Origin of the sequence: Catenulispora subtropica, from assembly GCF_039531675.1 — a bacterium.
Taxonomy (GTDB): Bacteria; Actinomycetota; Actinomycetes; order Streptomycetales; family Catenulisporaceae; genus Catenulispora; species Catenulispora subtropica.
The window spans coordinates 56,568-113,251 of record NZ_BAAAQM010000028.1 but is presented as its reverse complement, the minus strand read 5'-3'; the positions used below and the strand labels follow the sequence as shown (position 1 = coordinate 113,251).

At 71.4% G+C, this 56,684-nt stretch carries 54 protein-coding genes and 1 other RNA gene (2 of these 55 cut by a window edge); 32 read left to right on the top strand and 23 right to left on the bottom strand.

The window, feature by feature from the left end; all coding sequences use genetic code 11:
• Positions 1-909, top strand: the 3' portion of a protein-coding gene (locus ABD466_RS24035) for an alpha/beta hydrolase (protein WP_344659408.1). Its footprint begins 48 nt before the window's first position; only the last 909 of its 957 coding nucleotides appear in the window; the start codon falls outside the window, past its left edge; the stop codon is at positions 907-909.
• Here the strand turns inward: ABD466_RS24035 and ABD466_RS24030 are convergent.
• The 4 genes from ABD466_RS24030 to ABD466_RS24015 form a co-directional block, all read right to left on the bottom strand.
• Entirely contained in the window at positions 902-1,660 is a 759-nt protein-coding gene (locus ABD466_RS24030; protein WP_344659407.1) for a DUF4097 family beta strand repeat-containing protein, read from the bottom strand. The genes ABD466_RS24035 and ABD466_RS24030 overlap by 8 nt on opposite strands.
• Positions 1,657-2,409 (bottom strand): DUF4097 family beta strand repeat-containing protein, encoded by a 753-nt coding sequence (locus tag ABD466_RS24025; protein ID WP_344659406.1) that lies wholly within the window; start codon positions 2,407-2,409, stop codon positions 1,657-1,659. The genes ABD466_RS24030 and ABD466_RS24025 overlap by 4 nt, the downstream gene beginning before the upstream one ends.
• Before the next feature lie 81 nt (positions 2,410-2,490).
• Complete coding sequence (locus tag ABD466_RS24020; protein ID WP_344659405.1) at positions 2,491-3,363, bottom strand: acyl-CoA dehydrogenase family protein; 873 nt, start codon at positions 3,361-3,363, stop codon at positions 2,491-2,493.
• Positions 3,360-4,502, bottom strand: a complete 1,143-nt coding sequence (locus ABD466_RS24015; RefSeq protein ID WP_344659404.1) for an acyl-CoA dehydrogenase family protein — start codon at positions 4,500-4,502, stop codon at positions 3,360-3,362. Before ABD466_RS24015 ends, ABD466_RS24020 begins: the two co-directional genes overlap by 4 nt.
• A gap of 42 nt (positions 4,503-4,544) precedes the next feature.
• Between ABD466_RS24015 and ABD466_RS24010 the strand changes: the two genes are divergently transcribed.
• The 9 genes from ABD466_RS24010 to ABD466_RS23970 all read left to right on the top strand — a co-directional run bounded on the left by ABD466_RS24010 (position 4,545) and on the right by ABD466_RS23970 (position 11,843).
• On the top strand, positions 4,545-5,729 hold the full coding sequence (locus ABD466_RS24010) for an acyl-CoA dehydrogenase family protein (RefSeq protein WP_344659403.1): 1,185 nt from the start codon (positions 4,545-4,547) through the stop codon (positions 5,727-5,729).
• The gene (locus ABD466_RS24005) at positions 5,726-6,508 is read left to right on the top strand and encodes an SDR family oxidoreductase (protein ID WP_344659402.1); all 783 of its coding nucleotides are present in this window, start codon (positions 5,726-5,728) and stop codon (positions 6,506-6,508) included. The genes ABD466_RS24010 and ABD466_RS24005 overlap by 4 nt, the downstream gene beginning before the upstream one ends.
• Positions 6,501-7,109, top strand: coding sequence for a TetR/AcrR family transcriptional regulator (locus ABD466_RS24000; RefSeq protein ID WP_344659401.1), 609 nt, complete (start codon positions 6,501-6,503; stop codon positions 7,107-7,109). The genes ABD466_RS24005 and ABD466_RS24000 overlap by 8 nt, the downstream gene beginning before the upstream one ends.
• A gap of 7 nt (positions 7,110-7,116) precedes the next feature.
• Positions 7,117-8,268 (top strand): acetyl-CoA C-acetyltransferase, encoded by a 1,152-nt coding sequence (locus ABD466_RS23995; RefSeq protein ID WP_344659400.1) that lies wholly within the window; start codon positions 7,117-7,119, stop codon positions 8,266-8,268.
• A gap of 89 nt (positions 8,269-8,357) precedes the next feature.
• Positions 8,358-8,822 (top strand): hypothetical protein, encoded by a 465-nt coding sequence (locus ABD466_RS23990; RefSeq protein ID WP_344659399.1) that lies wholly within the window; start codon positions 8,358-8,360, stop codon positions 8,820-8,822.
• Between the two features lie 297 nt (positions 8,823-9,119).
• A complete protein-coding gene (locus ABD466_RS23985) occupies positions 9,120-9,983 on the top strand; it encodes a response regulator transcription factor (protein WP_344659398.1) in 864 nt (287 codons plus the stop codon).
• Between the two features lie 16 nt (positions 9,984-9,999).
• A complete protein-coding gene (locus ABD466_RS23980; protein WP_344659397.1) occupies positions 10,000-10,515 on the top strand; it encodes a MarR family winged helix-turn-helix transcriptional regulator in 516 nt (171 codons plus the stop codon).
• 69 nt (positions 10,516-10,584) lie between these two features.
• Positions 10,585-10,986: a hypothetical protein gene (locus ABD466_RS23975; RefSeq protein ID WP_344659396.1), complete on the top strand. Its 402-nt coding sequence runs from the start codon at positions 10,585-10,587 to the stop codon at positions 10,984-10,986.
• The gene (locus ABD466_RS23970) at positions 10,983-11,843 is read left to right on the top strand and encodes an NmrA family NAD(P)-binding protein (protein ID WP_344659395.1); all 861 of its coding nucleotides are present in this window, start codon (positions 10,983-10,985) and stop codon (positions 11,841-11,843) included. The genes ABD466_RS23975 and ABD466_RS23970 overlap by 4 nt, the downstream gene beginning before the upstream one ends.
• 66 nt (positions 11,844-11,909) lie before the next feature.
• Here the strand turns inward: ABD466_RS23970 and ABD466_RS23965 are convergent, their stop codons facing one another.
• Positions 11,910-12,215, bottom strand: coding sequence for a hypothetical protein (locus ABD466_RS23965; protein WP_344659394.1), 306 nt, complete (start codon positions 12,213-12,215; stop codon positions 11,910-11,912).
• Positions 12,216-12,422: 207 nt separating this feature from the next.
• Here ABD466_RS23965 and ABD466_RS23960 point away from each other — a divergent pair, with 207 nt between their 5' ends.
• On the top strand, positions 12,423-13,892 hold the full coding sequence (locus tag ABD466_RS23960) for a DUF7405 family protein (protein WP_344659393.1): 1,470 nt from the start codon (positions 12,423-12,425) through the stop codon (positions 13,890-13,892).
• On the opposite strand, the gene ABD466_RS23955 is transcribed toward ABD466_RS23960, so the two are convergent.
• Positions 13,885-14,136 (bottom strand): cell division protein CrgA, encoded by a 252-nt coding sequence (locus ABD466_RS23955; protein ID WP_344659392.1) that lies wholly within the window; start codon positions 14,134-14,136, stop codon positions 13,885-13,887. The two genes, ABD466_RS23960 and ABD466_RS23955, sit on opposite strands and share 8 nt — an antisense overlap.
• Positions 14,137-14,230: 94 nt before the next feature.
• Here ABD466_RS23955 and ABD466_RS23950 point away from each other — a divergent pair, with 94 nt between their 5' ends.
• The gene (locus ABD466_RS23950; protein WP_344659391.1) at positions 14,231-15,412 is read left to right on the top strand and encodes an alkane 1-monooxygenase; all 1,182 of its coding nucleotides are present in this window, start codon (positions 14,231-14,233) and stop codon (positions 15,410-15,412) included.
• Between the two features lie 115 nt (positions 15,413-15,527).
• Here the strand turns inward: ABD466_RS23950 and ABD466_RS23945 are convergent, their stop codons facing one another.
• The 7 genes from ABD466_RS23945 to ABD466_RS23915 form a co-directional block, all read right to left on the bottom strand.
• Positions 15,528-16,133 carry a CGNR zinc finger domain-containing protein gene (locus tag ABD466_RS23945; protein ID WP_344659390.1) on the bottom strand — a complete coding sequence of 202 codons (606 nt, stop codon included), beginning with the start codon at positions 16,131-16,133 and terminating at the stop codon, positions 15,528-15,530.
• 140 nt (positions 16,134-16,273) lie between these two features.
• The gene (locus tag ABD466_RS23940; protein WP_344659389.1) at positions 16,274-17,275 is read right to left on the bottom strand and encodes a helix-turn-helix transcriptional regulator; all 1,002 of its coding nucleotides are present in this window, start codon (positions 17,273-17,275) and stop codon (positions 16,274-16,276) included.
• Between the two features lie 40 nt (positions 17,276-17,315).
• Positions 17,316-17,909, bottom strand: coding sequence for a GNAT family N-acetyltransferase (locus ABD466_RS23935; protein WP_344659388.1), 594 nt, complete (start codon positions 17,907-17,909; stop codon positions 17,316-17,318).
• A 10-nt stretch (positions 17,910-17,919) separates the two neighbouring features.
• Positions 17,920-18,990 carry an NAD(P)H-dependent flavin oxidoreductase gene (locus tag ABD466_RS23930; protein WP_344659387.1) on the bottom strand — a complete coding sequence of 357 codons (1,071 nt, stop codon included), beginning with the start codon at positions 18,988-18,990 and terminating at the stop codon, positions 17,920-17,922.
• 7 nt (positions 18,991-18,997) lie between these two features.
• Entirely contained in the window at positions 18,998-19,762 is a 765-nt protein-coding gene (locus tag ABD466_RS23925; protein ID WP_344659386.1) for a CoA-transferase subunit beta, read from the bottom strand.
• Positions 19,759-20,544, bottom strand: a complete 786-nt coding sequence (locus ABD466_RS23920) for a CoA transferase subunit A (RefSeq protein ID WP_344659385.1) — start codon at positions 20,542-20,544, stop codon at positions 19,759-19,761. The genes ABD466_RS23925 and ABD466_RS23920 overlap by 4 nt, the downstream gene beginning before the upstream one ends.
• A gap of 15 nt (positions 20,545-20,559) precedes the next feature.
• The gene (locus tag ABD466_RS23915; protein WP_344659384.1) at positions 20,560-21,318 is read right to left on the bottom strand and encodes an enoyl-CoA hydratase family protein; all 759 of its coding nucleotides are present in this window, start codon (positions 21,316-21,318) and stop codon (positions 20,560-20,562) included.
• A 142-nt stretch (positions 21,319-21,460) separates the two neighbouring features.
• Between ABD466_RS23915 and ABD466_RS23910 the strand changes: the two genes are divergently transcribed.
• From ABD466_RS23910 to ABD466_RS23900, 3 genes are all read left to right on the top strand, one after another.
• The gene (locus ABD466_RS23910; protein ID WP_344659383.1) at positions 21,461-22,492 is read left to right on the top strand and encodes a hypothetical protein; all 1,032 of its coding nucleotides are present in this window, start codon (positions 21,461-21,463) and stop codon (positions 22,490-22,492) included.
• Between the two features lie 195 nt (positions 22,493-22,687).
• Positions 22,688-23,725 carry an ATP-binding cassette domain-containing protein gene (locus tag ABD466_RS23905; protein WP_344659382.1) on the top strand — a complete coding sequence of 346 codons (1,038 nt, stop codon included), beginning with the start codon at positions 22,688-22,690 and terminating at the stop codon, positions 23,723-23,725.
• A gap of 143 nt (positions 23,726-23,868) precedes the next feature.
• On the top strand, positions 23,869-24,684 hold the full coding sequence (locus tag ABD466_RS23900) for an ABC transporter permease (RefSeq protein ID WP_344659381.1): 816 nt from the start codon (positions 23,869-23,871) through the stop codon (positions 24,682-24,684).
• On the opposite strand, the gene ABD466_RS23895 is transcribed toward ABD466_RS23900, so the two are convergent.
• The gene (locus ABD466_RS23895; protein ID WP_344659380.1) at positions 24,666-28,049 is read right to left on the bottom strand and encodes an ATP-binding protein; all 3,384 of its coding nucleotides are present in this window, start codon (positions 28,047-28,049) and stop codon (positions 24,666-24,668) included. The genes ABD466_RS23900 and ABD466_RS23895 overlap by 19 nt on opposite strands.
• Before the next feature lie 88 nt (positions 28,050-28,137).
• Here ABD466_RS23895 and ABD466_RS23890 point away from each other — a divergent pair, with 88 nt between their 5' ends.
• From ABD466_RS23890 to ABD466_RS23870, 5 genes are all read left to right on the top strand, one after another.
• Positions 28,138-28,899 carry an SDR family oxidoreductase gene (locus ABD466_RS23890; protein ID WP_344659420.1) on the top strand — a complete coding sequence of 254 codons (762 nt, stop codon included), beginning with the start codon at positions 28,138-28,140 and terminating at the stop codon, positions 28,897-28,899.
• A gap of 23 nt (positions 28,900-28,922) precedes the next feature.
• Positions 28,923-29,828, top strand: a complete 906-nt coding sequence (locus ABD466_RS23885) for an SDR family oxidoreductase (protein ID WP_344659379.1) — start codon at positions 28,923-28,925, stop codon at positions 29,826-29,828.
• A 65-nt stretch (positions 29,829-29,893) separates the two neighbouring features.
• A complete protein-coding gene (locus ABD466_RS23880; protein WP_344659419.1) occupies positions 29,894-30,553 on the top strand; it encodes a peptidylprolyl isomerase in 660 nt (219 codons plus the stop codon).
• Between the two features lie 114 nt (positions 30,554-30,667).
• Complete coding sequence (locus ABD466_RS23875; protein WP_344659378.1) at positions 30,668-31,195, top strand: SigE family RNA polymerase sigma factor; 528 nt, start codon at positions 30,668-30,670, stop codon at positions 31,193-31,195.
• Positions 31,188-32,579: a penicillin-binding transpeptidase domain-containing protein gene (locus ABD466_RS23870; RefSeq protein ID WP_344659377.1), complete on the top strand. Its 1,392-nt coding sequence runs from the start codon at positions 31,188-31,190 to the stop codon at positions 32,577-32,579. Before ABD466_RS23875 ends, ABD466_RS23870 begins: the two co-directional genes overlap by 8 nt.
• A gap of 29 nt (positions 32,580-32,608) precedes the next feature.
• Here ABD466_RS23870 and ABD466_RS23865 read toward each other — a convergent pair whose 3' ends face one another.
• Together ABD466_RS23865 and ABD466_RS23860 are read right to left on the bottom strand one after the other, a co-directional pair.
• Positions 32,609-34,252 carry a DUF885 domain-containing protein gene (locus ABD466_RS23865; protein ID WP_344659376.1) on the bottom strand — a complete coding sequence of 548 codons (1,644 nt, stop codon included), beginning with the start codon at positions 34,250-34,252 and terminating at the stop codon, positions 32,609-32,611.
• Positions 34,253-34,386: 134 nt separating this feature from the next.
• Positions 34,387-35,193 carry a maleylpyruvate isomerase family mycothiol-dependent enzyme gene (locus ABD466_RS23860; protein WP_344659375.1) on the bottom strand — a complete coding sequence of 269 codons (807 nt, stop codon included), beginning with the start codon at positions 35,191-35,193 and terminating at the stop codon, positions 34,387-34,389.
• A 420-nt stretch (positions 35,194-35,613) separates the two neighbouring features.
• On the opposite strand from ABD466_RS23860, the gene ABD466_RS23855 reads away from it, so the two are divergent.
• On the top strand, positions 35,614-36,486 hold the full coding sequence (locus tag ABD466_RS23855) for a DMT family protein (protein ID WP_344659374.1): 873 nt from the start codon (positions 35,614-35,616) through the stop codon (positions 36,484-36,486).
• On the opposite strand, the gene ABD466_RS23850 is transcribed toward ABD466_RS23855, so the two are convergent.
• The 3 genes from ABD466_RS23850 to hisN form a co-directional block, all read right to left on the bottom strand.
• Positions 36,438-37,193: a DedA family protein gene (locus tag ABD466_RS23850; protein WP_344659373.1), complete on the bottom strand. Its 756-nt coding sequence runs from the start codon at positions 37,191-37,193 to the stop codon at positions 36,438-36,440. The two genes, ABD466_RS23855 and ABD466_RS23850, sit on opposite strands and share 49 nt — an antisense overlap.
• A gap of 93 nt (positions 37,194-37,286) precedes the next feature.
• Positions 37,287-37,691, bottom strand: a complete 405-nt coding sequence (locus ABD466_RS23845) for a CBS domain-containing protein (protein WP_344659372.1) — start codon at positions 37,689-37,691, stop codon at positions 37,287-37,289.
• Positions 37,692-38,047: 356 nt separating this feature from the next.
• Entirely contained in the window at positions 38,048-38,851 is an 804-nt protein-coding gene (hisN, locus tag ABD466_RS23840; RefSeq protein ID WP_344659371.1) for a histidinol-phosphatase, read from the bottom strand.
• 339 nt (positions 38,852-39,190) lie between these two features.
• On the opposite strand from hisN, the gene ABD466_RS23835 reads away from it, so the two are divergent.
• The 4 genes from ABD466_RS23835 to ABD466_RS23820 all read left to right on the top strand — a co-directional run bounded on the left by ABD466_RS23835 (position 39,191) and on the right by ABD466_RS23820 (position 41,747).
• Positions 39,191-39,388 (top strand): hypothetical protein, encoded by a 198-nt coding sequence (locus ABD466_RS23835; protein WP_344659370.1) that lies wholly within the window; start codon positions 39,191-39,193, stop codon positions 39,386-39,388.
• Positions 39,389-39,512: 124 nt separating this feature from the next.
• The gene (locus ABD466_RS23830; RefSeq protein ID WP_344659369.1) at positions 39,513-40,091 is read left to right on the top strand and encodes a TetR/AcrR family transcriptional regulator; all 579 of its coding nucleotides are present in this window, start codon (positions 39,513-39,515) and stop codon (positions 40,089-40,091) included.
• A gap of 15 nt (positions 40,092-40,106) precedes the next feature.
• Positions 40,107-41,213 (top strand): ferritin-like domain-containing protein, encoded by a 1,107-nt coding sequence (locus tag ABD466_RS23825; RefSeq protein ID WP_344659368.1) that lies wholly within the window; start codon positions 40,107-40,109, stop codon positions 41,211-41,213.
• A 75-nt stretch (positions 41,214-41,288) separates the two neighbouring features.
• On the top strand, positions 41,289-41,747 hold the full coding sequence (locus ABD466_RS23820) for a DUF2231 domain-containing protein (RefSeq protein WP_344659367.1): 459 nt from the start codon (positions 41,289-41,291) through the stop codon (positions 41,745-41,747).
• A 5-nt stretch (positions 41,748-41,752) separates the two neighbouring features.
• On the opposite strand, the gene ABD466_RS23815 is transcribed toward ABD466_RS23820, so the two are convergent.
• Positions 41,753-43,126, bottom strand: a complete 1,374-nt coding sequence (locus ABD466_RS23815; protein WP_344659366.1) for a DUF4241 domain-containing protein — start codon at positions 43,124-43,126, stop codon at positions 41,753-41,755.
• Positions 43,127-43,211: 85 nt separating this feature from the next.
• Positions 43,212-45,983, bottom strand: a complete 2,772-nt coding sequence (locus ABD466_RS23810) for an FHA domain-containing protein (RefSeq protein WP_344659365.1) — start codon at positions 45,981-45,983, stop codon at positions 43,212-43,214.
• Positions 45,984-46,215: 232 nt separating this feature from the next.
• On the opposite strand from ABD466_RS23810, the gene ABD466_RS23805 reads away from it, so the two are divergent.
• The 7 genes from ABD466_RS23805 (at position 46,216) to ssrA (ending at position 54,916) form a co-directional block, all read left to right on the top strand.
• Positions 46,216-48,225, top strand: a complete 2,010-nt coding sequence (locus ABD466_RS23805) for a serine/threonine-protein kinase (RefSeq protein ID WP_344659364.1) — start codon at positions 46,216-46,218, stop codon at positions 48,223-48,225.
• 142 nt (positions 48,226-48,367) lie between these two features.
• Entirely contained in the window at positions 48,368-50,536 is a 2,169-nt protein-coding gene (locus ABD466_RS23800; protein ID WP_344659363.1) for a protein kinase domain-containing protein, read from the top strand.
• 9 nt (positions 50,537-50,545) lie between these two features.
• Positions 50,546-51,652 (top strand): peptide chain release factor 2, encoded by a 1,107-nt coding sequence (gene prfB, locus ABD466_RS23795; RefSeq protein ID WP_344659362.1) that lies wholly within the window; start codon positions 50,546-50,548, stop codon positions 51,650-51,652.
• Positions 51,653-52,123: 471 nt separating this feature from the next.
• A complete protein-coding gene (gene ftsE / locus ABD466_RS23790; protein ID WP_344659361.1) occupies positions 52,124-52,813 on the top strand; it encodes a cell division ATP-binding protein FtsE in 690 nt (229 codons plus the stop codon).
• Between the two features lie 62 nt (positions 52,814-52,875).
• A complete protein-coding gene (ftsX, locus tag ABD466_RS23785; protein ID WP_344659360.1) occupies positions 52,876-53,814 on the top strand; it encodes a permease-like cell division protein FtsX in 939 nt (312 codons plus the stop codon).
• A 27-nt stretch (positions 53,815-53,841) separates the two neighbouring features.
• Positions 53,842-54,327 carry an SsrA-binding protein SmpB gene (smpB, locus tag ABD466_RS23780; protein WP_344659359.1) on the top strand — a complete coding sequence of 162 codons (486 nt, stop codon included), beginning with the start codon at positions 53,842-53,844 and terminating at the stop codon, positions 54,325-54,327.
• 202 nt (positions 54,328-54,529) lie between these two features.
• Positions 54,530-54,916: a transfer-messenger RNA gene (gene ssrA / locus ABD466_RS23775) on the top strand.
• 229 nt (positions 54,917-55,145) lie between these two features.
• Here ssrA and ABD466_RS23770 read toward each other — a convergent pair.
• On the bottom strand, positions 55,146-55,694 hold the full coding sequence (locus ABD466_RS23770; RefSeq protein WP_344659358.1) for a GNAT family N-acetyltransferase: 549 nt from the start codon (positions 55,692-55,694) through the stop codon (positions 55,146-55,148).
• A 21-nt stretch (positions 55,695-55,715) separates the two neighbouring features.
• Positions 55,716-56,684 carry the 3' portion of a nucleotidyl transferase AbiEii/AbiGii toxin family protein gene (locus ABD466_RS23765; protein ID WP_344659357.1) on the bottom strand. It continues 366 nt past the right edge of the window, so only the last 969 of its 1,335 coding nucleotides appear in the window; its start codon lies beyond the right edge, outside the window; it ends in the stop codon at positions 55,716-55,718.

Below are 56,684 nucleotides of genomic sequence, written 5' to 3'. Positions count from 1 at the left end.
ATGTTCCCGGACCTCGGCGGCACCGTCACCGAGGCGGCCGAGGCGCGCGCGATCCTGGCGCTGGCGCCGCGGCTGCCGATCCTGGTCGAGCTGCCGTCCGTGACGGACCGCGTGATCCCCGGTTCCGGCGCCGCGCACGACATCCCCGTGCGCGTCTACCGGCCCGTCGCGGATCAGGACGCTGTGACGCCGGTCGTGGTGTTCTTCCACGGCGGCGGCTTCGCCATCTGCAACGTCGAGCTCTATGACGGCTTCTGCCGCGAGCTGGCCCGCTCCACCGGTGCGACGGTGGTCTCGGTGGAGTACCGGCTGGCGCCGGAGACGCTGTATCCGGGCGGTCTGGAGGACGCCTACGCGGTCACCGCCTGGGTCGCCGAGCACGCCGCCGAACTGGCGGTGGATCCCGGGCGGCTCGCGGTCGCCGGGGACAGTGCGGGCGGCAACTTCGCCGCCGTGGTGTCGCTCATGGCCCGGGACCGTGCCGAGCGCGGCTATGCGAGCCCTGATATCCGCTACCAGGTGCTCGTGTATCCCCCGGTGGACTTCGCCGACACCGCCGACGACTTCCCGTCGAGGACCGAGAACGGCGAGGGGTACTTCCTGACCACGCGGCACCTGGTGTGGTACGACGCGCAGTACCTGCAAGGCGCCGACCGTGCGGATCCCTACCTCTCGCCGCTGCGCGCCGCGGACCACGCGCGCCTGCCCGCTGCCTGCGTCGTCACTGCTGAACACGACCCGCTGCGCGACGAGGGCGACGCCTACGCGGCCAGACTCGCCGCGGCCGGCGTCCCGGTCGAGCACCTGCGGGTCGAGGGCATGTTCCACGGCTTCCTGACCATGCCGCACCCCACCGCCGACCGGGTCCGCGCCGCCGTGTTCGAGGCGGTGCGGGTCGCGCTCACCTGATGGTCACGTCGGCGTTGCTCGTGGCGACGTGGATCTCGTTGGGGGCGAAGCGGTCCTGCTTGTTCTTCAGGTTCGGGGTTCCGTTGCTGGTGCTGACGAAGTCGTAGTAGGGGGTCTTGCCGTCGGTGGTGATGTCCACGCCGCCGTTGGAGGTGGAGACCGTGATCACCTTCGGAGCCCCGGTGAACGAGGCCTCGACGCCGGCGTTGGAGGTCACCAGGGACATGTCGGCGTCGCCGCCGAGCCGCCCGGCGGTGATGCCGCCGTTCGCGGTGCGCAGGTCGACGCCGCCGTCGACGTCGTACACCTCGATGCCGGCGTTGGACGTCGTCACCTGGACGGCGATCTCCGGCGGCACGCGGATGTCGATGTCCGCGCCGCCGCAGCCGCCTCGCAGGCAGACCTTCTTGAGCGTCAGCACGCCGTCCGAGACGTTCTGGTCCAGCCGCAGCGGCGCCTGGGAGGAGCCGTGCCACGTCAGGTCGGCCGTGCCGCGCACCCCGGACATCGTCGGGTCGCCGCTGACGTGCACGGAGCCGTCCGCGTCCTCGATGACGACCTTGGACACCTTCCGGGTCTCGGCGATCTGCACCGTCGTGTGCTTGCCGTCGATCGATCCGGACATCACCAGCGCCGCGGCGCCGGCCGGGACGGCGACCGCCGCGACGATGCCGATCAGGGCGACGGTGCTGATCCGGACCGCGGCGATCGGGCGGCGGGCCGGCGAGGGGCTCTTCAGAGTGTCGCTCACTGGATGGTCACCTTGCCGTTGGTGGTGGTCACGTCGATCTCGCGCGAGGCGTAGCGGTCACCGACGTTGCCCAGTTCCTGGCCGCCGTCGGTGGTGGTGACGTTGTCGTAGTACGGGGTGCGGCCGTCGGTGGTGATGGTGACGTCGCCGTCGCCGCTGCTGACGGCGATCCGGTCCGGCGCGCCGGTGAAGGCCGCGCGCACCGTGCCGTCCGTCGTCGTGAAAGACGCCGGGCCGGAGCCCAGCCCGAAGGCTTCGAGGTCGCCGTCGAGCGAGGTCAGGTCCACCCCGCCGGCGACGTTCCGGACCTGGATCCGCCCGCTGGACGTGGCGGCCCGCACCGAGATCCCCGGCGGCACGCGCAGCGTGATGTCGATCGAGCCGCAGGCGCCGGGCGAGCAGTCCTTGGACAGGGTGAGGACGCCGTCCGCGACGCTCTGGTGCAGCACGGGCCGCGGTCCGTGCACGCCTTTCCACTGAACCTCGGCCTGGCCGCGGGCGTCGGTGGCCGCCGCGTCGCCGGTGATGAAGACGTCGCTGTCGGAGTCCTCCACCACCACCCGGGTGATCGGCCCGGTCGGCGTGATCGCGACCGTGGTGTGCTCGCCCGTCACCCGCCCGGAGATCGCGACGGCCGTCGCCGCGGCCGCGGTCGGCACGAGCACCGCCGCGACCACCCCGACGAGGGCGGCGCTGCTGATCCGGACAGCGCCGATCGGCCGGCGGGTCGGAGAGACGTCTTGGGTCATGACTCGATGGTGGCTCGGCGGCGGGTGACCGGGCGATGGGGTTACCCCCACTCTTGGCCCGGCGACCACCCTACCGCCGGGCTACTCCGTCATGATCAACCGCTCGCGGTGGAAGGACGGAGTACCCCAGGCCGAGTACAGCGCGCGGATCTTCTTGAAGAAGACGGACAGGTCGTACTCGTCGGTGTAGCCGATGGCGCCGTGAAGCTGGAGGGCGGTGCGGGCGGCCCGGTAGGCGGCCTCGCTCGCGGCGGCCTTCGCGGCGGAGATCTCGTCCGGGGCGAAGGACAGCGCGGCGGCGAAGACCAGGGGGCGGGCGAACTCCAGCGCGGTGTGGGCGTCGGCGAGACGGTGCTTGACCGCCTGGTACTCGCCGATAGGACGGCCGAACTGGACGCGCTGCCGGGCGTACCCGACCGTCATGTCGAGTGCGGCCCGCCCGAGGCCGAGGAGCTGGGCGGCGGTGTAGAGGGCGGCGGCGTCGAAGACCGCGGCGGGGGCCCGGCCGGCGACGGCGGACAGGGGCCGGGTCGGATCGAGGGAGGCGATCGGCGGCCCGTCGGCGCCGGGAAGACAGAGATCTGCGATCTCGGCGTTGGGTGCGTACGGCGCCTGCGGAGGCACGGCGGCGGTGGCTATGGCTCCGGCGGCCAGCCCCGGCAGCCACTCGGAGTCGCCGTCGTCGGCGAGCGCCGTCGCGACGGCCAGCGACTCCGGATACGGACCCGGTGCCGCGTGATAGCCGACGCGCTCCAGCGCCGCGCACAGCTCGACCGGATACTCGCCCGCGAGCCCGTGCAGACCGATGGACGCCAGCCCGCGCCAGATCTCCAGCCCCCGCTTGGTGTCGCCGGCGGCCCAGGCGCGCGCGGCGGCGATCCCGTCCGCGTCGCGGAGCAGAGCGTCGACCGCGTCGCGGAACCCGCGCTGCTCGGTGGTCAGAGCGAATCTCACCGCGTCCCCCTCGGCATCCCGAGCACCCGCTCGGCGACCACGTTCCGCTGGATCTCGTTCGTGCCGGCGTAGATCGGCCCCGCGAGGGCGAACAGATAGCCGTCCATCCAGGCCGAGTCGAGGTGTTCGGCCTCCGGTCCCAGCAGGTCCAGCGCCGTCTCGTGCATGGCCAGGTCCAGCTCGGACCAGAACAGCTTGTTCACGCTGGTCTCCACGCCGAGGGTGCCGCCGTCCGCGATCCGGGCCGCGGTCTCGAACGTCGCCAGCTGGTAGGCCCGCGCGCCGATCCAGGCGTCCGCGACCCGGTCGCGGAACGCGGGCGGACGGCCCGCGGACTCCCACAGGGCCCGCAGTCTCCGCGCCGTCGCGAGGAAGCGGCCGGGGGAGCGCAGATACAGTCCGCGCTCCTTGCCGGCCGTGGCCATCGTGACCTTCCAGCCGTCGCCGACGGCGCCGAGGACGTCCGCGTCGGGGACGTGGACCCCGTCCAGGAACAGCTCGGCGAAGCCGGGTTCGCCGTCGAACTGCGGGATCGGGCGCACCGTCACGCCCGGCGCGGTCAGCGGGAACAGGAAGGAGGTCAGCCCTCGATGACGCTCGGCCGCCGGGTCGGTGCGGAACAGGCCGAAGCCCCAGTCCGCGAACGCCGCGCGGGACGACCACGTCTTCTGCCCCGACAGCAGCCATCCGTCGCCCGACGGCGCGCGAACCGCAGTGGAACGCAGCGCGGCCAGGTCCGACCCGGCCTCCGGCTCGGACCACGCCTGCGCCCAGATCTGCTCGCCGGAGGCCATCGCCGGCAGGAACCGCGCCTTCTGCTCCGCCGTCCCGTGGTCCAGGATCGACGGCGCCAGCAGGTTGATCCCGTTCTGCGACACCCGCCCCGGGGCGCCCGCGGCCCAGTACTCCTCCTCGAAGATCAGCCACTCGGTGATCGACGCGCCGCGTCCGCCGTACTCCGCGGGCCAGGACACCACCGAGTACCGCTCGTCGAACAGCTCTCGCTCCCACCGCCGGTGCGCCTCGAAGCCCTCGGCGGTGTCCATCGACGGCAGCGGCTCGGCCGGCTGGTGCGCGGCCAGCCAGCTCCGCACCTCGCGGCGGAAGGTCTGCTCGGGCTCACTGAAGCTCAGGTCCACGCGGCCTACCGTACCAAGCAAACGATTGGTAGGGTAGGGTGCGTGGAGCTCACCTACACCGCCGCGGACGAGGCCTTCCGGGCCGAGGTCCGTGCCTGGCTGCGGGACCACCTGACGGGGGAGTTCGCCGCCGCCAAGGGCCTGGGCGGGCCGGGCCGCGAGCACGAGGCCTTCGACGTCCGGGTGGCGTGGGACCGCCATCTCGCCGCGCACGGCTGGACGTGCCTGGACTGGCCGAGGGAGTACGGCGGCCGCGCGGCCACGGTCGCGCAGCAGGTCATCTTCCACGAGGAGTACGCCCGCGCCGAAGCGCCGATCCGGGTCAGCCACATCGGCGAGCAGCTGCTGGGCCCCACGCTCATCGCCTACGGCACCGAGGAGCAGAAGCGGCGCTTCCTGCCGGGGATCCGCGACGTGACCGAACTCTGGTGCCAGGGCTACTCCGAACCCGACGCCGGCTCGGACCTGGCCAACGTCAAGACCACCGCCGTGCTGTCCGGGGACGGCACCGAGTGGATCCTGAACGGCCAGAAGATCTGGACCTCGCTGGCCCACCTCGCCGACTGGTGCTTCGTCATCGCCCGCACCGGACCGGACAAGCCCAAGCACCGCGGCCTGTCCTACCTGCTGGTGCCGATGGACCAGCCCGGCGTCGAGGTCCGGCCGATCCTGCAGCTCACGCGGACCTCGGAGTTCAACGAGGTCTACTTCACCGACGCCCGCACCGCGGCCGGCCACGTCGTCGGCGGCGTCGACGCGGGCTGGCGGGTCGCCATGGCCACGCTCGGCTTCGAGCGCGGCGTGTCCACCCTCGGCCAGCAGATCGGCTTCCGCCGCGAACTCGACGGGATCATCGCGCTCGCCCGGGCGAACGGCGCCGCCGGCGACCCGCTCGTCCTCGACCGGCTCACCCGCGCGAGCATCGGGCTGGACGTGCTGCGTCTCAACGCCCTGCGGTCGATGACCGGCCTGGCCGACGGCGCGCCGGGCCCGGAGGCCTCGATCGGCAAGCTGGCCTGGGCCCGCTGGCACCGCGATCTCGGCGAGCTCGCCATGGAGGTGCTCGGCGGCGGCGGCACCGTCACCGGTCCCGGCTACGACCTCGACGAATGGCAGCGGCTGTGGCTGTTCAGCCGCGCCGACACCGTCTACGGCGGATCCGACGAGATCCAGCGGAACGTCATCGCCGAGCGCGTCCTCGGCCTGCCCAAGGAGCCCCGCGCGTGACCGTGCCCCGTTATGTGGAGGGCCACGACCTCCTCGCCGGCAAGAACGTCGCCGTCACCGCCGCGGCCGGCACCGGCATCGGCGCCGCCGTCGCCCGCCGCTGTCTGGAGGAGGGCGCGCGGGTCGTGGTCAGCGACCACCACGAGCGCCGCCTGGAGGAGACCCGCGCCGCGCTCGCCGGGGAGTTCGGCGCGGACGCCGTCCACGCCATCGTCTGCGACGTCACCCGGGAGGAGCACGTCCAGGCCCTGATCGACGGCGCGGTCGAGCGCCTCGGCCGCCTGGACGTCCTGGTCAACAACGCCGGCCTCGGCGGCACCGCCTCGGTCCTGGAGATGACCGACGAGCAGTGGCTGCGCGTCCTGGACGTCACCCTCAACGGCACCTTCCGCTGCACCCGCGCCGCGCTGCGCCGGATGCGCGACCAGGGCACCGGCGGCGTGATCGTCAACAACGCCTCGGTGATCGGCTGGCGCGCGCAGGAGGGGCAGGCGCACTACGCCGCGGCGAAAGCCGGGGTCATGGCCCTGACCCGGTGCTCCGCGCTGGACGCCGCCCCGTACGGTGTCCGGGTGAACGCCGTCGCGCCGTCCCTGGCCATGCACCCGTTCCTCGCCAAGGTCACCACCGACGACCTGCTCGCCGAGCTGACCGCGCGGGAGGCGTTCGGGCGCGCCGCCGAGCCGTGGGAGGTCGCGAATGCCATGGTGTTCCTGGCAAGCGACTATGCCTCCTACCTGACCGGTGAAGTCCTCTCCGTTTCGAGCCAACATGCCTAAGACCAATCCCCCCGCTCCCCCTCATCGGGACCGCCGCGCCGAGCTGCTGAGCCTGGCCGCGGGGCTGTTCGCCGAGCGCGGCTACAAGAACACGACGGTGCGCGACATCGCGGACGCCGCCGGGATCCTGTCCGGGAGCCTCTACCACCACTTCGACTCCAAGGAGACGATGGCGGACGAGATCCTGCGGACGTTCCTGGACGACCTGTTCCGCGACTACCGCGCCATCGTCGAGCGTGAGAGCGATCCCCGGCGCGCCTTCGAGCAGCTGGTGCACGCCTCGTTCCGGGCCATCGACCGGAACCATTCGGCGATCGCGCTGTACCAGAACGAGGCCAAGCAGCTGCGGCAGTCCCCGCGGTTCGCCTACCTGGACGAGACCGACCGGGAGTTCCGCGACATCTGGCTCGGCACGCTGGAGAAGGGGATCGCCTCCGGGGCGTTCCGGGCCGATCTCGACGCGATGATGGCCTACCGGTTCGTGCGCGACACCGTGTGGGTCGCCGTGCGCTGGTACGTGCCGGGCGGGAAGCTCACCGCCGAGGCCGTCTCGGCGCAGTACCTCTCCATGATCCTCGAAGGGTTCCAGAGCAGGGAGTGAGGCAGCGATGGGCGAGGCCTACATAGTCGGGGCCGTGCGGACGGCCGTCGGGCGCAAGAAGGGCGCGCTGGCGTCCGCGCACCCGGCGGATCTGGGCGCCCACGTCATCCGGGCGGTGGTGGACGCGGCCGGCGTCGATCCGGCGGCGGTGGACGACGTCGTGTTCGGGTGCGTCGACACCATCGGGCACCAGGCCGGAGACATCGCGCGCACCGCGTGGCTGGCCGCCGGGCTGCCCGAGGAGGTGCCGGGCGTCACCGTGGACCGGCAGTGCGGATCCTCGCAGCAGGCGGTGCACTTCGCGGCGCAGGCGGTGCTGTCCGGGACCGCGGACCTGGTGGTGGCCGGCGGCGTGCAGAACATGTCGCAGATCCCGATCGCGGCCGCCATGACGGTGGCCGCCCAGTTCGGCGTCACCGACCCGTTCTCCGGGTCGCGGGGCTGGCGCGCGCGGTACGGCGACCAGCCGGTGTCGCAGTTCCACGCCGCCGAGCTGATCGCCGAGAAGTGGAACGTGACGCGCGACGCCATGGAGGACTTCGCGCTGGAGTCGCACCGGCGCGCGCTGGCGGCGATCGACGAGGGCCGGTTCGAGCGGGAGATCGTGCCGTACGAGGGGTTCGCGGTGGACGAGGGGCCGCGGCGCGACACGTCGAAGGAGGCGATGGCGGGGCTGCGGACCCTGGTCGAGGGCGGACGGCTGACCGCGGCGGTGTCTTCGCAGATCTCTGACGCGGCCGCGGCGCTGCTCATCGCCTCCGAGGACGCGGTGCGCACGCACGGGCTGACGCCGCGGGCCCGGATCCATCACCTGTCGGTGCGCGGCGCCGATCCCATCCTCATGCTCACCGCGCCGCTCCCGGCCACCGCGCACGCGTTGCGGAAGACCGGGATGAGCCTGGACGACATCGACCTGGTCGAGATCAACGAGGCGTTCGCACCGGTGGTCCTGGCGTGGGCCCGGGAGAGCGGCGCGGATCTCGCGAAGGTGAACGTCAACGGCGGCGCGATCGCGCTCGGGCACCCGCTCGGCGCCACCGGCGCGCGGCTGATGACGAGCCTGCTGCACGAGCTCGAGCGCACCGGCGGCCGGTACGGGCTGCAGACGATGTGCGAGGGCGGCGGGCAGGCGAACGTCACCATCATCGAGCGCCTGTGACGGAACCTGGGAAACCTCTGAGGCGGGTGATTCGTATCAGCCGGCGAATCCCGTGACCGCGCAACGCGGCGGCAGTACCCTGAATGCTGATGAACGTGAATATGAAGGCCGGTGCCGCCGTCGCCGCCGTGGTACTCCTCCTGTTCCTCATCGTGCGGCCGACGAGTTCGGGACACCACTTCAAGGTGACCGCGACCGAGTACGACTGCAACGTGAAGATCGTGGACGACCCGCGGCCGCTGAACCGCCAGATCCTGGCCACGGTGGGCATCAAGTGCGCCACCACGCCCAAGGAGACCGACTTCATGTTGCAGCTGCAGTACCGCAAGGACAGCGGTGCGCAGTGGGCGAATATCGGCGACGCCCGCAAGTACACCGGCCCGCCCACCAAGGACTACACGGACATCAACATCACCCAGCCCTGCAAGGCGGGCGACTGGCGCATCGCCTACCAGCTGATGGGCGTCGCCGCCTCCATCGGCAGCAACTTCCAGGAGCCGCAGCAGTTCGGCGACGGCAAGAGCATCAGCCAGTCGCAGTGCGACAACAGCTGACGAGGGCCGGGCGCCCGGAGCGCGGCGGACCGGTCGGGACACGGCAACCCTGAGCCGCCGGAACTCGTGCTACCTGGCCTTCTGGCCGATTGCGCGCCATACTTCCGGCTAGCACGGAATCAGGATCGTGTCATATCCGCCGCGGCACCGGCGACGTGCAGGTCAGAGTCCTGATACGCGGCTCGCACCGGGGAGTGGGCTCCCGGCCGGGCGGGCGCGTTCCACGGTGATCGGTCGGGGGATGCGGCGCGGTCCGCCTCAGTCGCGCAACCGTCTGCCAGTCGGGAGTCGACGCCGGTGCCGCCACAGGACGGATCGTCCGCGCCGGCGCTGCCCGGACCCGCGGCCGCGATCCGGCCCCGAGTCGTGGTGCAGTGCCGTGACCGCATGCTCGGCGACGCCCTGGTCGAGTGGTGCGGGCGGCAGACGCCGTTCGTCGCCGTCGGCCCGGCCGCGGACGGGGCGGCGCTGCTGCGCCTGTGCCGGACGCACCGCCCGGTGCTCGTGGTGCTCGACGCCGAGGGCGGCGCCTGCGAGGCGCTGGCCCAGCTGCCGCCGCCCCGGCCCTACGTCATCGGCCTGCGGTCGAGCCGGTGTCCGCGCGGGTCGGTGTCCGCGTCCGCTTTCAACCAGCTCATCGACCGCTCCGGGGGCCTGCCGCCGCTCGCCGCCGCCCTGCACGCGTTCCTGGCCCACCCCGTCGTCACCGGCACCGCCTACTACCGCCTCACCGCCCGCGAGGCCGAGGTCCTGTCGCTGCTCGGCACCGGCCTGCGCACCGCCGAGATCGCGGTGCTGCTCGGGCTGAGCCCGCGCACCGTCGACAACCACCGCCGCCGCATCTACGCCAAACTCGGCGTGCAGTGCGTCTCGCACGCCGTCGCCGCGGCCGCGTCGGCCGGGCTGCTCCCGCCGCCGGCGATCCTGCCCCAGCCGGTGCCGCTGACGCCGCGCGAACGCCAGATCCTCGAGCTCGCCGACCGCGGACTGAGCACCAAGCAGACCGCGCGGGTTCTGCTGGTCTCGGCCAAGACCGTGGAGAACACCTGGCGGCACCTATACGGCAAACTCGGCGTCCACGGCCGGGCCCAGGCGCTGGCCATCGTGCACAGCTGGGGCGGCAGCCCGGACGCGGCGCCGGTTGACCCGCAATCTAGTTAGGCGCCATACTACTTTCATGAGCCCGGAACCCCGTCCCTCCGCGCCGAGCCTGGAACAGGCACGGCGGCAGATCCGCGGCTACGGCCTCGACGCCGATCCGCAGTCCGTCCTGGTCGCGGTGCGGCTGATGGCCGTCGGCGCCCGGCTCGGACAGGCCTCCGAGGTGCACTTCTCCCGCTTCGGGCTGTCCACCGGCCGGTACCGCCTGCTGGCCGATCTGGAGGACCACGGCGGCGGGAAGTCCCCGTCGCAGCTCGCGGCGAGCCTCGGGGTGACGCGGGCGACCGTCACCGGCCTGCTCGACGGTCTGGAGCGGGAGGGGCTCGTCGTGCGCGGCGCGTCCGCGGAGGACGGCCGCGGTGCCGTCGTGTCGCTGACCGACCGGGGGGCGCAGCGCCTGAAGGACATGGCGGCCGAACACTTCGACCGCCTGCAGGGCCTGGTCGCCGGGCTCAGCGTCGACGAACGCGAGCAGTTCCTCTCCATGCTCGACCGGATCGACGAAGGCATCAGCGCCCTGACCTCCGACTGACCGCGGCCGCCCCGTGCGGCCGTTCTTCCCGCCCATATAGTTAGCCACCTAATTACTGAGGGAGCCGTCATGGCCCGCAAACGCCCGCCCCGCCCTTTCAAGCTGCGCGACGAAGTGTGCGTCGCCTTCCTGGCCCCCGCCCTGACCGCGGGGATCAGCGGCCTGGCCACCCACCAGACCGCCCTGGCCGTCGCCGCCGTGACGTCGATCGGCCTCACCTCCGCCCTCGTCGCGACGATCACCGGCGTCATCCTGATGCGCCGAGGCGCGGGCATACAGCCCCGGCGCCGCCTGCTGCGATCCCTGACCGCCGGTCTGGTCGCCGGCGTGATCGGCGCCGCGGCCGGCCTGGCCGCATCGGGCTGGCTGTCCCGGCTGAGCATCGACCTGCCCCTGTCCGCCGTACTCGCCGCGACGATCATCACCTGGCGATGGCACGGATCCGCCGCCAACCGTGAGGACTTCGCGTGATCGCCATCCTGGGAGCGACCGGCACCACCGGCAACGCTCTGCTCCGCACCCTGACCGCGCAGGGCGTCCCCTGCCGCGCGCTGACCCGTACGCCGCACAAGCTGGCCGGGACCGTCGCGGTCGCCGCGCCGGTCGAGGTCGTGCCGGCCGACGCCGCCGACCCGCGGTCACTGCGCACGGCTCTGAAGGGATGCGATCAGCTCTTCCTGTCCATGGCGAACCAGCCGAACCAGGTCGAGTTGGAGATCGCCGCGATCGACGCCGCCGCGGCAGCGGGCGTCGAGCACGTCGTTAAGCTGTCCGCTCCGGCTGCCGAACCGGACTCGCCGGTGGCCGTCTCCCGGGGGCACGCCGCGATCGAGGCGCACCTTCTCGCCGCCGTGCCGCATGTCACGATCCTGCGTCCCTATGCCTTCATGCAGAAGCTGCTTCTGCTGGCCCCGGGAGTGACGGCCGGGAACGTCATCGTCGGGGCGATGGGCCAGGCGCCGTGCAACTACATCGACGCCCGCGACATCGCTGACGTGGCGGCGGTCGCGTTGACGCGTCGGCAAGCGGCCGGCACGGTCTACGAGCTCACCGGCGGCCGGGCGGTCTCCCACCCCGAACTGGCAGCTCTGCTGTCCTCGCTGACGGGACGGCGGATCGCGTACGTCGATCTGGACCCCGCCGAGTTCCACGCCCACCTTGTCCGCACCGCGGGCATGCCCGACTGGCTGGCGTGGCACATCGTGGAGATCCAGCAGCTGGCCGTCAACCGCCCGGAATCACCGAACTCTGCGATAGAAGACCTTCTCGGACGCGCACCCAGGAGCCTGGAGGACTTCCTCGCTCAGAACCGTGCGGCCTTCGCGTGAGAGTCAGCCGGGCAAGGGAACGCCGCACCGGATCACTCCGGTGCGGCGCTCGGACCCCTTGCCGGCTCAGCTGATCCAGTAGTAGTCGTACAGCATGTCGCCGGTCTGCGTGACGCCGCCGTGGATCGTCCGTTCCGTGGGGACGCACTCGTAGAAGGCGGTCCCCAGGTTGCGCTCGTCCGCCTGGCCCTGGGCGTTGCACTGGGAGTCGGCGGTGCTCCCCCAATAGGTGGTGACGTACTTCGAGTAGGTGCCACTGGCATGTGCGGCCGGTGTCGCCAGTGCCACGGCGGACGCGACCGTGACGGCCGCGATGCCGGACTTCAGAATCGCCTTGCGCATTCCCCGTCCTTTCAGGGTGCTGGTGATCACGGCCGCGAACGTAACCCGCTCGACCGCGGCGCGGAGAACGATTCAGCGAGGGCTGAAACGTCCGTGCCGGGCACTCCGGAGCTCGCCCCCCCGACACTCCCCACCGGACCTAGGGGAATCGCGTCATATCCGCACGTCAGCCGCAATCGCTACCTTGACGCCGATCGGGCCCGAACGAAACGGGCCCCGGCCGGGACGAGGCCCGTCATGGACACCCACAGCCACGCTCGCCGCACCGTGCTCAAGACCGGGGCGCTCGCCGTCGCCCTGACCGCCCTGGAACTCGTCGGGCCCGCGAAGCCCCGGCCGGTCCGCCTGCCGCTGGACACCGCCGGGCTGCCGCTGCCGGACATCCAGTTCGACATCGGCGGCTTCATCGCGCCGGCCCGGACCGTCGAGGGCATCCGGGTGCAGTTCGGCCCGGTGTTCACCACGTTCCTCACCGCGCAGCTCACCCGGAACCCGGTCCAGGCCGACCAGGCGGTCCTGGCCTCGGCGCTGGACACCATCGAGGCGAACTACGCCTTCAGCCCCTCCGGCGTCTTCCCGTTCGTCAGCTACGGTCTGCCGTACTTCAACCGGCTGCCCGCCGCGCTCGTCACCGCCCGGATCCCGCACCTGCTCTCGGCGCCGGGGCGGCTGGCGCTGGAAGAGGCCGTGCCCGGCCCGACGGACGTCTCACCGCAGAATCCCGGTATCAGCAAGCTGCGGTTCAATGTCCCGGTCCGCATCGAGAACAACGACCTGCTGTTCACGCTGCGCTCGGACGACCCCACCGTCCTCACCGACATCCTCCTGTGGCTGTCCGGCAGCGGCAGCCTGAACGGCGCGAACGTGCCCTCGCCGGCGTTCCACGGCCTGCTGCGCTTCACGTCCAGCCGCCTCATGTTCCAGCAGATGGGCCTGCCGCGCCTCGTCGCCACCGGGGCCGGGCTGCCGTTCGCCCCGTTCCTGCAGCCCGAGTCGCCGATGTGGATGGGCTTCGCCGACCAGCAGGTCAAGGGCGCCGGGCCGGCCGCCATCTGCACGTTCGCGGGCAACGCCTCGGCGCGCGTCACCACCGCCCAGGCCGGCGACTACTTCGACAACGGCTCGGTGCAGCACCTCGCGCACGACATCCTCGACATGGCGCAGTTCTTCGACCTGGACGCCGACGGCAACCCGGGGTCGGACGGCACCTTCACCGAACGCGTGCAGTACATGTTCCGCTCGGACCCGCCGCCGTCCCTCGGCAACCCGAACGACCAGTACACCAACGGCGGCGGCCCCTCGTTCCTGGAGAACACCTTCCAGGGCACCGGCGACGCCGAGGCGAGTGCCCAGGGCGTCGACACGCCGGGCAACGAGCACCGTATGGGGCACCTGTCGACGCTCCAGCGCTCCTCGCGCGCCGCCGACGGCACGCCGATGCACATCCGCATGGACGGCCCCGGATTCGACGCGATGGACGTCCCGGACCACAGCACGCAGCCGAAGCTCCAGTTCACGGTCTTCGTGCCCAGCGCCGACTTCTTCGCCACCATGCGCCGCAACCAGGCAAGCCTGGACCTCGCGGCCAAGTACGCGGTACCGGCCTCGGACAACGGGTTGGAGCGGTTCATCACCGCCACCCGGCGTCAGAACTTCCTGGTGCCGCCTCGCCGCCACCGTGCGTTCCCGCTCCTGGAACTCACCTGACGGTACCCGCCGGCGACTCGTCCTCAGTTCCGGCACGCTGAGGCGGGTCGCCGCGCCATTCCATCGACAGCCCGATGAAGAAGGTCAGCAGCACGCCGACGACGACGTAGTTCCAGCCGCCGAGCGCTTTCTGGCCGGGCAGCGGCGAGAGGGTGTAAGTGAGGATCCAGGCCGTGGCCAGAGCCAGGCATCCCAGGATCAATCCACCGAACCAGGGCGGCGAGGGCTTGTCTCCACTTGTCATTCAGGGCGCTCCTGTCAACGTGAACCCTTGTGGAGCAGTGTGATGCGTGCCACTCTCGTTGTGCAAGAGGTCTAATAACGGAGCGGGAGGCGGCATGTCGGCGACCCTCAGCAGTGCCGGCTCGCGGGCGGAGGCGCGGGCCTGGCAGGACGGCAAGCGTTACCTGTGGCCCTTGGCCTTGGTGGTACCCGTCCTGCCCTACGTCGCCTACGGGCTCTGGCACCGGTTCGACAACGCCCTGGCCTGGTTCCTGACGCCGTTCCTGGTCTACGTGATCGTCCCGCTCGGGGACTGGCTGATCGGCGAGGACGCCGGCAACCCGCCGGCCGACCGCGAGGCGCAGCTCCAGTCGGCGTGGTACTACCGCATCCTGACGTTCCTGTACCTGCCGCTCCAGTTCGGATCCCTGGTGCTCGGCGCCTGGGCCTGGAGCCAGCCGAATACGAACGCCGCCTCGCGGATCGGGATGATCATCAGCGTCGGCATCGTCACCGGCATCGCCATCAACACCGCGCACGAACTGGGCCACAAGCGCGAGGAAGTCGAGCGCTGGCTGTCGAAGATCGCGCTGGCACCCTCCGGATACGGGCACTTCTACGTCGAGCACAACCGCGGCCACCACGTCCGGGTCGCGACGCCGGAGGACCCGGCCTCGGCACGCATGGGCGAGTCCTTCTACAGGTTCTGGCCGCGCACCGTCTGGGGCTCGCTGAAGTCGGCGTGGGAGCTGGAGACGAAGAAGCACCGGCTGCGCAAGCGTTCGCCCTGGTCACTGCGCAACGACATCCTGAACGCCTGGCTGATGACCGTGGTCGTCTTCGCCGCACTGACCGCATGGCTGGGCGTCGGTGTGCTTCCGTTCCTGCTCGCACAGATGGTGTTCGGCTTCTCGCTCCTGGAGATCGTCAACTATCTGGAGCACTACGGTCTGCTGCGCCAACGCACGGCGACCGGCCGCTACGAGAAGGTCGAGCCGGTGCACAGCTGGAACAGCGACCGGCTGTCCACCAACGTCTTCCTGTACCAACTCCAGCGTCACAGCGACCACCACGCCTACCCGAACCGCCGGTACCAGGTCCTGCGAACCTTCGAGGAGGCCCCGCAGCTGCCCGGCGGCTACGCGACGATGATCGTGGTCGCGCTGTTCCCACCCCTGTGGCGCCGGGTCATGGATCCGCGGGTGCGGGCCCACTACGACGGCGACGTGCTGCGGGCCAACCTCACGCCCAAGCTGCGGGCGAAGTACGAGGCCGAAGCGGTCGCCGCGCGGGCTTGAGTCGCGTGGGCTTGAGTCGCGCGGGTTTGAGGGCCGGGGCCGCTCGCACGCGGCCCCGGTTATCAGGATGACGAGTCGAGTCCCGCGTCACGTTGCTATTGCTTGCGATTGTGACCTATAGCCCCGCTTTGCGACGCGCCCGATAGGCCGCCGCCGCCGCGCGGTCGTTGCACCAGTCGCTGCAGAACCGCCGGCTCCCGGACCGCGACCGGTCCACGAAGGCGCACTCGCACGGTGTCCCGGCGCAGGTGCCGAGTCTCCGTAACTCCGACTCGGCGATCAGCTCCGCGGCGGCGGCCGGCAAGCGCGCGGCGAGTGCTTCCAGTCCGGTCGCCGTCGGCGCCACCTGGAGGCCCGGGCATCCGTCCTCGTCGACCACCAGCTGCGGGACCGCCGCTCCGCGCACCAGCATCGGATTGACGATCTCGACCGCCTCCTCCAGCGTGTCCGCGCTGAACAGCAGCCGCAGCAGGGCCCGCAGTTCCTTGAGGCCGTCCAGATCCCGTTCGTGGAGGCCCTCGGCGATGTCCGCGTGGCCGGCCGTTCGCAACGCGTCGCGGTACCACTGCACGCTCGTCAGGCGGTCCGGTGGATCCTCCAGCAGATCCATCGAGTTCACCAGCAGGACGGCCAGGTCCAGATCGTCGGCGGGGAGCCGGTGGATCCAGCCCGGCGGCATGGTGAAGTCGGTCTTCGGCGAGGTCCCGGTGTCCGCCGTCATTCGTCTGACCCCTCCCTGTACGCGCGTGTCAGTGGCGTTCGACGCGATACTACTGACGGATGCCGGCGCCGTCGTCGACGACACCACGCTTGCGGCGCCCGGGCAGTTCAATCCGGCGCCGTACCGTCTGTCCCCCAGGGTCACGCAGGGGCTGTATCGTCCCGGTAAATCCGGGCCAGCCCGGCGGCGGTCTCGGCGATCCGTTCGCGCAGCGCGGCCGGGGCCAGCACCTCGACCCCGGCGCCCAGCTTCAGGAACTCGCCCTCGGCGTGGGTCAGCGACTCGATCGGCACCGTCGCCTTCACCCAGCCGGCCCGCTCGCCGTCGTCCTCGGCGGTGGTGTTCACCGCGTTCACGACGTCGGAGGCCATCACCTCCTCCAGCCGCCGGCGCCCGTCCGGCGACAGCCGGATCGTCGCCTCGCCCTGGACCAGCCGGGTGCGGAACTCGGCGACCTGGCGGGCCCAGTAACCGGGCAGGTCGAAGTCGGCCGGGCGCTCGAACCGGCCGTCGGCGCCGTCGAGCGCCTCCAGCTCAAGGATCTGGTTCACCCGGAAGGTGTTCACCCGGCCCGCCGACTCCGCGACCGTGTACCACTTCCCGGTCTTCAGCACGATCCCGTACGGCGCGAGCGTCCGCTCCACCTCGGTCGGCGCCGTCCAGCGCCGGTACCGCACCCGGATCCGCCGCTGGTTCCACACCGCGTCGGCCACCGCCGGCAGGAACGGGCTGGTGTCGCCGTCGTCGTACCAGCCCGGCGCGTCGAGCAGGAAGCGCTGCTGGATCCGGCCGCTGCGGTCGGCCAGCTCCGCCGGCATCGCCGCCTTCACCTTCAGTTGCGCCGCCGCCATCACCGAACCCAGGCCCAGCTCGGCCGCCGGGCCCGGCAGCGCGGCCAGGAACATCGCCTCGGCCTCGTCGCCGGACAGCCCGGTCAGCCGGGTCCGGTAGCCGTCCAGCAGCTGGTAGCCGCCGGCCGGCCCGGCGTCGCCGTACAGCGGGATCCCGGCCTCGTGCAGGGACTCCACGTCGCGGTAGATGGTGCGGACCGAGACCTCCAGCTCGTCGGCGAGCTGGCGGGCCGTCATCCGGCCCCGGGTCTGCAGCAGCAACAGCAGCGAGACGAGACGACTGGCGCGCATGCCTGGATTATCCGCCGGGGTGCTGACAGATCGGGGACGGTCAGCGGGAAGCGCTGAACCCGGTCGTGACCTTCGCTGCCGAGGCGGCCTTCCGCGCCGCTTCGAAGTCCGCGCGCGTGATGGCGTAGATGACCATGTCGTTGTACGTGCCCTCGCGGTAGTGCGAGCCGCGCAGGACGCCCTCGCGCAGCAGCCCGGCCTTCTCCAGCGCCCGCTGCTCGGCGATGTTCTCCACGTCCGTGGCGGCCTCGATCCGGAACACGGTCGTGGTGGCGAACAGGTAGGCCACCAGCAGCCGCTGGGCCTCGGTGCCGTAGCCCTTGCCCCGCGCCTTCGGGAGCAGGGTGATCCCGAAGTTGATCGCCGGCGCCTGGATCGGGCCGTAGTGCTCCGGGTGCCAGCTCACGCCTCCGATGTAGTCCCCGTCGGCCTCGATCGCCAGTCGGCCGTGCACATCCCCGGGCTTGGGGAACACCTCGCCGGACTCCACCAGACGCCGCAGCCGTCCCGGCACCGGGAACCCGAAGAAGTTGAAGCGGTCGTCCGGAGCGTCCGGATTGGCCTCGTGGATCGTGCAGTCTTCGAGGGTGTACTGGCGCAGGCGGACCGAGCTCTCGGTGGTGTCGTAAGTCATAGCGGCCAAGTTAGCCCACTACCGTCGCGGACGCTCCGGAGATCGCTTCCACCGCCTCCGCCACGATCCGGTCCACCAACTCCTGGCAGCTCGGCAGGTCCTCGATCAGCCCGACCACCTGTCCCGCCGACAGCACTCCGGCGGCCGGATTCCCCTCGACCAGCCCGGCTTTCAACAGCATCGGAGTGTTCGCCGCCATGACGACCTGACCGAGGCGCAGTCCGTAGTGCTCGCGCATCGCCAGGCCGTCCCGGACCATCGCGCGCAGCGACATCCCCGTCATCTTCTTGAACGCCAGGCCGTTGCGGACCGACCGCAGCAGGCCGCCGACCGCTCCGGACCGCTCGATCTGCTCCACGAGCCCGGTGCGCAGCACGCGGTGCGGCACGCCGTCGATCTTCGGCGTCGCGAGCGTCCCGTTCACGTCGGCGCCCAGATACAGCGCCTTCACCGCGTCCGGCACCCGCGAGTCCGCCGTCAGCAGGAACCGTGTGCCCATCGCGATACCCGAAGCGCCGTAGGCCAGCGCGGCGGCCAGGCCGCGGCCGTCGAAGAACCCGCCGGCCGCCACGACCGGGATGTCCACCGCCGCGGTGATCTGCGGCAGCAGCAGGCTGGTCGCCACGCCGCCGGTGTGGCCGCCGCCCTCGCCGCCCTGCACCAGCACCGCGTCCACCCCCCAGGCCGCCACCTTCTCGGCATGCCGCCGGGCGCCGATCGAGGGCACCACCACGATCCCGGCGTCCTTCAGCTTCGCGATCAGCTCCCGCTTCGGGGCCAGGGCGAACGAGGCCACCCGCACGCCCTCCTTGATCAGCAGATCCACGCGCTCGGGGGCGTCGGCGGCGTCCGCCCGCAGATTCACGCCGAACGGGGCGTCGGTGCGCTCCTTCACCTCGCGGATCGCGGTCGCCAACTCGGCGTGGGACATCGTCGCCGACGCCAGGATGCCGAGCGCCCCGGCCCGCGCGGTCGCGGTCACGAGATGCGGGCCCGCGACCCAGCCCATCCCGGTCTGCACGATCGGGTGCCGGACGCCGACGAGGTCGGTCCAGCGGGTCCGGATCCGCTGCTCCATCATGCGCCGCTCAGCCCCTTCCGGCGGAGGGGACCTCGCGCTCGCGGGCGTTCCCCGGGTCGAGGACGTCGCGGATCAGGTACAGCGCCTCGGCGTCCGGCTCCGGCGTGACGTCCGGGTTGTCGGTGCCGGCCAGGACGAAGCCGGTGGCCGCCACGACCTCGTCGACGCTGACGCCGGGGTGGACCGAGCGGATCCGCATCCGGTGGTCCGGCGTCGCGAAGTCGAACACCGCCAGGTTCGTGACGACCCGCCGCAGCCCGTGGAACCGCGCGGCCTTCCCGACCGCCTTCGCGCGGTCGAATCCGACCCCTGAGACGACGTCCACCCTCTCCACGAACACCTTGGGGGAGTGGTTCGCGATCCAGTAGCTGGTCGGATGGTTGATGGTGTTGCCCGGCGCGCCGCGCACGCCGATCAGCTGCGCCTTGGGCCGCGCGTGGTCCGCGCCGATCGCGGAGATGTTCTGGTTGCCGAACTTGTCCAGCTGGCTGGCGCCCATCATGACGTGCCGCGATCCGTGCCACACGTGGTCGAACAGCTGCCGGTAGGGGATGTGCGCCTCCACGTGGGAGTCGGCGCCGGTCGGATCGGTGAGGTAGTCCGCGTCGCCGTCGGACAGCAACAGCCCCGGAGCGAACGTCAGCTTCGCCAGCCGCGCGGCGACGGCCGGCACGATGCCCATCGGCGAGGCGATCACCTCGCCGTCGCCGCGCCACGCCTCGGCGCAGGCCGCCACGCAGATCTCGGCCCGGGTCGCCACACCGCCGCTCATCGGCTCGCCTCCACGAAGAGATCCCCGCCCGCGTAAGCCTTCTGCGCCGCCTCGTCGCGGCCGTAGTCCGGGACGCAGCTGGTGAAGCCCGCGCCGCCGGGCGCCTCGATCACGCCGTCGACCATCATCCGGTTGATCTTCAAGGACTGCGGCGGTCCGCCGGCGGCCAGCTCCGCGGTCTCGACGACGCGCTCGCAGGAGACGTACCGCCTCTCCGCCGCGAGGCAGTACAGGTCGTCGAAGTAGATGTCAGGGCCCAGATACTGCGTGTTCCCGAACCTGTCGGCCCGGTTCATGTGGACCAGCGCGGCGTCCAGATGGATCGCCGGCATCGCCAGCAGTTCCTCCGCGTCCTCATAGGGAGAGGTCACCGTTCTCAACTCCGGGTTGAAAGTGGTGACGTCGGAACCCAATCCGGCGCGTGTCGGCAAAAACGGCAGACGCAGCGCGGCGGCGTAGAGGCCCCACTGCAGAGCGCCTTCGTCGAACTCCGCGACCTCGATCCCGCCCTCTTGCCGGGCTTTGCGGAAGTGCGGATCCAGCGGGATCGAGTCCAGGGACACGAACCCGTACACCGCCTTGCGCACCTTCCCGGTCGCGCACAGCATGCCGACGTCCGGACCGCCGTACGACACCACGGTCAGGTCCTTCACGCTCGACTTCGCGATCGCGGTCACCAGGGCCATGGGCTTGCGCCGCGACCCCCAGCCGCCGATGCCGACCGTCATCCCGTCCCGCAGCTCGCCGACGACGTCGTCGACGCTCATCCGCTTATCGCGCATCGTGCCCCGCCATCCTCACGCCTTCCCCTCGACGAACTTGTCGCGCTCCTCGTCGGCGATCCCGGCCAGGTTGATCTCGAAGGTGTAGCCCTGCTCGTAGCGGTAGGACCGCTTGACGTCGACCGGGTCGATGCCGTTCAGCGCGGCCTTGGCGGCGCGGATCACCGCCGGGTGCTTGGCGGCGATCTCGGCGGCCAGCTCCAGCGCGCGCTCGTGCAGCTTCTCCCGCGGCACCACGTCCCAGACCGAACCGAACTCCAGCAGCCGCTGCGCGGAGACCGTGCGCGCGGTGTAGTACATGGTCCGCAGATAGTGCTGCGGGACGAGCCGGCTCAGGTGCGTGGCGGCGCCGAGCGCGCCCCGGTCCACCTCCGGCAGCCCGAAGTAGGCGTCGTCGCTGGCGACGATGCTGTCGGCGTTGCCCACCAGGCCGATCCCGCCGCCGACGCAGAACCCCGCGACCTCGGCGATCACCGGCACCGCGCACTCGTAGACCGCGGCGAACGCGGCCGCGCAGCCGGCGTTGGCGCCGAGCAGCGCGTCGAACCCGGCGGTGTTCTGCATCTCCTTGATGTCCACCCCCGCGTTGAACCCGCGGCCCTCGGCGCGCAGGATGACGACGCGGGTGTCAGGGTCCTGTCCCGCGGCGCGGACCGCCTCGGCGAGGGCGAACCATCCGGCCACCGGCAGGGCGTTCACCGGGGGGTGGTCCACGGTGACGGTGACCACGCCGCGGTGTTCGGGCCGGGTCTCGGTGGTGCTGGTGACGGCCAAGGCGGTCTCCCACGGTTCTAGCAACCTAGCATTTGCTTGGGATCCTAGCGGTCGCTCGGAGGGGTGACCAGAGCGGCGGGACGCACGGGAGAGGCGGACAGTGGCGGTATAGGTGGACCGCGATCCGATCGGAGCCAGCGAGATGTCCGAGGAGCAGCGCAACGAGCCGCCGCGCGAGGAAAAGGGTGATGCCGGCGCCACCGGCGAAGCCGGCGAGGCCGGTAAGAGCGGCGAGACCGGCAAGACCGGCAAGACCGGCGCCACCGGCGAAGCCGCCAGGATCCGCGATACCAGGACCCAAGCCGAGACCGTCGGCGCCGGCTCCGGCGACGCCGGCGCGACCGGGGTGACCGGCACGACCAGGGAGGCCGGCCACGACATCATCGGCGAAGGCGCCCCCCGCTACGGCGACGTGGCCGAAGAGGTCCCCCCGGCCGGCTCGGAGCAGTCCTGGAGCGCCGCGCCGCATCCCGGTTACGTCGCCGACCCGAAGGCCGGCTACTCCGGCAGGCGCGTGGCGGCCGGCACCCTGATCGGCCTGCTGGTGCTGGCGTTCGGCGTGTTCGCCGGGGTGCGCCTGCTGGCCAGCCGCTCGTCCAACGGCAACGGCCCCGCGCCGTGGACCGCCGCCGTCCAGCAGCACGGCGCCGTGGTCGGCGGCATCAACGCGCAGAACGCCGACTCGGCTCCGCAGGTCGTGCTCCCGGCCGCCGTCCCCTACGGGGGCAACCCGGGGAACCTCGACGCCATCAACAAGGCGACGGCCGCCTGCCAGGGCGTCATCGGCAACCCCGGCCAGCTCACCACCAAGACCGGCGCCACCGGCACGCTCGGCAACTGGTCCGCCCACGCCACGCCGACCGTCCAGTCCCTCCGGGCCGCCTCGGCCAAGTTCGGCGTCGCCCTGGCGACCAAGGACGCCGCGCAGATCGCGGCCTCGACCAACGACATGTGCGCGGTTCTCGCCCAGGTCGACAGCGTGCCCGGGGTGCCGGACGCGGCCGCGGCGCAGGCGTGGTCCTCCGCCGCCACCTTCTACGCCGAGGCGGCGGCCAACGCGATCAAGGGCGTCAGCGGCGACCCGGAGGCGCTCCAGACCGCGGCGGCCGACGTGCGCAACGCCGACGCGCAGCTGGACGCGCTGTCGGCACGGGTCGCCGCCGCGACCACCTGAGCTGCGGCTTTCCCGGCCTCTGACCAGCCTCTGACAGCCTCTGACAGCCGCTGACCGCCCCGCGGCAGCGGCTGTCAGCCGCTGTCAGCCGCTGTCAGCGGCTGTCAGCGGCTGTCAGTGCCATGTGCGCGCCTTATCAGCGCCGCCCCCGATGCTCGTCTCAGAACGAACGACGAGAAGAGGGGAAGCGGGTCGATGACCACCTACGCGATCGAGGCCGAGGGCCTGCAGAAGTCCTTCGGCGAGACCAAGGCGCTCCAGGGCGTCGACCTGTTCGCCGAGCCCGGCACCGTGCACGCGGTGCTGGGGCCGAACGGCGCGGGCAAGACCACCAGCGTCCGGATCCTGGCCACGCTGATCAGGGCCGACGCCGGCTCCGCCCGGATCGGCGGCTACGACATCGTCAAGCAGGCCGAGCAGGTGCGCGCCACCATCGGCCTCACCGGCCAGTACGCGTCGGTCGACGAGGACCTGACCGGCATGGAGAACATGGAGCTGATCGGCCGGCTGCTGGACCTGTCCAAGCGGGACGCCCGGGCCCGCGCCGTCGAGCTGCTGGAGTGGTTCGACCTCACCGACGCCGCGAAGCGCCCGGCCAAGACCTACTCCGGCGGCATGCGCCGGCGCCTGGACCTGGCCGCCTCGCTGGTCGGCCGGCCCTCGGTGATCTTCCTGGACGAGCCCACGACCGGCCTGGACCCGGCCAAGCGCGAGGACATGTGGGGCGTGGTGCGGCGGCTGGTCGGGGAGGGGTCGACCGTGCTGCTCACCACGCAGTACCTGGAGGAGGCCGACGCGCTGGCCGACGAGGTCACCGTGATCGACCGCGGCCGGGTGATCGCGCACGACACCCCGCTGGGCCTCAAACGCGTGGTCGGCGGGCAGACGCTGACCGTGCAGCCGTCCGACCCGGCCCGGCTGGCCGAGGCCGCCGCGCTGCTGCAGCAGGTGTCCGGCAGCAAGGTCGAGTCGCCGCGCCAGGGCGTGGTGGCGGTGCCGGTGAAGAGCGACAGCGCGCTGACCGAGACAGTGGCCCGGCTGCACGCCGCCGGGATCGGCGTGCACGAGCTGTCGCTGCACCTGCCCAGCCTGGACGAGGTGTTCTTCACGCTCGTCGGGCGGCGGGCCGGGGACGACACGGCGCCGGTCGGCGGTGCCCGTGACGCGGAGGGCCCGGGTGACACCGATGACGCCGACCGCGACGCGGCTCCGTCCGCGCCGGTCGCCGTATGAGCCGCGAGCCCTGAGTTCTGAGTTCTGAGTTCTGAGTTCTGAGTTCTGAGTTCTGAGTTCTGAGTTCTGAGCCCTGAGCCCGGCTCGTCCGCCGTCCGCCACCCGGCAGAGACCTTCAGAGACCTTCCAGAGGGGAACCCACCATGACCACCGTGACCGCCGTCGTGAACCCGGCCGCCGGCCAGGCCGGCACCGCCAAGCCGTTCAAGCTGATCCGCCACAGCGCCGCCCTGGCCAAGCGCAGCCTGCTCAAGACCCTGCGCACGCCCGAGGCCCTGATCGACGTCACGCTCCAGCCGGTGATCTTCCTGCTGCTGTTCACCTACGTCTTCGGCGGCGCGATCGCCGGGTCGCAGAGCGTCTACCTGCAATACCTGCTGCCCGGCATCCTGGCGCAGACCATCGCGATGAGCGCCACGGCGATCGGCGTGAACATGAACACCGACATCTCCAAGGGCGTGTTCGACCGCTTCCGCTCCCTGCCCATCGCCCGGTCGGCACCGCTGGTCGGGGCCGTCCTGGCGGACTTCGTCCGCTACGCGCTGGTCGCCGTCATCACCCTGACCGTCGGCTACGCCATGGGCTTCCGCATCCACACCGACCCGCTGCAGGCCGGCGCCGCGCTGCTCGTTGCCGCCACCTTCGCGCTCGCCCTGAGCTGGGTGTCCGTGTTCATCGGGATGCTGGCCCGCACGCCGGGCGCGGTGCAGGGCTTCATGATCCTGCTGGTGCTGCCGCTGAGCTTCGGCTCCAACACCTTCGTGCAGACCGACACCCTGCCGGGCTGGATGCAGGGGTTCGTGAACGTCAACCCGATCACGCACCTCGCCGGGCTGTCCCGCAGCCTGTTCCTCGGCGGGCCGGTGACCAGCCATCTGCTGTGGACCTGCGGCTGGATCGTCGGCCTGACCGCGGTGTTCATGCCGCTGGCGCTGCGGGCCTACGGCCGCAAGGTGTGAGCCGGCAGCTTGCCGAGGTCGTCCGCGGCCAGGCCCACGGTGTGCGCGAGGAGAAGCTGGTTCTCCTCGCGCACACCGTTCTTGCCCTTCGCGTACCAGGACTCGTATTCGGGAAGGGCTTCGAGCTCGGCGACGAGGGCCTGCCGGTCCACGTCGCTGCGGTCGACCGCGCCGAGCATCTCCTCGGCGATGCCGAGACACCGCACGGCCAGCTCGGCGTCCCCGGTGACCAGGGCGTAGCGGGCCACGCCGATCGTGACGCGGGACGCGATCGGCATGTCGCGGGCGACCGCGGCGTACTGCAGGGCGTTCCCCAGGGCCAGGCGGGCCGCGTCCGGCTCGCCGTCGTCCAGGTGCAGCATCGCGCGATGTCCCTCGCGGATCGCCAGCAGCTGCGGCGGGCCGTTCCAGTCGTCGGCGAACTCGGACTCGGCCTGGCGCAGGTAGTACCAGGCCTGCTCCCGGTCACCGAGCTGGCGGTGGTAGTCGAGCAGGCCGACCAGCGCCACGAAGGCGGTCATCAGCGACCCGGTCCGGCGCCCGGCGTCCAGCACCTGCTCCAGCAGCTCCAGCGCGGCCTCGTGCCGGCCCAGCCGGTGCAGCAGATGGGCCCGGCCGATCTGGATCTGCGCGGCGTCGGTGAACGCGTTGATCTCCCGGATCAGCTCCAGGGCCTCGTCCTGCAGCGCCAGCGCGGTCTGGTCGTCGCCCTCGGTGACGGACAGCGCGGCCAGGGCGTTCAGGCACGCCGACAGGCCCCAGCGGTCGCCCACTTCGGCGAAGGCATCCCGGGCCTTCACCATGTCGGCGCGCACCTCGTCCCGGCGCCCGGCGTTCTCCGCCGACATGCCGCGCATCAAGTGCAGCATCGCGCCCACCCAGGGGTCCGGGTGGCCCGCGTTCTCGGCCACCACCGCCGCCAGCCGCTCCGGGTCGTCGGCCATCATCGGCCCGATCGCCGCGGCCAGCGCCAGCAGCGGGTGCTCCCGGGTCGGCACCGCCGCGAGGACCTCGGCGACCCGCTGCTCCAGCTGCGGCAGCTCGGTCCAGCGGTTCTCCTCGAACATCGAGGTGACCATCTCCAGCACGGTCACGATCGCGTGCTGCTCCACCGGGGAGGGTCCGGGCACCGCCAACGCCACCCGCATCCAGACCTTGCCCTCGTGGTTCTGGTCGCCCAGGGTCCAGTACCAGGTCATCGAGGCGGCGATGCGCACGGCGGTGTCGGCGTCCTCGTCGGCGGCGGCGAACCGCAGCGCGGCGAGGATGTTGTCGCGCTCGGCGTTCAGGCGCTTGAGCCACGTCATCTGCCCGGCCCGCCGCAGGTTCGGCTCGGCGGCCTCCACCAGGTCGCGGAAGAGGGCGGCGTGCGCGCGCCGCACGTCGGCCAGCCGCCCCGCCTCGTTCAGCCGGTCGGCGCCGTACTCCCGCAGCGTCTCCAGCATCCGGAAGCGGGGCTCCTGGCCCGCATCGGTCGGCACGGCCTGCAGCAGCGACTTGTCGACGAGGGCGGAGAGCAGGTCGAAGGCGGTGTCCGAATCCAGGCCCGGGGTGACCGCGGCGGCCGCCTCGGCGGTGACGCCGCCGGGGAAGACGGCCAGGCGCTCGGCCAGGTCGCGCTCGTCGTCGGAGAGCAGTTCCCAGCTCCACGCCACGACGGCGCGCAGCGTCTGGTGGCGCGGCATCGCGGTGCGGCTGCCGCCGGTCAGCAGGCGGAAGCGGTCGCCGAGACGCCCGGCGATCTGGTGCAGCGGCAGGGTGCGCAGCCGGGCCGCGGCGAGCTCGATGGCGAGTGGGAGACCGTCGAGGCTGCGGCAGATGCGGACGACGTCGGGGAGGGTGTCGGAGGTGACGGCGAAGTCCGGGTCGACGGCGGCGGCGCGGTCGGCGAACAGGCGGACGGCCGGGTAGGCGAGGAGGGCGCCGGGGATGTCGTCGCGGAGGGCGTCCACACTGTCAGAACGCTGATTCGTGCGGCCGCCCGGCGCGGGCGACTCGCGCTCCGGCAGCGAGACCACGGAGGCGGACTCGCTGATCCGCTGATGGAAGGGATCGGACGCGTCGGCGTCCGGAAGCGCCAGCGGCGGCACCGGGAAGATGCTCTCGCCGTCGATGACCAGCGGCTCGCGGCTGGTGGCGAGGACGCGGAGCCCGGGCGCGTGCCCGAGCAGCGTCTCGGCGAGGTCCGCCGCGGCCCCCACGAGGTGTTCGCAGTTGTCGAGGATCACCAGGATGCGCTTCTCGGCGAGGGCCTCGATGAGATGGCCGACCGCGCCCCCGCGCATCATGGCCGCGGCGGCGGCCGGGCTGCTGTTGGTGCTGATGACGCGGGTCTCGCGCGGACCGAGCGCGGACAGGACGGCCTGCGGGACTTCGCCGGGATCGGTGACCGGGGCGAGCTCGACGAGCCACGCGCCGTCCGGGAAGCGCTCGATCGCCCGCTGCGCCGCCTCGCCGGCGAGCCGCGTCTTGCCGGCCCCGCCGGGTCCGACGAGGGTGACCAGGCGTGAGGCGTCCAGCAGCTTGCCGATGCGCGTGAGCTCCTCGTCGCGGCCGACGAAGCTGGTGAGGCGGGCCTTGAGGTTGGTGCGCGGCGTCTGGTCCGCGGTGGGAGGCGTGAGGGCCGGGTCGCTGCGGAGCACGGCCAGGTGGACCTCGGCGAGCTCCTTCGAGGGATCGATGCCGAGCTGGTCGGCGAGCGCCCGGCGCACGTTCTCGTAGACGGCGAGCGCCTCGGCCTGGCGCCCGACCGCGTACAGGGCTTTGACATGCAGCGCGGCGATGTTCTCCCGCAGCGGGTGCTCGGCCCCGAGGGCTTCGAGCTCGGCGAGGGCCTCCGCGGAGTGGCCGAGCCGGAGCTCGGCGTCGAGACGGTCGATGAGCGCGGCGAGGCGCAGCTCGTCGAGGCGCGCGGCGGGAGCGGTGGCGAAGGGCGCGTCGGCGACGTCGGCCAGGGCGGGGCCCCGCCAGAGCGCGAGGGCGTCCCGCAGGGTCTGGCGGGCGGCGGACGGGTCGTCCGCCCGCAGGGCCTCGCGCCCGGAGCGGAAGAGGCTCTCGAAGCGGATGGCGTCGACGGACTCCGGCGCGATGGCGAGCCGGTAGCCGCCACCGGGCGTCGAGGCGAGAAGCGCCGGATCGCCGAGCGACTTGCGCACGCGGGAGATGAGGGACTGGAGCGCGTTCGCAGCCCCGTCGGGCGGCTCGTCGGCCCAGAGCGCGTCGATGAGAGCCGAGGAGGTGACCGCACGGCCCGGATCGAGGGCGAGACGCGTGATGAGGGTGCGGAGGCGCGCGCCGCCGAGGGAGACCGGAGCACCGTCGACGCGTACTTCGAGGGGTCCCAGGATGGAGACGGTCAACGGCACGGGTCCAGTCTGGCACGGAGGGTGGACGGTGTGCCCGATCGTCAACCTAGCGTTTGCTTGGTTTGGTTGGTAGCGTGCGGGCGTGGCGCTGACCGTGGATCTGGATGGGTGCGTGGCTCTGGTCACCGGCGGAGGCCGGGGCGTGGGGCTCGGCATCGCGCGGCGGCTGGCGGTGGCGGGGGCCCGGGTCGTCAGCTGTGGGCGGGGCGAGGCGGGCGCCGTGCTCGAGGGAGTGGAGCACCGCCTCGCCGACGTGCGGGACGCGGAGCAGGTGCGCGCCCTGGTCGAGGACATCGTCGGCGATCACGGTCGCCTGGACCTCGTCGTCAACAACGCGGGCGGCTCGCCGTACGCGTTGGCCGACGAGGCCGGCCCACGGTTCTCGGCCGCGATCGTCGGCCTGAACCTGCTCGCACCCCTGGCCGTCGCCCAAGCGGCGAACCGGGTGATGCGGCGGCAAGCGCACGGCGGCCACATCATCAACATCTCCAGCGAGAGCGGCCGGCGCGCCAGCCCCGGCACCGCCGCCTACGGCGCCGCGAAGGCGGGCCTTGAGAACCTCACGCGCACGCTCGCGGTCGAGTGGGCACCGAAGGTGCGTGTCAACGCGATCACGGTCGGACCGGTGCGGACCGAGCAGGCTGCTTTGCACTATGGAGACGAAGAAGGCGTCGCCGCCGTGGCGCGGACCATCGCCCTCGGGCGGTTGGCCGAGCCCGAAGACGTCGGGGACATGTGTGTCCTGTTGGCGTCCCCGTTCGCCGCGTACGTCAACGGGGCCGCGATACTGCTGGACGGCGGCGGGACGCGACCGGCGTTCCTCGACGCCGCCAACGCCGACCATTCCTGAATCCTTAAGGGTGAGGAGCCACCATGCCAGGGATCTGCGACGGCCGCGTAGCCGTGGTCACCGGCGCCGGCCGGGGCCTGGGACGCGCCCACGCCCTCGAGTTCGCCCGCCAGGGGGCGAAGGTCGTCGTCAACGACCTCGGCGTGGGCCTGGACGGCCGCGACGGCGACGACGGACCCGCGCAGCAGGTGGTCTCCGAGATCATCGCGGCCGGAGGCGAAGCCGTCGCCGACCTTCACGACATCGCCACCTGGGACGGCGCCGCCGCGCTGGTACAGACGGCCCTTGAAGCGTTCGGCAAACTCGACGTCCTGGTCAACAACGCGGGCTTCCTCCGGGACCGCATGCTCGTCAACCTCTCCGAGCAGGACTGGGACGACGTCATCCGCGTCCACCTGAAAGGCCACTTCCTGACCCTCCGCCACGCCGGCGCGCACTGGCGCGACCAGTACAAGCTCGGCAACCTGAACGACGCCCGCGTCATCAACACCAGCTCCGGCGCGGGACTGCTCGGCTCGGTCGGCCAGGGCAACTACGCGGCGGCGAAAGCCGGCATCGCGGCCCTGACCATCCAGGCGGCGGCGGAGCTGGGACGGTACGGCGTCACGGTCAACGCGATCGCCCCGGCCGCCCGCACCCGCATGACCGAGGGCACCTTCAGCGAGATGATGGCCCGCCCGGACGGCGGCTTCGACGCCATGGCGCCGGAGAACGTGTCACCGCTGGTGGTCTGGCTCGGGTCCGACCGCTCACGGGCTGTGTCGGGGCGGATGTTCGAGGTGGAGGGCGGGAAGATCGGCGTGGCCGACGGCTGGCAGCACGGGCCGACGGTCGACAAGGGCGCCCGATGGGCCGCGGAGGAGCTGGACGTGGTGGTGGCCGGGCTGATCGACCGGGCGCCGGTTCCGGGCGCGGTCTACGGGGCCTAGCGGCCCCCGTGGGATAGCCTCGCCTGTCGAACCAGCAGCGGACGAACCTGAACGGAGCGGTGAGCATGGGGCAGGTGGCGGTGCGGGGTGGCCGGTGGGCGGTGCTGGCCTTGGCCGGGGCGCTGGCGGTGGGGGGTTGCTCCTCCTCGGGGTCGTCGAAGACCTCGGCTTCCGGGAAGAGCTGGTCCAAGGAACCGGCGATGAGCATCGACACCGGAAAGAAGTACACGATGACGATCCACACGGATCAGGGCGACATCGTCATCGCGATGGACGCGGCGAAGACGCCGCACACGGTCAACTCGATGAACTTCCTCGCGAGCCAGCACTTCTATGACGGGAGCTTCTGCCACCGGCTGTCCACGACGCCGAGTCTGCAGATGCTCCAGTGCGGTGACCCGACCGCTGGGGCCACTCCCAAGCGTTCGGACGGCGGCAACGGTCCCGGCTACACGTTCCAGGACGAGAACCTGTCCGGGGCCACGTATCCGGACGGCACGGTCGCGATGGCGAACGCGGGTGCCAACACCAACGGGTCGCAGTTCTTCCTGGTGTTCGGCGACAGTCAGCTGCCGCCGTCCTACACGCCCTTCGGCACCATCACCGCCGGGCACGAGATCCTGATCCACGTCGCCTCGGGCGGCGTCGCCAGTCCGGGACCGGACGGTACCGGGCGTCCCACCATCCCGGTGCAGATCAAGTCGGTGACCGTCAGCCCCTCCTGAGCGGTTTCTCCCTTGGTGTAACCCGCTCGGCAGTCGGTCGGTGTCTGGGGTGGTACAGGACACCGACCGTGAGGGGCGGGGATGGAAGGGACAGTCGCCCAGAGGCGATTGCGAATGCGGGGCGGGGGATCGGCGCCGAAAGCCGTTCAGGAGGACTCGTTCCGGGAGTTCGTCGAAGCGTCGTGGCATCGGTTGCTGCGGACTGCCTATCTGCTCACCGGAGATCACGGTGCGGCGGAGGACCTGGTGCAGACCGCCCTGATGCGCTCCTACAAACACTGGGGGCGGATCGAGCGGGACGACGCGCCGGAGGTCTATGTGCGGCGGGTCATGGTCAACGCCAACATCACCGCCTGGCGCCGGCGCCGGGTGGTGGAACACTTCGTCGCGGAGCCGCCGGAACGGGGCGGCGGCCCCGATCACCAGGAGGCGCACGCTCTGCGGGACGAGCTGTGGCGCACCGTGCGCGCGATGCCGCCGCGGATGCGGACGGTGTTCGTCCTGCGCTACTTCGAGGACATGTCCGAGGCCGAGGTCGCCGCGGTGATGGGCTGCGCGGTGGGATCGGTGAAGAGCCAGATCTCGCGAGGGCTGGCGAAGCTCAGAACCGAACTGCGGGTCGAGGGGGTGCGCGGTGCGTGAGGACGAGTTCAAGAACGAGTTCGAGGATGAGTTCCGGGCGATGTTCGCTGAGCGCTCGGAGGACGTGCGGGTGACGACCTCCCCGTACCGCGCGGTGCGGCAGCGGATCCTGGCGGCGCGGCGGAGGAGGCGGCAGCGGATCGGGGGCGCGGGTGCCGCGCTGGCGGTGGCGGCGGTCGGGATCGGTGTGTGGGGGATGGTCTCGGGCGGGCCCCAGGGCGCCGGTCCGGTGACTCCCGGGGCGACCACCAGCAGCCCCGGTGCGACCCCTGCCAAGGCGTCAGGATCTCCGCTGTTCGTCTATGACGATGGGGTGACCGAGCTGCCCGCCGGGCCTCTTCGCGATGCCGCTGAGTCGTATCTGGACGCGCGATACCAGGGAGACCTGTCGGGCCTCACCGCGGTGACGACGTTCGACAAGGCCATGCAGACGGCTGCCGGGAAGGCCACGTCGCCGAACGACATCGGCCTGGCCGCGATGGACCCCAAGACCGGTTATGTCAAGGCTCTGCGGGGTGCGTGGGACCGGCCGGTGGAAGTCGACGACACCATCAAGGCCGTCACCCTGGCCGCCGCGTTCCAGACCGGTCACTACACGCCGCAGACGACGGAGCCGCTGACCACGGACCGGCATCCGCTCTACTGGCCGGCCAACTCGGCGACGCCGCTCACGTATGTGGACGACCGCACCCACAAGAAGTACAACTGGCCGCCGGAGAACAACACCGGGCGGGTCTCGGGCGACTCGGAGGTGACCCTGCTGCAGGCCGCCGTCGACCAGGCGAACGCGCCGTTCGCGGCGCTGGAGCTGGCCGCGGACGTGACGCCGGCGAAGGTCCGGGACATGGCGGTCGCGCTGGGCATGCCGAGCGACACGCCGGATCTCTCGGGCGTCCCGGCGCTGACGCTGGGGACGCCCATGGCGTCCCCGCTGACCATGACGACCGTCTACGGCGTCTTCGCCGCCGGCGGCGTGCGCCACGACCCGGTCATGGTCTCGGTGGTGCGCGATGGGAGCGGCACCGAGCTGTGGAAGCCGGAGACCGCGGGGCACAGGGTGTTGTCGCAAGACACCGCGGATGAGATCACCACGGTCCTGCACGAGGTTCTGACCAAGGGCCCGACGGCGGGCGACGCTGATGTGCGGGCTCTCGGGGCCCGGGGGATGGCGGGAATGCCGGGGAACTCCTCGTTCAACCATGCGGCCTGGTTCGACGGCTACAGCCCGGATCTCGTCACGGCGGTGTCCCTCTCCCACGTCACCCCCGACGGACTCCTGCAGCCGCTGGTCGGCGGGCCGAACGGAGGAATGGTCTTCGGCGGTCCCGCCGCCGGTCCGATCTGGGCCGCGTTCACCAAGCAGGCCGTTCTCCCGTCACACTGACCGGATCCGGTCACGTGTCGGGGCCTCCGCTACTGCAGGGCGACCCGGCGGGCCAGGCCCAGCGGCAGGCCTCCGGACCCGGCGATCGTGTCGTGGAACTGCTTCAGCGTGCCCTTGCCCTGAGCCAGGTACTCCGCGCGGATCGCCTCGATCTCCAGGCAGCCCGTCAGATACGACGGCGCCTGCGTGGGCCACGCGCAGTACCGGTTGACCTCGCCCTTGGCGGTTTCGGGGGTCAGCGACGCCTTGGACGCCATGAACGCCTCCGCCTCCTCGACCGTCATCTCACCGGTGTGCAGCGCGGTGTCGACCACGATGCGCGCGGCGCGGAAGATGCGGGCATCCAGATGGCCGAGTTCGTGGCGCGGGTCGGCGAAGTAGCCCTGCTCGCGCATCGCGGTCTCGATGTAGAGGCCCCAGCCCTCGATGAAGTAGGGGGTGGTGAACATGCTGCGGACCAGACGGCCCTGCTCGGCCAGCCAGGACAGGTGCCAGTGATGGCCGGGGTAGGCCTCGTGGACCGCGATCGTCGGCATCGAGACGCGGGCGTTGGTCTTCAGACGGCCCAGCACGGCCTCCGGGGAGGAGCCGGTCGGGGTGAAGGGGACGTTGAACACGCCGACGCGGGACGGGGTCAGCGCCGGCGGGCGGCTGTAGGAGGCCACCGACAGGACCGCGCGCAGGAACTCCGGGCCGGGCTGCACGAGGCACTCCTCGCCGGGGGCGAAGGACACCAGGTCGGCCTCGCGCGTGAACCGGCGGGCCCGCTCGGTCTCGGCGATGTACTCGGCGAGCATCGCCTCCTCGGTCGGGGGGACGTCCTCGCACAGCATCTCCATCGTGGAGCGCCAGTCCGTGGAGCCGCCGGGGATGCGCGCGGCCAGCTCCCGCATCTCCGCGTCCAGGCCGTCCCACGCGGCCCGGCCGCGACGGTGCAGCTCGGCCGTGTCGTAGCCGAGCATCTCGACGTCCTGCAGCAGCCGCGAGTAGGTCTGCTCGCCGAGGCGCCAGTCGCCTTCGCAGCGCTCGGCGAAGTCCTCCAGGAAGACGGTCAGCTCATCGAACGCGACGGCGGCCGGCTCCACCGCGTCGGCCAGCCGGGCCCGGAGCGTCTCGTCCTCGACCATCCCCGGCAGCGCGGAGGTGAAGAACGCGCGGCCGGTGCGGACCTGTCCCAGCGCCCGGTCGACCAGCAGCCGGGGCGCGATGCCCGGGTCCAGGTTGGCGCGGCACGCCGCCAGGGTGTCCGGCACCAGCTTCAGCTTCGCCAGCGACTCCTCGACCAGGCGCTCCTCCGACCGGGTGCGCTGCTGGAAGGGCAGGTAGAACGCGTACAGCGCGGCGCCCACGTAGTCCGCGGGGTCCCGGCGCCAGACCTGCCGCTCGGCCATGACGCCGACCCGGCGCAGCTGGGCCCGGACCAGGTCGCGGTCGACGCCGTCCTCGAAGTCGCCCTCGACGTCGGCCAGCGCGTCCAGGGCGGCCAGGCGCTCGGCGGCCTGGGCGGCGCGCCGTTCGTAGCCCTCCGCGGTGAGGTCGCCGAGGCTCGTCGTATGGGCCGGGTCTTCGGAGCCCATGATGGTCGCCGGCACCGGGTTCGCGTCCAGGTACCAGGCGACCGCCTCGGCGACCGCGTCGGCCACCGGGTTCTGGGAGGAGTCTGCAGACGTCATGGGCCGACGTTAGCGCTCCCCGGCCGGGGAGCGGGTGGAAGATCACCCTGTCCGCACCCTCGCCCGACCCTCGTCCGCGGTCCAGACCTGTGCGGTTGCGGAGCCCCGGCCGCGCCGGGGCTCCGTCCGGGCGGTCAGAACGAGGCGTTCACGACCCAGTGGTCGAGCAGGGTGTGGTCGCCGAGGACCTCGATCTCCTTGGACCGCGGCGTGCGCCGGCCCCAGACGAACAGGTACAGCTCGCCGACCGGGCCGCGGACCGCCGCCGCGCCCTTGGCGTGGGTGCGGCGCCACCGGAAGCCGCCGGGCTCCAGGGTGATCAGCCATTCCGCGCCCGGGCCGTCCAGGAGCGGGCCGGTGCCGGTGCCGGAGTCGGTGGCGTGCAGGTGCAGCGTCTCGCCGTCCCCGGTCAGGGCCCTGACTCGGGGCGCGAACGCCGCGGCCGAGGGCAGCACGGTCAGGAACTCGTCGATCCCGTCCACGGCCACCGCCGGGTCGTACTGCGGCGTGCGGCCCAGTGCCAGCTCGATGTCGCCGCGGTGCACGGCGGTCTCGTGCAGCATCCGCCGGGCCCAGGACCCGGCGGTCGGCACCGGGCCCCAGGACCACACCGGCTTGTCGGCGCCGGCCGCGCCGACCTCGCGGGCCAGGTCCGCGGCGCCGGCCCGGATCCAGTCCGGGTAGCCGTCGTAGGACGCCGGGAAGCCCAGGTCCAGCGCGCGCGGGTCCTCGCGCAGGCCGGAGCGCACCATGGCGGCGGCCCAGCGGTGGGCGGTGCCGATGTGGCGCGCGACCTTGCGCACGGTCCAGCCCGGGCAGGTGGGGACCTCCAGGTCCCAGTCGTCGGGGCCGAGCCCGGCCAGCAGCGCCGCCGCGCGCTCGGCCTCGGCGGTGAGGAGTTCCGTGTGGACGAGGTGCGGGTTGGCCGTCTCGCTCATCATCGGCTTTTGCCTTCCATCGGTGGTCTCGGGCACCGCCGGACGCGCGGTTTTCGCGGGCGCGCGTGAGGGACGGCGGTGTGAGGGGACGAGTCATCGGTGGTGAACGGATATGGAATTGGTCGTGGACGCGGGTGCGCCCAGGAGGAACATTGGCCCACCGCGCGGCGGGCCGCCACCCCCGGACGTGTGATCATCGTCTCGCCGCCGCCGCGGTTCCCGACCACCTTCCCCCTCAGCCGCGTGCCCACACCTGTCCGGCGCCCACCCGTCGCCCGGCCACCGCTCCTGCTGGAGGCGCTTCCCGCGACAGATCGACGGCGCCGGAGCACAGAGTTTCCGCCGGATCGCCGAGGTGCGGAACAATCGGGCGGAGGCACCGGGCGCAGCGCTTGGGGCAACCGGTCGTCGGAGGGCGCGCGCGTGAACGTGGCATGGAGCTTGGCGGCGGCCTTCGTCAGCGCGCTGGCCTACGGGGCGGCGACGGTGCTGCAGGCCATCGGGGCGGGGCGCACCAAGGACACCGCCGGTGCCGGCGTGGACCCGCGGCTGCTGTTCAGGGTGCTGTCGCAGCTGCCGTTCGTGCTCGGGCTCGGGCTGGACGTCATCGGCCTGGGGGCGAACCTGGTGGCGCTGGAGCAGCTGCCGCTGTTCGCGGTGCAGGCGATCATCAACTGCTCGCTGGCGGTCACCGCGCTGCTCGCGGTGCCGCTGCTGCACGCGCACCTGCGCCGCACCGACTGGATCGCGGTCGGCGCCGTGGTCGCGGGCCTGGTGCTGGTCGGGCTCTCGGCCGGCAAGGAGGGGCCGGTGCACACCAGCCGTGGCCTGCACTGGGGGGTGCTGGCGGCGGTGCTGCTGCTCATCGCCGCGTCGCTGGTGGTGATCTGGAAGCTCGGCGGCAACTCGGTGGTGCTCGGCGGGTTCGCCGGCTCGCTGTTCGGCGCCTTCGCGATCTGCGTCCGGATCCTGCCGGACCTGGACCCGCTGGAACTGATCACGGACCCGGCCTTCTACGCCGGCCTGGCCGCCTCCGTCACCGGGTTCCTGTTCTTCACCACGGCCCTGCAGCGCGGCTCGGTGACGCTGGCCACCGCGATGCTGGTGGTGGGCGAGACCGGCCTGCCGGCGCTGCTCGGGGTCACGATGTTCCACGACCACACCCGGCCCGGCTTCGTGCCGGTCGCGGTGGTCGGGTTCCTGTGCGCGGTCGGGGGAGCGGTGATGCTCTCCCGGTTCGGGGAGGCTCAGGGAGCCGGGGAGGCGGTCTCCGCGGGACCGTCGGCGGCCAGCTGACGCGTCACGCGGTCGACCTCGTGCTCGACCGTCTCCTCGAACACCGCCACCGCGTGGTGGACGTCGTCGACGATGTCGGTGTCCGCACCTGACGCCGCCTTGCGCTTCTTGAGGACGAACAGGGTCAGCCCGCCGACCACCGCCAGGCCCAGCAGCACCCAGCTGACCAGGGAGGCGTAGTGCTCGATCTTGTGCCAGGCGTTCCCGGCGGCGTAGCCGAGCAGGGTGAAGCCGGCCGCCCACACGATGCCGCCGAGCGCGTTCCAGAACAGGAACTTCCGGTACGGCACCCGGGACACACCGCACAGCCCCGGCACCAGCGCGCGCAGCGCCGCCGCGAACCGGCCGGTGAACACCGCCTTGCCGCCGAGCTTGTTGATCAGGTCCTTGCCCTGCTGGATGTGCTCGGGCTTGACGAACCGGGCGGGCAGCTTGGTCAGCAGGCCGTCGCCCCACTTCTTGCCGACCTCGTACCCCACGCTGTCGCCGATGATCGCGCCGGCGATCGCCACGAACATGGCCACGAACAGGTTGACCTTGCCGTTGAAGGCCAGGAAGCCGCCGACCACCACGGCGATCTCGCCCGGGACCAGGAAACCCAGGAAGACCGAGGCCTCCAGGGCCGGCAGCAGAAACACCAGCGCCAGCGCCGCCGGGCCGGGCAGTTTCTGCAGCGTGTCCGCGATCCAGGTAAGAATTCCTCCCATAGGAGAAGAGCTTAGGCGGTCCGGCGTCCGGAGGAGCCGCCCGAAGGTCGGGGATCCAGGTCATCCCCTGGTATGACCGCCGGGGACGGCCGCTCACGCGGCGGAGGGCACGCGGGTCCAGGCCCGCACGATGTCGCGGACCGAGATCATCCCGACGACCTCGTCGGCGTCCAGGACGATCAGGTGCCGGAAGCCGCCGCGGGTCATCGCCTCCGCGGCCTGCTCGAGGGTCCAGGACGGTGTGGCGAACACGACGTCGTGGGTCAGGTGGGACTCGACGGGTTCGGTGTCGGCGTCCAGGCCGCCGCCGATGGCGTGCAGGATGTCCCGCTCGGTGATGATGCCGATGCCGAAGGTCTCCGGGTTGTGCACCACGGCGCTGCCGACGCCGCGCTGCGTCATCAGCCGCGCCGCCTGGCGGAGGGTGTGGCGGGGGCCGATCAACAGGATCTCCGTGGACATGGCCTCGTGGACGTGGTACGTGGGGGTGGCGGACATGGCAGCTCCCTGATGTCTTCGCCGGGGGTGAGGGGAGGGAGAGGCTGGCCGGACCTCTCTTTCACAAGTTCACATGCGAGGAACCCGTTGGCAAGCCGAACCCGGGAGATCTTTTGGAAGCGCCAGGATGCGCAAGGGGGGCGGCCCAGGGCGGATCCGCGGCCCAGGAGGCCGGATCGGCCGCCCGACCAGGGGGGGAGACCGTCGTCGTGTACCTCGGGGCGGGAACCTCCTGCCGACTGCCGACTGCCGACTGCCGACTGCCGACTGCCGACTGCCGACTGCGGACTGCCGACCGCCGACCCGGCGCCTGGAGCGTCTCGCCGGGGAGCCGCGGCGAACGATCACGGCACCGGTCAGCCGTCCAGTTGCTGTCCGCCGACGTAGAACAGCAGTTCCTCGTGCAGCAGGCCGTTCGACACCGCCGCCGAGCCGCCGAAGACGCCGGGCGCGCCGTCCACCGAGGTGAACATCCCGCCGGCCTCGGTGACGATCACCGCCAGCGCCGCCATGTCCCACAGCGACAGCTCCGGCTCGGCCGCCATGTCCACCGCGCCCTCGGCGACCAGCATGTGCGACCAGAAGTCGCCGTAGGCCCGGGTCCGCCAGCAGGCCCGCGACAAGTCCAGGAAGGCCTCCAGCTTCCCGTACTCCTCCCAGGAGACCACCGACGAGTAGGCCAGCGAGGCGTCCGCGACCGTCGCCACCTTCGACACCTGGCAGCGCTGCGCCGAGGCCAGGGACCGCCCGGTGAACGCGCCGCCGCCCTTGGCCGCCCACCACCGCCGCCCCAGCGCCGGCGCCGACACCACCCCGGCCACCACCTCCTCGCCGTCCATCAGGCCGATGAGCGTGGCCCACACCGGGACGCCGCGGACGTAGTTCTTGGTGCCGTCGATCGGGTCGATGATCCACTTGCGGCCGGTGGCGCCGGCCGCGGTCTCGCCGAACTCCTCGCCGAGCATCGCGTCCCGCGGCCGGGCCCGGGACAGCGCCGAGCGGATCGCCTCCTCGGCCGCCTTGTCGGCGTCGGAGACCGGGGTCATGTCGGGCTTGGACTCCACCCTCAGGTCCCGGGCCTTGAACCGGCCCATGGTGATGGCGTCGGCGGAGTCGGCGAGGACGTGGGCCAGCCGGAGATCGTCGTCGAAGGCGGTCATGGGTCACACGATAGGGCGAATCCGCGACTCGCAGCGGCGCTCCGCCGCCGGGGGTTCCCCGCCGCTCACTAGGCTGGCCGTATCTTCCGACGAACACCCCCATTCCGCCCCACGCCGCCGCGACGCCCGGTTGTCCCGTCGCCGCGGCGCGTCCGCGCGTGGCTGGGATTCGGCTCCGCCGCCGGCGGTGCCGGCGTCCCCGCCGACCGGCTGCCCCCGGACCTGCTGGAGCCGATCGTCGAACCGCGCTTCGGCATCGACGGCTGGAGCTACGCCGGCACGGTCCTCGAAGAGTGCTTCGAAGCCGGGATCGAGGCCGAACTCGCTCAGGCGGTCCACATGATCTGCGGGGGCCTGGCCACCGCCTGGAACTACCGGCGGGCGGCCCAGCTGCTGGAGGGCCAGAAAGCTTACGCGCAGGCCTACGCGGTGGTGGAGGCGTGGGCGGCGGAAGGTCCCGACCCCGACCCCGGCCTGGCGAAGTGGCGGACCCGGCTGGCCGCGGCGGTCCTGGCCCACGGCGGCGGACCGCCCTGACCCGTCCTCGGGGGACCCCGTCCCGGAGTCGTCCCGGAGTCGTCCCGACGCGGTCCCGGAGCCCGTCCCGGGAACCTCGAACAACAGAGCTTGACAGCGCCGCGCGCCGTGTCAAGCTAACGGCATGGGTTCCGCACGCGAAGCACTGCTCGACGCCGCCTACGAGGCCATCGTCGCGGGCGACTGGACGGGTGCGCGCATGGCCGACCTGGCCGCGCGTGCCGGCGTATCGCGCCAGACCCTCTACAACGAGTTCGGCAACCGCGACCAGCTCGTCGCCGCCCTGGTCCTGCGCGAGGCCGAGCGGTTCCGGGCGCTGACCGGCCAGGCCGCCCGCGAGGCCCCCGGCGACGTGGGCGACGCCACCGCCGCCGCCGTCACCGCGGCCCTCACCGCCGCCCTGGACAACCCCCTGATCAAGGCCACCCTCACCGACGACACCTCCGGCCTGCTGCCCTACCTGACCACGCGCTCGGCGGCGATCATGGACGTCTTCCGCGAGGACTCCATCGCGATCTTCACCGAGCGCTGGCCGGAGCCGGCCGAGCACCCCGAGGTCCGCGCGGAGGTGGGCTGGATCAGCGAGACCGCGTTCCGCCTGGTGATCAGCCACCTGATCGTGGCCACCGAGCCGGTGGAGACCACCTCCCGCCACATCGCCGAGGTGGTGCGCCGACTGATGCGGGACCTGACGACGACCTAGAACGGAAGGTGCCCCGTGTCCACCCACGACCTCTACACCCTGCCGGCCGAGCACGAGACCTGGGACGTGGCCAACACCGGCTACAGCCGCTTCAGCTGGGAGTACGACGAAGGCCGCGACCGCCTCCTGAACCTCTACCAGAAGGGGAAGGACAAGCAGTGGGACCAGGTCACCCGCATCGACTGGTCCATCCCGGTGGACCCGAACGACGTCCTGGGCTTCCCGCACGAGATGTCCCCGCTGTTCGGCACCGAGGTCTGGGACAGGATGACCCCCGACCAGCACGACGAACTCGGCCGCCACCAGGTCGCCTGGCAGTTCTCCAACTTCCTCCACGGGGAACAAGGCGCCATGATCTGCTCGGCCCGCATCGTGGAGTCGGTCCCCGACCTCGACGCCAAGTTCTACGCCGCCACGCAGACCATGGACGAGGCCCGCCACGCCGAGGTCTACAGCCGCTTCCTCCGCGAGAAGGTCGGTCTCTTCTACCCGATCAACGGCCAGCTCAAGGCCCTTCTCGACGACACCCTCTCGGACTCCCGGTGGGACATGCCCTATCTCGGGATGCAGGTCCTGATCGAAGGCCTGGCCCTGGCCGCCTTCGGCGTCATGCGCGACCTCACCACCATGCCCCTGCCCAAGCAGATCCTCGCCTACGTGATGCAGGACGAGGCCCGCCACGTGGCCTTCGGCCGTCTGGCGCTCCGCGACTACTACAAGGAGCTCACCCAGGCCGAACGCGACGAACGTGAGGAGTTCGTGGTCGAGGGCTGCTACCTGATGCGCGACCGCATCAACGGCGGCGAGGTCTACGAACGGCTCGGCCTGCCCGTCCAGCGCTGCCTGGAGCTCAACGAGCAGTCCGACTACTACACGACGTTCCGCAACCTCCTCTTCACCCGCATCGTCCCCACCGTCAAGGACATCGGCCTGTGGGGTCCCCGCGTTCGCAAGGCCTACGCCGACATGGGCGTCCTCGACCACGCCGCCGCCGACGTCGAAGACCTGATGAAGGCCGACGAGGACCTGGCCGAACGCCTCGATCGCGAGAAGCGTTTCGCCGCTGAGGAGGCAGCCCGGGCCGCGGACGTGGCGGCGGTGATCGAGTCGGCCGAGGGATGAATCGCCTTACGTTTGAACGCAAAGGCCGGTGCCGTACGTTTAGGTGCGACCCACAGGCGTCAGACGGAGGCATCGGTGACCTACAAGATCTTCGACCTGCCCAGCCACGTCCTGGTGATCCACCTGGTCGTGGTGGGCATTCCGGTGGCGGCGCTCGCCACGGTCGCCATGGCCGTGCGGCCACAGTGGCGCACCGGCAAGATCGGTCTGGTCATCATCGGCGTGGATGCCCTGGCGGTGGTCGGAACCTGGATCGCCCGCATCACCGGCCTGGAGTTCCTCAAGAACGCCCCCGGCCTTCAGACCCTGCGTCCCGTCGTCGACCACAAGAACCTCGGCCTGACCCTGATCTGGTACATGATCGGCCTGCTGGTGGCCGCCATCCTCCTGGTCCTCGCCGAGAAGTACGAGCGCCCGCCGCTGACGACGATATTCGCGATCATCGCCGCCGTCGTCGCGGTGGCCGCGGTGGTGCAGACCGTGCGGGTGGGCGACGCCGGCGCGCGGGCGACGTGGTCGGGGTATATCAGGTAGACGCCTCAGTGCCCGAGCCGTCGCGCCCAGAACTCCGCCTGGGCGTCGGCGGTGTCGTTGAAGAACTCCAGGATCTCCTGGGAGGAGAAGGGCCCCGGCCGAACCGGCTCCCGCTCCGGTAGCTCCGGCACCCCCGGAATCTGCTTCGCGGGGCACACTCCGGCCGGCTCCAGCACCTCGACGCCGCGTCCCAGCAGCCGCATGTCCGCTACGAAACACGTCACGGCGCCGTCGGCGTCACGGCCGATCCACATCGGGTACGAACCGTCGCCCTTGCCGCCGGCGTAGGTCAACAGCTCCGCGCCGGCCTCACCCCGGGGGATCGTCGCCTCGGCCTGCTCGGCGTCGTCCGCGTCCTGATACGCCGCCAGCGCCGCCGTGGCCCCCGCGTCCAGGAACGCGGCCGTCCCTGAGTCCACTGTGAACCCGAAGTACTCCGACGCCCCCAGCAGCCGCGGATCCTGTCCCGGCCGCAGCGCCAGCTCCCACGTCACGGTCGGCGCCTCGCTGATCCTCAACCGCGCGGCGGCCACCGTCTCCCGGCCCTGTTCCCGGCCTCGTCCCTCCGACCGCACCCCGGCCGTCTCCACCACATAGATCCCCGGGGGAACTGTGACCGTGTAGGGCGCCGTCGCCAGTTCCCCCTCCAACTCCACCGTCGCCGGGTCGGCGGCGACCACCCGCCCCGTGGTCAGCCGCAGCCGGCCCACCATGCGAGGTGCCCCGACCTCAAAAACCTCACCGTTTCCGCTCCGGATCCGCGCCCCCGTTATGAACAACGCCTCCAGCGCGATCGGCCGCGCCGCCTCCGGGGCGCTCCACAACGGCCGGAACCGTCCCGTCGCCTCCACCTCCGGATCCGGTGCCGTCACGAACTCCAGCGGCTCGAACGCCCCCAACAGCCACCCGTCCACCGGCCACACGCCGAACTCCAGCGGCGGGATCCGGTGCAACGGCCCGGGCAGGTTGGCGTACGCCGTGAAGTGCCCGCGCCGCGCATCGTCCAGCGCGGTCCGTACGGGGTCCTCCGGCCAGAAGCGGAACGTGATCCTCAGGTCGGCCCCGAACTCCGGCTCGTCGTCGTCGGCGTGCCGCCACGCCTTCAACTCCCGCAGCATCAGGTGGTCGCCCAGGTCCCGGTACGAGAACTTCAGGGCCCGCCGCCCGGCGAGGTCGAACCCGAACACCCCGACGTATCCGGCGGCGGTGTCCACCTGCACCAGCGCGCGGGCCTCGGCGTCGACGCTGAGCAGCACCGCGTACCGCTGCCCAGCGTCGTGCCGCTCCCGCGCGGTCCGCTCCTTCAACGGCCGGAACGCGGCCCGCGCCGCGGCATCCCAGCCCTCGCAGTACGCGACCTCGACGCGCGTCGGTTCCATCGTCCCGTCCCGTCCTGGTCGTCACCCCGCCGTGCCGCTACAAGCCCCGATATCGGGCCGCTGACCCGCACGCGGCCGGCTTCCCTTAATCCGCAGCCTTGCGCAGAGCCCCCACCAGAAGCGACAAGTCCGTCGGTCCACTGTCGGCGTCCCTGCGCTGCCGGGCGACCCGCACCGGCTCTCCGAGCTCGTGCCAGTCCTGGATCCGCACCGTGGGCCGGCTCGACGGCGTCGCCGACGAAGCCATCGGCACGCCGATCCCCGCCGCCTGGAACGGCACCACGGCCCCGCTCGGCAGCTTCGCCTGAGCCCGTCCCGGCAGGTCCGGTCCGCCGGGCGCCGACGTCGGCGCCGCCCCGGCACCCAGGATCAGGCGCAGGGCCTCCGGGTTCGACGTCCGCATCGCCACGCGCAGATCCGCGGCCAGGCACACCGGCGTGCTCAGCGCCGTGACGAACGCCCGGTCGCCCGTGGCGTTCCCCGGCGCGCCGTACCCCGCGTTCTCGATCAGCGAGGCACCCAGCACTATCCGCAGCCCGAACCGCCGCCCGCGCTCGGCCAGGGCGACCAGCGCCTCTACGAACGCGGGATGCTCCGCCGCCAGCGCCGTCAGGTTGTCCACGGCCAGGAGCAGCCGCGGCGGGGCCTTGCGGGCCCCGGTGCCGACCAGCGTCACGGCGCTCCCGACGCCGCCGGCGCCGGCGGGGCCGCCGACCGCCTCCGCCCCGGAGCCCGGAACCGGCCCCGCGTCCTCGTCCGGCGGCCACTCCCGCTGGTCCAGTTCGTACTCCAGGCGCCTTATCAACCGCTCCAGGGACTCGTCCCCGACCGCCGAAGCATCCACGTACTCGAACACGTGCGGCAGGTCCTCGCACGCCGCCAGCGGCTTGCCCGGCCCCGCCGACACCAGCGCCACGTCCAACGTGTCCGGATGGTTCGTCGCCGCCTGTCCGGCCACCACCGACCGCACCAGCTCCGACACCCCCGACCCGGAGTCGCCCGCGATCAGCAGGTGCGACGGCTCCACCGCCAGCGGCCCGTCCGCCGCGCGTCCCAGCGCCACCCGCGGCGTCGCCGGCTGCGCCTCCCACCGCGCCGCCAGCTTCGCAGGCGTCAGCAGCTCCAACCCGAGCAGCTCCAGCAGCCGCACCTGCTCCGGCAGCGCCGAGGCCGGCGAGATCCGCTGGATCCGCGTCTGCTCCTCCGGGGACGTCGGCGTGTCGCGGCTGTCCCGCAGCGGCGCCAGCGCCCGCGCGAAGCGGTCCGCCCACGCGATCGACACCATGTCCGCCACCGCGCCCTCGATCGGCGCCTCGTGCGGTGTGTCCACCCGCAGCCGGGAGTTCACCTCGCCGCCCAGCGTGACCATCGCGCGGGTCTCCGTCGGCAGCTCCGAGGCGCGGTCGGCCAGGCACAGGGTGAACACCCCGGCGGCCGGACCGTCGGCCAGCACCTCGGCCAGCTCCGGCGACCCGGCCAGCGGGCCGATCGGGTCCACGACCACCACCACCGCGCGGCCGGAGTCCGGCGGCGGCGTCACGCCCCGCACCGGCGGCGGCGCCTGCCCGCGCCGGGTGCGGATCCGCGTCACCAGCTCGGCCAGCCGCGCCAGCGCCTGGTCCTGGCCCAGCCCCAGCAGCCGCGTGCAGTCCTGGCCGTCCTCCGGCATCAGGTGCGGCAGCCAGCGGGTCCAGCGCCAGTGCTCCTCGCCGGCGTGCGGCGCGGCCGACGCGTCGGCCACCACCTCCGGCGCCAGCAGCACGATCTCCACGTACTTGGGGCTGTGCGCCCCCGCCACCTGCGCCACCGCGAAGCGCGCCAGCCGCGCCAGCTCCGGACGCGGTCCGACCAGGCCGACCACGCCGCACGAGGCCAGGTCCACGGTCACCGGCACGGTCGGCACCCGCGGCTGCACCGCCTTGCCGCCGACCACCGTGACGTTCGACGGCAGGGCCGCGGTGCCCAGCCGCAGCCGCAGGAAGTCCGGCTCCCCGGGGCGCCGCTCCCACAGCCGCGCGTCCGGACGCACCGCGGACACCAGCAGCGTCGCCGGGTCCGGAGCCGCCTCGCGGCGGATCCGTGCCTCGGTCGTCAGCGCCCCCGCGATCCGGCGGTCCGCCTCCGCGCGGGCACGCTCGTACTGCTCCATGGCCGTCCGGCGCATTGCGGGACGGCCCTTCTCCGGAGGGCGCGGCGGGAGGTCGATCCGCACCTGCGGCGGGTCCACCTGGCCGCGGCCCCAGCCGACCCGGCCGACCGCCACGTGCCCGGCGCCGTCCGGATGGACCGGCAACTCCGGTACGCCGCCCGCTTCCACCGACAGAGCTATAGAGGATTCCCCTACCCGCAACAGGGAGCCCGGCCGCATCTCCACCGGCGCCCCGCCGACCTGGGCACCGTCCAGCGTCATGCCGTTCGTGGAACCAAGGTCCCTGACGAAGACGCGCATGTGGTCGTGCTCATATCTGACCAGCAGCTCCCCGTGGATCCGGGAGATGTCCGGGTCGTCGACCCGGATCTCGGCGTCAGCCCCGCGTCCGATCCGGATGGGGACCTCCGCGCCGCCGTATCCGCCAGCGGCTCCGCCGCGGGCATCGTCCTCGGGAGTGAGAAGGTGGACCCCGCCGGCGTCCGGACCCGACACCACATAGAGGGCCAGACTCCCGAACAGCGTCGCGGGCGTGCCGGGGACGTCCAGCCACAGGCGCGCGCCGTCCACTAGGAACGGCCGGCCCAGCGGTGCGTCGTCGTCCAGCGGGTCCAGTCCGGCGAACAAGCGGCCCGGTGCCGAGACCCCCGCGGCGGTGCGCAACTGCTGCGCTATCGATGACAGGGTGGCGCCCGGCTCGGCGGTCACCAGAACGTCCGCGGATGTCTGGCGGGATCCCTGTGTGCGAGTGACAGTGAGCCGGATCTGCATGGGGTGCATCCTCGCATGAGGGACAGCTGGGCGACACGGATGGGCTCTCAAGCCCTAGTCTTTGCCCTGGAGGGTTCTTCGTAAGCGGCCCTAGCGCGTCCTCAGGGAGGGTTCTTCTGCGACGCGTACAGTGCAGTGGTCCTTAGTACTTGGGGGGATGAGGAGCAGCGTGGGCAGGGCGATCGGAAGCAGGTACGAGCTCGACGACGAGATCGGCCGCGGCGCGTTCGGCGCCGTCTGGCGCGGCCGCGTGCGCGCCACCGGCGAGGCCGTCGCCATCAAGGTGCTCCTCGAGGAGTTCGCGGCCGACGCCGACGTGGTGACGCGCTTCCTGCGCGAGCGCGCGGCACTGGTCGGCTTGAACCACCGCTCCCTGGTGCGGCTGCGCGACCTGGTGGTCGAGGGCGACATCCTGGCGCTGGTGATGCAGCTGGTCGAGGGGCCGGACCTGAAGAAGTACCTGGCCGGGCGCGGCCGGCTGGCGCCGGACGAGGCCGGGCTGCTGGTCGCCGAGGTCGCCGAGGGCATGGCGGTGGCGCACTCCGCGGGGATCGTGCACCGCGACATCAAGCCCGCCAACGTGCTGCTGGAGCAGGCCGACGGCGGGCTGCGCCCGCTGCTGACCGACTTCGGCATCGCGCGGATCGCCGACGCGCCCTCGGTCACCCGCACCCACCAGGTCGTGGGCACGCCGTACTACCTGGCGCCGGAGGTGGTGGCCGGGAAGAAGGCCACACCGGCCGCCGACGTGTACGCGGCCGGCATCATGCTCTACGAGCTGATCACCGGCCACCCGGTCTTCCGCGGCCCGGACGCGGTCAGCGTCTTCCGCCAGCACATGAACACCGTGCCGGAGCGGCCCGCCGAGATCCCGCAGCGGCTGTGGCCGGTCATCGCCGCAGCGCTGGTCAAGGAGCCCGAGGCGCGGCCGTCGGCGCCGGTGCTGGCCGCGCAGCTGCGCGCCGCGGTGGGCAAGGTCATGGACGGCCCGGACGGCGAGCCCACGCACCACCTGCCGATAGAGCACCGCTACGGCACGCTGCGGCTGCCGCCGATCACGGCCGCCGGCTACCCGGGCTCCGGGAGCGGGGCCGGATCGGCCGTCGGAGCCGCGGCCGGCGCCGGCGCCGAGGGCCCGTCCGGCGACGTGTCGATGCCCACGCCCGGGGACGGCGCCCCGGCCTCCGCCGGCGCGCCGACGACCGCGATGCCGGTTTCCCCCGGCGCCGCTCCCGCCTCCGCGGGCGCCCCGACGACGGCGATGCCCGCCGTGTCTCCCGCGGCCGCCGCTGCTGCGGCAGCGGCCGCCTCCGCCGCCGCGGCGGATATCGAGCCCACGGTCCCCGTCGTCCGTCCGGCCAACCTGCCCGCGCCGCTTCCGCAGCGGCCACAGCGCGCGGACGGCCGCATCGCCGGCTGGGACGCCCCTTCGGAGCCGGACGCGATAGGGGCGGGTGTCTCCCGCCGCCAGCCCGGCCCGCCGCAGCCGCAGCCGCTCCCGACGCAGATGCAGCGTCAGCTGGACCAGCTCCACCAGGAGCGCCAGCCCGACCCTCGTCAGGGCCAGGCGCACCAGCGCTTGTCCGCATACCCGCCGCAGCCGCAGTTCGCCCCGCAGGGCTACCAGCAGCCCGGCCCCCAGGGCTACCAGCAGCCCGCGCCCGGCCAGCCCTACCAGGCCCCCGGCGGCCGCTACCAGGACCAGGGCGGCCGCTACCAGGACCAGTACCAGGACCAGGGCGGCTACCAGCCCTCCCAGTTCCAGGCCAGCGCCGCGGCCCCACCGCGCCCGGTGGCTTACACCCCGAACCAGCCTCCGGTCATGCCCCCGCGGCAGCCGCCGCCCCGGGAACGCGAGCGCGAACAGCCCCGCAAGCAGCCGCCGGTCCAGAAGACCGTCGTCAAGCGGCGGCGCGGCATGCCCCTGGGCTGCCTCATCAAGCTGGCCATCCTGGGCCTGGTCGGGTTCGGCATCTACACCGGCGTGAACTACGCGATGGCCAAGATCAACGGCGCCAGCCACGACCTGAACAACTGGGTCTCCCACGAGTGGCACCAGATCGCCCAGAAGATCAACCTCGAGAAGGACAAGCTGCCGGACAAGGTGAAGCCTTCCATCAACGTCCCGACCGACCTTCCGAGCATCCCGAGCATCCCAGGGGGGAACAAGACGCCGTGAGCCGGCGGCGCCCCGGCCGCCACTGCCCACCCCCTTCGGCGAGCCCGCTTGCCCGAAACGCGTGTGGCGCGGGAAAGTTTCGTGTCCCCCTTCTCTCCCCACCCGGGTGGACACGGCCATCGGTAAGGAGCGGGAAGACCTCGTGGCGGCACGGAAGATCGGCAGCAGGTACACCATCACCACGGTGCTGGGCCGCGGGACGTGCGGAACCGTGTGGGAGGGCGAGGGCCCGGACGGGCCGGTCGCCGTCAAGCTCCTGCGCGAGGACCTCGCCGCCGACCAGACCCTCATCGCCCGGTTCGTCCAGGAGCGCACCGCGCTGACCAGCCTGCACCACCCCAATGTGGTCGGCGTGCGCGACCTGGTGGTGGACGGCACCGATCTGGCGCTGGTGATGGACCTGGTGCGCGGCTCGGACCTGCGGCACCTGCTGGAGAACGAGGGTGCGCTGCGGCCGCAGCTGGCCGCCAGCCTGGTCGCCGGCACCGCCGAGGGCCTGGCCGCCGCGCACGCGCAGGGCATCATCCACCGGGACGTGAAGCCCGAGAACATCCTGATGGACCACTCCAGCGGCGCCCTGGTCCCGCGGCTGGCCGACTTCGGCATCGCGCGCCTGGTCGACGGCCCGCGCCGGACCCGGGCCACCCGGATCATCGGCACCCCGGACTACCTGGCGCCGGAGGTCATCGAGGGGCTCCAGCCGGGCCCGGCGGTCGACATGTACGCGCTCGGCACCGTGCTGTTCGAGCTGCTCACCGGCTGGACGCCGTTCGGCGGCGGGCACCCCGGCGCGGTGCTGCGCCGGCACGTCACCGACAAGATCCCGCCGCTGCCCGGCGTGCCCGGGCCGCTGGCCGCCCTGGTCGCCTCCTGCCTGGCCAAGGGGCCGGCCGCGCGGCTGACCGCCGCGGAGTTCGCCGTCCGCATGCGCGAGCTGGTGCCGCTGCTGGAGGACCTGCCGCCGCTGGACCTCCCGGACCCCCGCGAGGGCGGCTGGGACGTGCGCTCCTCGGCGCACGCCAGCCTGCACGGCGGCCGGAACCCCACCATCGACCCGATCCCGATGCGGCACAGCGGGATCGTGCCGCTGGTGCCGCACGGCGAGCTGAAGGACGACGACGCCGACACCCACCTGAACCTGATGCGGCCGATCCGGGACCGGGACCACGGGGACGTGCGGCGCCGGTCCGGGGCGCAGGACGGGTCCGGACCGGGCGGGGAGCGGGGCGAGCGCGGGGCCGGCTCCGGCGCCGGAGCGTCGGGCACGAAGCGTCCGCGCTGGATCGCGGCCACCGCGGCGGCGCTGCTGGTCGGCGGAGCGGCGGCGGCCGTCGCTCTGGGCCTGTCCGGTGGGGACGACTCCCACAAGGACGACAAGTCACACTCGCAGGGGCCAGCGGGCTCGACGTCCTCCGCCGTGTCCTCGCCTCCAGGGACCACCACCCGGTCCACCGCGGTGGGACTGAGCTTCCTGGCCCCCAAGGACCTTCCCCAGGTCCCGGTAGCGGTCCAGGGGGCGCCGCGGACCGCGGTCTTCAAGGACGGCTCGGGGACCCCCACGCTGTTCGTGTTCGTCTCCGGGGCCGACGGCAGCGTCTGGTACCTGCCGGGGGAGAACAGCCGCTCCTGGATGCCGCTGAAGGGTCTGAAGACCAATGCGGAGCCTGCGGTGGTTGCGACAAGTGCGGGTCACCTGGAGTTGTTCGCTGTACGGGAGAGCGACGGGGTCGTCCACCAGCGCAGCTATGCCGGTGGCGGGTGGTCTCCGAAGTGGCTGCCTGTGGGGTCGGCGAAGCTGCGCGGTGCGCCGGGAGCGCTGGCGAACAGTGACGGCTCCGTGGTCGTCGCCGCGGTGGGGAGCGGTAAGGCGCTCATGACTACCACCGGCACTCCCTCAGGAAGCTCAGGTGCGTATACCTGGGGCGAGTGGCAGGCGGTGCCCGGGGTCGGGGACGTCTCCTCCGGGGTGGCGCTCACCGCGACGCCGTCGACGTCCGGATACAGCGCCTACGTGGAGCGTGCTTCGGACCAGGGCATCATCGCGGTTCCCTATGCGAACAAGCTCTGGGGGGCTCCTGTGCAGACCCCCTTGTCCGGCCTTCCCACCGCAGCGACTTCCGCGGACGGGACGCCTTATGTGTTCGTCCGCTCCGCGGGCGGCGCCGTCAAGGCGATGAACGGCAACGGGCAGGCGGGTGCCGGGGGACTGGAGTCCACGTTGCCGCCGGGAGCCACCCAGACCCCCGACGGTCGGGTCGTGGTGGTCACAGCCTCCTCACCGACGAAGCTGAGGGTCGCCTACTCCGGATAGGCTTGTCACGTGGCTACAGATCCTTCCGAAGAGCTCAAGAACCTCCGCGCGACCATGGCGTCCATCGAGGCCGTGCTCGACGTCGACAAGCTGCGCGTGCAGATCGCGGATCTGGAGGAGCAGGCCTCGGCCCCGGACCTGTGGAACGACCAGGCCAAGGCGCAGGCGGTGACCTCCAAGCTGTCCGGGCTGCAGGCGGAGCTGAACCGGTTCACGACGCTGAACCGGCGCCTCGAGGACATCGAGGTGCTCTTCGAGCTCGGCCAGTCCGAGGGCGACGCCGACGCGCTGGCCGAGGTGCAGGGCGAACTGATCGACGTCTCCAAGGCGGTCGGCGACCTGGAGGTGCGCACGCTGCTCTCCGGCGAGTACGACGCCCGCGAGGCGCTGGTGACGCTGCGGGCCGAGGCCGGCGGCGTGGACGCGGCGGACTTCGCCGAGATGCTGCTGCGGATGTACACCCGGTGGGCGGAGCGGCACGGCTACCCGTACGAGGTCTATGACACGTCGTACGCGGAAGAGGCCGGCATCAAGTCGGCGACGTTCACCGTCAAGGCCCCGTACGCCTACGGCACGCTGTCCGTGGAGCAGGGGACGCACCGGCTGGTGCGCATCTCGCCGTTCGACAACCAGGGCCGGCGGCAGACGTCGTTCGCCGGCGTCGAGGTGGTGCCGGTGGTCGAGCAGACCGACCACGTCGAGATCCCCGAGGACGAGCTGCGAGTCGACGTCTACCGGTCGTCCGGCCCCGGCGGCCAGGGCGTCAACACCACCGACTCCGCGGTGCGCATCACGCACCTGCCGACCGGGATCGTGGTGTCCTGCCAGAACGAGCGTTCGCAGATCCAGAACCGGGCCTCGGCGATGGCCGTGCTCCAGGCCAAGCTGCTCCAGCGGCGGCGCGAGGAGGAGCAGGCCAAGATGGACGCGCTGAAGGACGACTCCTCCGGTTCCTGGGGCAACCAGATGCGCAGCTACGTGCTGCATCCGTACCAGCTGGTCAAGGACCTGCGGACGGACTACGAGACCGGCAACACCACCGCGGTGCTCGACGGCGACATCGACGAGTTCATCGAGGCCGGGATCCGCTGGCGGAAGCAGCGCGAGAACGCCTGATAGCTGCTGAAAACGGACAAAAGCCGCTATATAACGCTTTCTGCGTTATATAGCGGCTTTTTACAAGCTTCTCTGCTGGAGAATGCCCTCAGTGGAGGGTCGCAGTGAGGAAAGCCACAGCGACGAGCATGGTCAGCAGGATGGCGGCCATCGTCGAGAACGACATGGCGCCCGAGCGGTGCATCTGCTCCTTGTGGCTGCGGCAGACGCTGCACCTGCCTTCGGACACCGGCCCCGCGCAGTTCGCGCAAATCAGGTGCTCACAGCACATGCCGCCTCACCTCCTGTATTCGGCACTATGTTCCGTCCCTGCTCCAAGCCGGTGCGGATTGTGGTTCCCGGCCGAAGGGGCCGTGAACCCCTACTTCCGGCGTGTACTGTCATCTCTACTGTGACACTACGACCGAGCGTACGCATAAGTGCCCGCGCAGGCCTCCCGGCCGATGTGCTTATGACGGAGGCGATCCCAGCATGATCAGATTCGACCAGGTCTCCAAGACCTACCCGAACCAGAACCGGCCCGCTCTCCGGGACATCTCCCTGGAGATCGAGCGCGGCGAGTTCGTCTTCGTGATCGGCTCCTCCGGCTCCGGCAAGTCGACGTTCATGCGACTGATCCTGCGCGAGGAGCGGCCGTCCACGGGCCGCGTGTACGTGGCCGGCAAGGACCTGTCCAAGCTGTCCAACTGGAAGATCCCGCAGCTGCGCCGGCAGATCGGCACGGTGTTCCAGGACTTCCGGCTGCTGCCGAACAAGACCGTCGAGCAGAACGTGGCCTTCGCGCTGGAGGTCATCGGCAAGTCCCGGCCGACCATCGGCAAGGCGGTGCCGGAGGTGCTGGACCTGGTCGGCCTGGGCGGCAAGGGCGGCCGGTTCCCCAACGAGCTCTCCGGCGGTGAGCAGCAGCGCGTGGCCATCGCGCGGGCGTTCGTCAACCGGCCGATGGTGCTGATCGCCGACGAGCCGACCGGAAACCTGGACCCGGAGACCTCGGTCGGCATCATGAAGCTGCTGGACCGGATCAACCGGGCCGGCACCACCGTGGTGATGGTGACCCACGACCAGGCCATCGTGAACCAGATGCGCCGGCGCGTGCTGGAGCTCGACGGCGGCAACCTGGTGCGCGACCAGTCCCGCGGCGTGTACGGCTACGTCCGCTAGCCGACCCGTCCCCGCACTCCGGAAGCTTTCAGCAGAACTCAGGTAGGAGCCCCCGACCGACCATGCGAGCCCAATTCGTCTTCTCCGAGATCTTCATCGGCCTGCGCCGCAACCTGACCATGACCATCGCGGTCATCGTCTCCGCCGCGGTGGCCCTCGGAATGCTCGGCGTCGCGCTGCTGATGCTGTTCCAGACCAGTTACATGAAGGACTACTGGTACGACAAGGTCGAGGTGTCGGTCTTCCTGTGCACCAAGGACGACACGACGCTGCACCCGACCACCTGCGCCAGCGGACCGACCGCGCAGACCCGCATGGACGAGCTGCAGGCGGACCTGAAGGCCGATCCCCTGGTGCAGACCGTGTTCCCGGAGACCCAGGCCGAGGCCTACGCCCGCTACAAGAACCAGTCCGGCGGCTCCCAGGCCAACGAGGCCTCGCAGATCACGGCCTACGTGAGCCCGGACCAGATCCCGGCCTCGCTCCGGGTGAAGCTGAAGGACCCCACCACCGAGCACATCGACGCCATCCGCAGCACCTATCAGGGGCAGCAGGGCGTGGAGGCGGTGGCGGACCAGAAGACGATCCTCAAACCGCTGTTCAAACTGTTCAACGGCCTCACCGTCTCGGCGAGCACGGTGGCGATCGTGATGGTCGGACTGGCCCTGATGCTGATCGTGAACACGGTCCGGCTGTCGGCCTTCAGCCGAAGGCGGGAGACCGGCATCATGCGCCTGGTCGGAGCGTCGAACTTCTACATCCGGCTGCCGTTCCTGATGGAGGGCGCGGTGGCCGGCCTGGGCGGCGTCGCGGTGGCGGCGCTGGGCGTGGCCAGCTTCAAGTTCTTCCTGATCGACCGCGTCCTGGCCCCCAGCTTCACCTTCACCAGCTTCATCGGCTGGGACAAGGTCCTCCTGACCGTCCTGATCCTGGTCCCGGTCGGCCTGGTGATGGCGGTCGGCGCCAGCGCCCTGTCCCTCCGGAAATACCTGAAGGTCTAGAACCGTTCATCGGGGATAATGAACCCCATGCCGAAGGAACAAGGCCAGAAGGTCATCGCCCGCAACAAGAAGGCGCGCCACGAGTACGAGATCGAGGCCACCTACGAAGCGGGCATCTCCCTGACCGGAACCGAGGTCAAGTCCCTCCGCGCGGGCCGCGCCAGCCTCGTCGACGGCTACGCGGTCATCAAGGACGCCGAAGTCTGGCTCCAAGGCGTCCACATCGCCGAGTACGCGGAGGGCACCTGGACCAACCACGCCCCCCGCCGCAACCGCAAGCTCCTCCTCCACCGCGCCGAGATCAACAAACTCATCGGCAAGACCAAGGAGACCGGCCTCACCCTGATCCCCCTGGAGATGTACTTCAAGGACGGCAAGGTCAAGGTCGAGATCGGCCTGGCCCGCGGCAAGAAGACGTACGACAAGCGCCAGACCCTGATGGAACGCCAGAACAAGCGCGAAGCCGAACGCGCCATGGCAGCGGCGTTCAAGCGGAACAACCGCCGCGGCTGAGCTGTTGTAACCACCAGGACGGCGACGCCCGGGACAAGCCCCGCGCCACCGTCCGCCCACGGCGAACCCGCTGGAGTCTCCCAGCCGGACCCGCTACGCTTGGATCACGGCCCCGGGAAACCGGAGCCGACAGTTTGACAACTGAACAGAGACGACTAAGCGTCAGAGAAACCAACGTTTCCGACCAGAAGTCGTCCGACAAGGGGCCGAACGGTTTCGACATCGGACGTTTTGGCAGGGGAAGCGGGCCGAGGAAGCAGCGATGATCTCGTTAACCATACGCTGCACAAAAAATAACTGCCAACAAGACGCAGCTGAAGTCGCAGGCCGCTTACGGCCTCGCCGCCTGATCCACTGATCAGGTAATGACTTCTGTCGACCCGGGAGCGCCTCCGGCCCGGTAAGACATCGCTAGGAGGATCCACCGTCGAGCACGGCCACAGGGCCCGACGGGACATCAATGTGGCTGAGCCTGTCAGCAGCGTGCCTGTGAGACTGCCGGGGCTGAGAAAAGCGAACACAGGCTCCGCCCGGAGAAGCCCTGGCAAGTCGCCGATGGACGCGGGTTCAATTCCCGCCGGCTCCACCAGCACAATGCCGCCCGACTTTTGTCGGGCGGCATTTTTGCATTTCAGGGCGTTCCTGCCCAGGCCAGACGGAATTTCTCATGGAGGAATTCTCGAAATAGGCGTTGCATCGAGACGTCGTTTCGATCGCGGTTTTCCGCCGCCGTCATCACGCGGATGCTCGGGATCAGCCTCGACCGAGTCACACGGCTACGCAGCACAGGTTGCACGGCGGCGCAGGTGAGCACGAACTCAACCAGACGCTGCAGCCGAGAACCATACGCCGAACCACTGCTCGGCGCCGAACTCTTCAAACCGCGCCACTTCCGTGAACCCCAACTTCGCCGCAACGCGCATTGAACTGCCGTTCGCAGTCTGGGTGCAAAGCACCACCGGCTCGCCGGGCACCTCATCGGCAACCCAGTCGAGTGCCGCTGCACACGCCTCGACGGCGTACCCGCGTCCCCAAGCGCGAGGCAACAACATGTAGCTGAGTTCGATCTCCCCAGCGTCCGAACGGATATCGCCCGGACGCTCCGTGTCGCGCCGATCGACGGTGATCGTACCGATCATCGCCCCATCGAGAGCGATCACAAAGACGCCGGGGTGCCGCCGAGTTACCTCCGGCATCGCGTGCTCAAGTTCGTCACGCGGTCGGGGGCCTCCGAGGTAGGCGCGTACCTCTGACGAGGCGAACAGCTCGATGAACGCCGTGCGATCCCGAGCCTCAGAAGCGCGAAGCACGAGCCGCTTGGTGATGATCGGAGCAGGCGGCCAGGCGATGTGTCCGATCTCAGCCATAGCGGGCAACCTATCGCACACCTACTCGTCGGGGCTGGGAGAGACGGAGGTCTCCGCGGCCCGTACGGCCTCAATCGCATCGGCGACCCACTTGGGATTACGCCGCAGCAGTCCGTTGGCCCACTCTTGCCACGTTTGCGTCGCCAAGACTCGATCTGCTGCGTCCTCGATGGAGATGTTCTCCGCCCCATCGACTTCGCGCGCAATGACGATGGCTTCGATGAACCGTGCACCGCTGCTGATCATCGCAGCGTGCATCTTCTCGATCCCCGCCTCGCTTCGAATCCTGCGGCACCGTTCGATCAGCGGCGTCAGCCACCGGACGCGCTGCTGGTAGTCGGTACCGCGAATGTCTGTATCAGCGAAGGTCGGGCCGACAGCGGCGAGTAGTCGCTGCCGCAAGGCATCCTCGCTCAGCTCCCAGTGCGGGTAGTCCGCCCGGAGTGCGGTCCAATCGACAGAGTCGATCTCGGTCCGGAGTGTTTCCATGGTCACAGGCTGGCCGCAGTAGTGGCCGTCGGCCGCCACGAACGTCTTTTGCAGCAACTCGTAGCGCAACGGCGTGGATTCAGCGAGCAGTACCGCGTCGTAAAGGTCCTTGGCTTGCGGATACATGTCGGAGGCAAGCCAGAGGAGCTTCCACGCCAGCGACAACTCCGGTGTGGCAGCCAGGAGAATCACCGGGTCGCCGCCGTCGGCTGCTATCTCGATCGGCTGCGGCGGCTCCGGAAGGAGTTCCCCGAAGACGAAGTCGAGCTGAATACTCCCCTCCGGGCAGCCGTCGGCTTTGAAAGGCAGGACGAGCCGCCGGCCCGGGACCCGGTCGTAGGTCCAGATCTCGTCGCTGAGCGCGGCTGAAGCATCGATGCGGACCACGTCGTCGCGCCGGGAGGCGTCGTCGGCGCCGCGGGCGATCTCGTCGAAGAGCCGGTCGGTGCGCGGGTCGGTGAGTTTCCAGTGGTCGGAGTCGATCACGAAGTCCAGGTCGCC

Coding starts and splice junctions, on each gene's coding strand:
- ABD466_RS23900 (WP_344659381.1), top strand. CDS start 23,869: ATGACCACCGTGACCGCCGTCGTGAACCCGGCCGCCGGCCAGGCCGGC.
- ABD466_RS23885 (WP_344659379.1), top strand. CDS start 28,923: ATGCCAGGGATCTGCGACGGCCGCGTAGCCGTGGTCACCGGCGCCGGC.
- ftsX (WP_344659360.1), top strand. CDS start 52,876: ATGCGAGCCCAATTCGTCTTCTCCGAGATCTTCATCGGCCTGCGCCGC.
- ABD466_RS23845 (WP_344659372.1), bottom strand. CDS start 37,691: ATGTCCGCCACCCCCACGTACCACGTCCACGAGGCCATGTCCACGGAG.
- ABD466_RS24000 (WP_344659401.1), top strand. CDS start 6,501: ATGCCTAAGACCAATCCCCCCGCTCCCCCTCATCGGGACCGCCGCGCC.
- ABD466_RS23865 (WP_344659376.1), bottom strand. CDS start 34,252: ATGACGTCTGCAGACTCCTCCCAGAACCCGGTGGCCGACGCGGTCGCC.
- ABD466_RS23945 (WP_344659390.1), bottom strand. CDS start 16,133: ATGACGGCGGACACCGGGACCTCGCCGAAGACCGACTTCACCATGCCG.
- ABD466_RS23850 (WP_344659373.1), bottom strand. CDS start 37,193: ATGGGAGGAATTCTTACCTGGATCGCGGACACGCTGCAGAAACTGCCC.
- ABD466_RS23910 (WP_344659383.1), top strand. CDS start 21,461: ATGTCCGAGGAGCAGCGCAACGAGCCGCCGCGCGAGGAAAAGGGTGAT.
- ABD466_RS23940 (WP_344659389.1), bottom strand. CDS start 17,275: ATGCGCGCCAGTCGTCTCGTCTCGCTGCTGTTGCTGCTGCAGACCCGG.
- ABD466_RS23830 (WP_344659369.1), top strand. CDS start 39,513: ATGGGTTCCGCACGCGAAGCACTGCTCGACGCCGCCTACGAGGCCATC.
- ABD466_RS23980 (WP_344659397.1), top strand. CDS start 10,000: ATGAGCCCGGAACCCCGTCCCTCCGCGCCGAGCCTGGAACAGGCACGG.
- ABD466_RS23880 (WP_344659419.1), top strand. CDS start 29,894: ATGGGGCAGGTGGCGGTGCGGGGTGGCCGGTGGGCGGTGCTGGCCTTG.
- ABD466_RS23770 (WP_344659358.1), bottom strand. CDS start 55,694: ATGGCTGAGATCGGACACATCGCCTGGCCGCCTGCTCCGATCATCACC.
- ABD466_RS23960 (WP_344659393.1), top strand. CDS start 12,423: ATGGACACCCACAGCCACGCTCGCCGCACCGTGCTCAAGACCGGGGCG.
- ABD466_RS23995 (WP_344659400.1), top strand. CDS start 7,117: ATGGGCGAGGCCTACATAGTCGGGGCCGTGCGGACGGCCGTCGGGCGC.
- ABD466_RS24025 (WP_344659406.1), bottom strand. CDS start 2,409: ATGACCCAAGACGTCTCTCCGACCCGCCGGCCGATCGGCGCTGTCCGG.
- ABD466_RS23975 (WP_344659396.1), top strand. CDS start 10,585: ATGGCCCGCAAACGCCCGCCCCGCCCTTTCAAGCTGCGCGACGAAGTG.
- ABD466_RS23990 (WP_344659399.1), top strand. CDS start 8,358: ATGAACGTGAATATGAAGGCCGGTGCCGCCGTCGCCGCCGTGGTACTC.
- ABD466_RS23950 (WP_344659391.1), top strand. CDS start 14,231: ATGTCGGCGACCCTCAGCAGTGCCGGCTCGCGGGCGGAGGCGCGGGCC.
- ABD466_RS23935 (WP_344659388.1), bottom strand. CDS start 17,909: ATGACTTACGACACCACCGAGAGCTCGGTCCGCCTGCGCCAGTACACC.
- ABD466_RS23875 (WP_344659378.1), top strand. CDS start 30,668: ATGCGGGGCGGGGGATCGGCGCCGAAAGCCGTTCAGGAGGACTCGTTC.
- ABD466_RS23955 (WP_344659392.1), bottom strand. CDS start 14,136: ATGACAAGTGGAGACAAGCCCTCGCCGCCCTGGTTCGGTGGATTGATC.
- ABD466_RS23920 (WP_344659385.1), bottom strand. CDS start 20,544: ATGCGCGATAAGCGGATGAGCGTCGACGACGTCGTCGGCGAGCTGCGG.
- ABD466_RS23815 (WP_344659366.1), bottom strand. CDS start 43,126: ATGGAACCGACGCGCGTCGAGGTCGCGTACTGCGAGGGCTGGGATGCC.
- ftsE (WP_344659361.1), top strand. CDS start 52,124: ATGATCAGATTCGACCAGGTCTCCAAGACCTACCCGAACCAGAACCGG.
- ABD466_RS23860 (WP_344659375.1), bottom strand. CDS start 35,193: ATGATGAGCGAGACGGCCAACCCGCACCTCGTCCACACGGAACTCCTC.
- ABD466_RS23905 (WP_344659382.1), top strand. CDS start 22,688: ATGACCACCTACGCGATCGAGGCCGAGGGCCTGCAGAAGTCCTTCGGC.
- ABD466_RS23835 (WP_344659370.1), top strand. CDS start 39,191: ATGATCTGCGGGGGCCTGGCCACCGCCTGGAACTACCGGCGGGCGGCC.
- ABD466_RS23925 (WP_344659386.1), bottom strand. CDS start 19,762: ATGAGCGGCGGTGTGGCGACCCGGGCCGAGATCTGCGTGGCGGCCTGC.
- ABD466_RS23930 (WP_344659387.1), bottom strand. CDS start 18,990: ATGATGGAGCAGCGGATCCGGACCCGCTGGACCGACCTCGTCGGCGTC.
- hisN (WP_344659371.1), bottom strand. CDS start 38,851: ATGACCGCCTTCGACGACGATCTCCGGCTGGCCCACGTCCTCGCCGAC.
- smpB (WP_344659359.1), top strand. CDS start 53,842: ATGCCGAAGGAACAAGGCCAGAAGGTCATCGCCCGCAACAAGAAGGCG.